This window comes from Brevundimonas halotolerans (assembly GCF_003730275.1).
GTDB classification, from domain to species: Bacteria; Pseudomonadota; Alphaproteobacteria; order Caulobacterales; family Caulobacteraceae; genus Brevundimonas; species Brevundimonas halotolerans.
On sequence record NZ_QTTA01000003.1, the window covers coordinates 1 to 56313 of the forward strand.

General features: G+C 68.5%; 53 protein-coding genes and 1 riboswitch (1 of these 54 only partly in view). Of the genes, 22 read left to right on the forward strand and 31 right to left on the reverse strand.

The genetic code is table 11. The features are described from left to right. Positions 1-132, forward strand: a 132-nt coding sequence (locus EG854_RS00960) for an integrase core domain-containing protein (protein WP_164461754.1), incomplete at its 5' end; no start/stop codon positions are given. A gap of 1 nt (position 133) precedes the next feature. Here EG854_RS00960 and EG854_RS00965 read toward each other — a convergent pair. The 3 genes from EG854_RS00965 to EG854_RS00975 are packed head-to-tail and all read right to left on the reverse strand — an operon-like array spanning position 134 to position 4224. Further along, positions 134-1414 carry a cystathionine gamma-synthase family protein gene (locus EG854_RS00965; RefSeq protein WP_123285871.1) on the reverse strand — a complete coding sequence of 427 codons (1281 nt, stop codon included), beginning with the start codon at positions 1412-1414 and terminating at the stop codon, positions 134-136. Continuing rightward, entirely contained in the window at positions 1411-2730 is a 1320-nt protein-coding gene (locus EG854_RS00970; protein ID WP_123285872.1) for an FAD/NAD(P)-binding protein, read from the reverse strand. Before EG854_RS00970 ends, EG854_RS00965 begins: the two co-directional genes overlap by 4 nt. A 45-nt stretch (positions 2731-2775) precedes the next feature. Beyond that, positions 2776-4224: a phosphomannomutase/phosphoglucomutase gene (locus tag EG854_RS00975; RefSeq protein WP_241153068.1), complete on the reverse strand. Its 1449-nt coding sequence runs from the start codon at positions 4222-4224 to the stop codon at positions 2776-2778. A gap of 141 nt (positions 4225-4365) precedes the next feature. Here EG854_RS00975 and gpmA point away from each other — a divergent pair, with 141 nt between their 5' ends. Genes gpmA through EG854_RS01005 form a run of 6 tightly spaced genes read left to right on the forward strand, consistent with a single transcriptional unit; the run spans position 4366 to position 10813 of the window. Further along, positions 4366-5091, forward strand: coding sequence for a 2,3-diphosphoglycerate-dependent phosphoglycerate mutase (gene gpmA / locus EG854_RS00980; RefSeq protein ID WP_123285873.1), 726 nt, complete (start codon positions 4366-4368; stop codon positions 5089-5091). After that, entirely contained in the window at positions 5088-5714 is a 627-nt protein-coding gene (ribD, locus tag EG854_RS00985; RefSeq protein WP_123285874.1) for a bifunctional diaminohydroxyphosphoribosylaminopyrimidine deaminase/5-amino-6-(5-phosphoribosylamino)uracil reductase RibD, read from the forward strand. The genes gpmA and ribD overlap by 4 nt, the downstream gene beginning before the upstream one ends. A 48-nt stretch (positions 5715-5762) precedes the next feature. Further along, a complete protein-coding gene (locus EG854_RS00990) occupies positions 5763-7034 on the forward strand; it encodes a pentapeptide repeat-containing protein (protein WP_123285875.1) in 1272 nt (423 codons plus the stop codon). Next, positions 7031-8260 (forward strand): pentapeptide repeat-containing protein, encoded by a 1230-nt coding sequence (locus EG854_RS00995; RefSeq protein ID WP_123285876.1) that lies wholly within the window; start codon positions 7031-7033, stop codon positions 8258-8260. The genes EG854_RS00990 and EG854_RS00995 overlap by 4 nt, the downstream gene beginning before the upstream one ends. A 49-nt stretch (positions 8261-8309) precedes the next feature. Next, the gene (gene rpe, locus EG854_RS01000; protein ID WP_123285877.1) at positions 8310-8969 is read left to right on the forward strand and encodes a ribulose-phosphate 3-epimerase; all 660 of its coding nucleotides are present in this window, start codon (positions 8310-8312) and stop codon (positions 8967-8969) included. Further along, positions 8969-10813: a heparinase II/III family protein gene (locus tag EG854_RS01005; protein WP_123285878.1), complete on the forward strand. Its 1845-nt coding sequence runs from the start codon at positions 8969-8971 to the stop codon at positions 10811-10813. Before rpe ends, EG854_RS01005 begins: the two co-directional genes overlap by 1 nt. A 13-nt stretch (positions 10814-10826) precedes the next feature. Here EG854_RS01005 and EG854_RS01010 read toward each other — a convergent pair whose 3' ends face one another. Together EG854_RS01010 and EG854_RS01015 are read right to left on the reverse strand one after the other, a co-directional pair. Further along, a complete protein-coding gene (locus EG854_RS01010; protein ID WP_123285879.1) occupies positions 10827-11216 on the reverse strand; it encodes a hypothetical protein in 390 nt (129 codons plus the stop codon). Next, the gene (locus EG854_RS01015; protein WP_123285880.1) at positions 11216-11560 is read right to left on the reverse strand and encodes an ElaB/YgaM/YqjD family protein; all 345 of its coding nucleotides are present in this window, start codon (positions 11558-11560) and stop codon (positions 11216-11218) included. Before EG854_RS01015 ends, EG854_RS01010 begins: the two co-directional genes overlap by 1 nt. A 158-nt stretch (positions 11561-11718) precedes the next feature. Between EG854_RS01015 and EG854_RS01020 the strand changes: the two genes are divergently transcribed. From EG854_RS01020 to EG854_RS01030, 3 genes are all read left to right on the forward strand, one after another. Then, positions 11719-12384 (forward strand): fumarylacetoacetate hydrolase family protein, encoded by a 666-nt coding sequence (locus EG854_RS01020; RefSeq protein ID WP_123285881.1) that lies wholly within the window; start codon positions 11719-11721, stop codon positions 12382-12384. A 7-nt stretch (positions 12385-12391) separates the two neighbouring features. After that, positions 12392-13024: a maleylacetoacetate isomerase gene (gene maiA, locus EG854_RS01025; RefSeq protein ID WP_123285882.1), complete on the forward strand. Its 633-nt coding sequence runs from the start codon at positions 12392-12394 to the stop codon at positions 13022-13024. A 77-nt stretch (positions 13025-13101) separates the two neighbouring features. Continuing rightward, the gene (locus tag EG854_RS01030; protein ID WP_241153069.1) at positions 13102-14019 is read left to right on the forward strand and encodes an aldo/keto reductase; all 918 of its coding nucleotides are present in this window, start codon (positions 13102-13104) and stop codon (positions 14017-14019) included. Here the strand turns inward: EG854_RS01030 and EG854_RS01035 are convergent. After that, the gene (locus tag EG854_RS01035) at positions 14003-15844 is read right to left on the reverse strand and encodes a TonB-dependent receptor plug domain-containing protein (protein ID WP_241153070.1); all 1842 of its coding nucleotides are present in this window, start codon (positions 15842-15844) and stop codon (positions 14003-14005) included. The two genes, EG854_RS01030 and EG854_RS01035, sit on opposite strands and share 17 nt — an antisense overlap. Positions 15845-16022: 178 nt before the next feature. Next, a riboswitch (cobalamin riboswitch) is annotated at positions 16023-16173 on the reverse strand. A gap of 90 nt (positions 16174-16263) precedes the next feature. On the opposite strand from EG854_RS01035, the gene mutS reads away from it, so the two are divergent. Together mutS and glnD are read left to right on the forward strand one after the other, a co-directional pair. Continuing rightward, entirely contained in the window at positions 16264-18993 is a 2730-nt protein-coding gene (gene mutS, locus EG854_RS01040; protein ID WP_123285884.1) for a DNA mismatch repair protein MutS, read from the forward strand. A gap of 5 nt (positions 18994-18998) precedes the next feature. Continuing rightward, the gene (glnD, locus tag EG854_RS01045) at positions 18999-21812 is read left to right on the forward strand and encodes a [protein-PII] uridylyltransferase (RefSeq protein ID WP_123285885.1); all 2814 of its coding nucleotides are present in this window, start codon (positions 18999-19001) and stop codon (positions 21810-21812) included. On the opposite strand, the gene rph is transcribed toward glnD, so the two are convergent. Beyond that, positions 21721-22437: a ribonuclease PH gene (gene rph / locus EG854_RS01050; protein ID WP_123285886.1), complete on the reverse strand. Its 717-nt coding sequence runs from the start codon at positions 22435-22437 to the stop codon at positions 21721-21723. The genes glnD and rph overlap by 92 nt on opposite strands. Positions 22438-22563: 126 nt before the next feature. Between rph and hrcA the strand changes: the two genes are divergently transcribed. Together hrcA and grpE are read left to right on the forward strand one after the other, a co-directional pair. After that, positions 22564-23643, forward strand: coding sequence for a heat-inducible transcriptional repressor HrcA (gene hrcA / locus EG854_RS01055; protein WP_414631002.1), 1080 nt, complete (start codon positions 22564-22566; stop codon positions 23641-23643). Next, positions 23640-24311 carry a nucleotide exchange factor GrpE gene (gene grpE / locus EG854_RS01060; protein WP_164461756.1) on the forward strand — a complete coding sequence of 224 codons (672 nt, stop codon included), beginning with the start codon at positions 23640-23642 and terminating at the stop codon, positions 24309-24311. The genes hrcA and grpE overlap by 4 nt, the downstream gene beginning before the upstream one ends. A 19-nt stretch (positions 24312-24330) precedes the next feature. Here the strand turns inward: grpE and EG854_RS01065 are convergent, their stop codons facing one another. Continuing rightward, positions 24331-25233: a dienelactone hydrolase family protein gene (locus EG854_RS01065; RefSeq protein ID WP_123285888.1), complete on the reverse strand. Its 903-nt coding sequence runs from the start codon at positions 25231-25233 to the stop codon at positions 24331-24333. An 82-nt stretch (positions 25234-25315) separates the two neighbouring features. Further along, complete coding sequence (locus EG854_RS01070) at positions 25316-25735, reverse strand: hypothetical protein (protein ID WP_123285889.1); 420 nt, start codon at positions 25733-25735, stop codon at positions 25316-25318. A 353-nt stretch (positions 25736-26088) separates the two neighbouring features. On the opposite strand from EG854_RS01070, the gene dnaK reads away from it, so the two are divergent. From dnaK to EG854_RS01090, 4 genes are all read left to right on the forward strand, one after another. Next, the gene (gene dnaK / locus EG854_RS01075) at positions 26089-28002 is read left to right on the forward strand and encodes a molecular chaperone DnaK (RefSeq protein WP_123285890.1); all 1914 of its coding nucleotides are present in this window, start codon (positions 26089-26091) and stop codon (positions 28000-28002) included. Positions 28003-28195: 193 nt separating this feature from the next. After that, positions 28196-29401, forward strand: coding sequence for a molecular chaperone DnaJ (gene dnaJ / locus EG854_RS01080; protein WP_123285891.1), 1206 nt, complete (start codon positions 28196-28198; stop codon positions 29399-29401). Further along, positions 29398-30147, forward strand: a complete 750-nt coding sequence (gene dapB / locus EG854_RS01085) for a 4-hydroxy-tetrahydrodipicolinate reductase (RefSeq protein WP_123285892.1) — start codon at positions 29398-29400, stop codon at positions 30145-30147. The genes dnaJ and dapB overlap by 4 nt, the downstream gene beginning before the upstream one ends. A gap of 11 nt (positions 30148-30158) precedes the next feature. Beyond that, a complete protein-coding gene (locus EG854_RS01090) occupies positions 30159-31058 on the forward strand; it encodes a DMT family transporter (protein ID WP_241153071.1) in 900 nt (299 codons plus the stop codon). A 5-nt stretch (positions 31059-31063) separates the two neighbouring features. Here EG854_RS01090 and dut read toward each other — a convergent pair whose 3' ends face one another. Together dut and coaBC are read right to left on the reverse strand one after the other, a co-directional pair. After that, positions 31064-31513, reverse strand: coding sequence for a dUTP diphosphatase (gene dut / locus EG854_RS01095; protein ID WP_123285893.1), 450 nt, complete (start codon positions 31511-31513; stop codon positions 31064-31066). Beyond that, positions 31510-32760, reverse strand: coding sequence for a bifunctional phosphopantothenoylcysteine decarboxylase/phosphopantothenate--cysteine ligase CoaBC (gene coaBC / locus EG854_RS01100; protein ID WP_123285894.1), 1251 nt, complete (start codon positions 32758-32760; stop codon positions 31510-31512). The genes dut and coaBC overlap by 4 nt, the downstream gene beginning before the upstream one ends. 137 nt (positions 32761-32897) lie before the next feature. Here coaBC and EG854_RS01105 point away from each other — a divergent pair, with 137 nt between their 5' ends. Continuing rightward, positions 32898-33419, forward strand: a complete 522-nt coding sequence (locus EG854_RS01105; protein WP_241153072.1) for an S-type pyocin family protein — start codon at positions 32898-32900, stop codon at positions 33417-33419. On the opposite strand, the gene EG854_RS01110 is transcribed toward EG854_RS01105, so the two are convergent. The 15 genes from EG854_RS01110 to EG854_RS01180 all read right to left on the reverse strand — a co-directional run bounded on the left by EG854_RS01110 (position 33416) and on the right by EG854_RS01180 (position 49824). Continuing rightward, positions 33416-33832: a helix-turn-helix domain-containing protein gene (locus EG854_RS01110; protein WP_123285895.1), complete on the reverse strand. Its 417-nt coding sequence runs from the start codon at positions 33830-33832 to the stop codon at positions 33416-33418. The genes EG854_RS01105 and EG854_RS01110 overlap by 4 nt on opposite strands. A gap of 160 nt (positions 33833-33992) precedes the next feature. Further along, entirely contained in the window at positions 33993-35600 is a 1608-nt protein-coding gene (gene lnt, locus EG854_RS01115; RefSeq protein ID WP_123285896.1) for an apolipoprotein N-acyltransferase, read from the reverse strand. Further along, on the reverse strand, positions 35597-36082 hold the full coding sequence (ybeY, locus tag EG854_RS01120; protein WP_123285897.1) for an rRNA maturation RNase YbeY: 486 nt from the start codon (positions 36080-36082) through the stop codon (positions 35597-35599). Before ybeY ends, lnt begins: the two co-directional genes overlap by 4 nt. Further along, the gene (locus tag EG854_RS01125) at positions 36079-37026 is read right to left on the reverse strand and encodes a PhoH family protein (RefSeq protein ID WP_123285898.1); all 948 of its coding nucleotides are present in this window, start codon (positions 37024-37026) and stop codon (positions 36079-36081) included. Before EG854_RS01125 ends, ybeY begins: the two co-directional genes overlap by 4 nt. Next, positions 37027-38409, reverse strand: a complete 1383-nt coding sequence (gene miaB / locus EG854_RS01130) for a tRNA (N6-isopentenyl adenosine(37)-C2)-methylthiotransferase MiaB (RefSeq protein WP_123285899.1) — start codon at positions 38407-38409, stop codon at positions 37027-37029. A 56-nt stretch (positions 38410-38465) separates the two neighbouring features. Next, positions 38466-38939: a Fur family transcriptional regulator gene (locus EG854_RS01135; RefSeq protein WP_123285900.1), complete on the reverse strand. Its 474-nt coding sequence runs from the start codon at positions 38937-38939 to the stop codon at positions 38466-38468. Positions 38940-38966: 27 nt separating this feature from the next. Beyond that, positions 38967-39392, reverse strand: a complete 426-nt coding sequence (locus EG854_RS01140; RefSeq protein ID WP_123285901.1) for a GNAT family N-acetyltransferase — start codon at positions 39390-39392, stop codon at positions 38967-38969. After that, positions 39389-40120, reverse strand: coding sequence for a tRNA (adenosine(37)-N6)-threonylcarbamoyltransferase complex dimerization subunit type 1 TsaB (gene tsaB, locus EG854_RS01145; RefSeq protein ID WP_123285902.1), 732 nt, complete (start codon positions 40118-40120; stop codon positions 39389-39391). The genes EG854_RS01140 and tsaB overlap by 4 nt, the downstream gene beginning before the upstream one ends. 16 nt (positions 40121-40136) lie before the next feature. Further along, a complete protein-coding gene (locus EG854_RS01150; protein ID WP_123285903.1) occupies positions 40137-40559 on the reverse strand; it encodes a helix-turn-helix domain-containing protein in 423 nt (140 codons plus the stop codon). Positions 40560-40634: 75 nt separating this feature from the next. Next, entirely contained in the window at positions 40635-41267 is a 633-nt protein-coding gene (locus EG854_RS01155) for a helix-turn-helix domain-containing protein (protein WP_241153073.1), read from the reverse strand. Between the two features lie 53 nt (positions 41268-41320). Continuing rightward, entirely contained in the window at positions 41321-41884 is a 564-nt protein-coding gene (locus EG854_RS01160) for a NifU family protein (RefSeq protein ID WP_123285904.1), read from the reverse strand. An 88-nt stretch (positions 41885-41972) separates the two neighbouring features. Further along, positions 41973-42437 carry a universal stress protein gene (locus EG854_RS01165; RefSeq protein ID WP_123285905.1) on the reverse strand — a complete coding sequence of 155 codons (465 nt, stop codon included), beginning with the start codon at positions 42435-42437 and terminating at the stop codon, positions 41973-41975. Positions 42438-42458: 21 nt separating this feature from the next. Further along, on the reverse strand, positions 42459-47378 hold the full coding sequence (locus EG854_RS01170) for an NAD-glutamate dehydrogenase (RefSeq protein ID WP_123285906.1): 4920 nt from the start codon (positions 47376-47378) through the stop codon (positions 42459-42461). Between the two features lie 173 nt (positions 47379-47551). Beyond that, entirely contained in the window at positions 47552-48400 is an 849-nt protein-coding gene (locus tag EG854_RS01175; protein ID WP_123285907.1) for an outer membrane protein, read from the reverse strand. A 293-nt stretch (positions 48401-48693) separates the two neighbouring features. Further along, positions 48694-49824 carry an AI-2E family transporter gene (locus EG854_RS01180; RefSeq protein ID WP_241153074.1) on the reverse strand — a complete coding sequence of 377 codons (1131 nt, stop codon included), beginning with the start codon at positions 49822-49824 and terminating at the stop codon, positions 48694-48696. 93 nt (positions 49825-49917) lie between these two features. On the opposite strand from EG854_RS01180, the gene EG854_RS01185 reads away from it, so the two are divergent. Next, positions 49918-51492 carry a helicase HerA-like domain-containing protein gene (locus tag EG854_RS01185; RefSeq protein ID WP_123285909.1) on the forward strand — a complete coding sequence of 525 codons (1575 nt, stop codon included), beginning with the start codon at positions 49918-49920 and terminating at the stop codon, positions 51490-51492. Beyond that, complete coding sequence (locus tag EG854_RS01190) at positions 51492-51950, forward strand: hypothetical protein (RefSeq protein ID WP_123285910.1); 459 nt, start codon at positions 51492-51494, stop codon at positions 51948-51950. Before EG854_RS01185 ends, EG854_RS01190 begins: the two co-directional genes overlap by 1 nt. Here EG854_RS01190 and EG854_RS01195 read toward each other — a convergent pair. Together EG854_RS01195 and timA are read right to left on the reverse strand one after the other, a co-directional pair. Further along, positions 51947-53062, reverse strand: a complete 1116-nt coding sequence (locus tag EG854_RS01195; protein WP_206423359.1) for an MltA domain-containing protein — start codon at positions 53060-53062, stop codon at positions 51947-51949. The two genes, EG854_RS01190 and EG854_RS01195, sit on opposite strands and share 4 nt — an antisense overlap. After that, the gene (gene timA / locus EG854_RS01200; protein WP_241153075.1) at positions 53059-53694 is read right to left on the reverse strand and encodes a TIM44-related membrane protein TimA; all 636 of its coding nucleotides are present in this window, start codon (positions 53692-53694) and stop codon (positions 53059-53061) included. The genes EG854_RS01195 and timA overlap by 4 nt, the downstream gene beginning before the upstream one ends. Before the next feature lie 218 nt (positions 53695-53912). Here timA and secB point away from each other — a divergent pair, with 218 nt between their 5' ends. Beyond that, the gene (gene secB / locus EG854_RS01205; protein ID WP_123285912.1) at positions 53913-54446 is read left to right on the forward strand and encodes a protein-export chaperone SecB; all 534 of its coding nucleotides are present in this window, start codon (positions 53913-53915) and stop codon (positions 54444-54446) included. A 19-nt stretch (positions 54447-54465) separates the two neighbouring features. Here the strand turns inward: secB and dnaQ are convergent, their stop codons facing one another. The 3 genes in view from dnaQ to EG854_RS01220 are tightly spaced (at most 30 nt apart) and all read right to left on the reverse strand, a layout consistent with a single transcriptional unit that may run on beyond the window. Next, positions 54466-55155 (reverse strand): DNA polymerase III subunit epsilon, encoded by a 690-nt coding sequence (gene dnaQ / locus EG854_RS01210; protein WP_123285913.1) that lies wholly within the window; start codon positions 55153-55155, stop codon positions 54466-54468. A gap of 30 nt (positions 55156-55185) precedes the next feature. Further along, a complete protein-coding gene (gene coaE / locus EG854_RS01215) occupies positions 55186-55788 on the reverse strand; it encodes a dephospho-CoA kinase (RefSeq protein ID WP_123285914.1) in 603 nt (200 codons plus the stop codon). After that, positions 55785-56313 carry the 3' portion of a shikimate dehydrogenase family protein gene (locus EG854_RS01220; RefSeq protein ID WP_123285915.1) on the reverse strand. The gene runs 281 nt beyond the window's last position, so the window shows 529 of its 810 coding nt (coding positions 282-810); the start codon falls outside the window, past its right edge; it ends in the stop codon at positions 55785-55787. Before EG854_RS01220 ends, coaE begins: the two co-directional genes overlap by 4 nt.

Here is a 56313-nt window from a genome sequence, read left to right on the forward strand (position 1 = left end):
GGCTCATCGGACGAGCGCGCCGCAGCCATCAAACCCTGGACCGAAAACTACAACCTGCGCCGACCACACTCCGGAATCAAAGGCCTCACCCCTTGGTCAAGGGTGAACAACCTTCTTGGAAACGACAACTAGGTCAGACCGCAGCGAGGGCCTGTTCGAGGTCGACCCAAAGGTCCTCGACGTTTTCGACGCCGACCGACAGGCGGATCAGGTCGTCGCCGATGCCGCAGCGGCCCTTGGCCTCGGTCGAATAGTCGGAATGGGTCATGCTGGACGGATGGGATGCCAGGCTTTCGGAGCCGCCGAGGCTGACGGCCAGCTTGAACAGTCTGAGGGCATTCAGCATGCGGAAGGCCTCGGCCTCGCCGCCCTTCAGCCGGATCGAGAAGGTCGAGCCAGGGCCCTGACACTGGGCCTCGAAGATGGCGCGCTGTTCGCCCGCACCGCCCCCGGCGACCAGCACATCGGTGACCTTTTCATGGGCGCGGAGGCGCTCGGCCAGAATCCGGGCGTTGTCCTGGGACCGCTCCATCCGCAGGTGCAGGGTCTCGAGGCTGCGGCTGAGCAGCCAGGCCGTATGAGGGTCGGTGGCGGTGCCACAGATGGTCCGCATCTCGGCGATCCGGGCCATGACCTCGGCCGAGCCCAGACAGCCGCCGGCGATCAGGTCGGAATGGCCGCCCACATATTTGGTCAGGGAGTAGAGCGACAGATCGGCGCCCAGTTCCAGCGGGCGCTGCCACAGCGGGCCGAGGAAGGTGTTGTCGACGGCGACGATGGGCCGGTCGGCCTGACCGAGACCGTGCACCTCGGCCACGGCGGCGGCGATATCCACCACCTGATTGGTCGGGTTGGACGGGGTTTCCAGATAGACGACGGCGAGACGCCCGCCGCCTTCCGCCGCCTTTGCGGCCGTGTCGCGAATGGCCTGTTTCAGGGCCTCGGTGCCGCCCGTGGCCAGCACCTGGGCGACCTTGACGCCATAGCGGGGCAGGATGCGGTCGAACAGATATTCGGTGCCGCCATAGGCCGGGGCGGCATAGAGGACGGTATCGCCCGGCCGCGTCAGGGCCAGCATGGCCGTGGAGATGGCCGCCATACCGCTGGAGAAGACCAGCGCCCGGTCGGCTCTGTCCCAGACCGCCAGCCGATCCTCAAGGATTTCGAGGTTGGGATTGTTGATGCGCGAATAGATCAGGCCCAGCGCCTCGTCCGGCTCCTTTTCGCGCAGGCCATAGGCGACCTCGAAGAAGCGCTTGCCGTCCTCGGCCGATCTGAAGACGAAGGTCGAGGTCTGGAACAGCGGCGCCTTGATCGCCCCTTCGGACAGGGTGGGATCATAGCCGAAGCCCATCATCAGGGTTTCGGGGGCGAGATCGCGACCGGCGAGGGTGCGGGATTTGTGGTGGCTCATGCAGATACTCCTTGGTCAGTCAACGCCCCGGTCAGGACCTCGATCCGTTGGCGGATATCGGGGACCGCGACGGTTTCCCAGAAGGTGGCGCGGGCGGGGGGGCCCAGAACCATCAGGGTCGGGTCGGGGGTGCCATCAGCCGTCAGCACGCGCCCGCTGTCATCCAGCTCCAGCCCCAGCCGCAGGGGGTCGAGGCGGGCGCGGTCCGTAGAGATCAGCGAACCCGTCAGCGGATCACGGGCCGGATCGTGGCCCGGGCCGGTGCAGTCGATCAGCCAGTCGGCCCCGGTCGTTTGAGTGTCCATCGTCCCCTTGGGGCGATAGCGGAGGGTGACGGTATCGCCACTCGCCGCCACAGTGGTCACGCGACCAGCCACGACGGTCAGACGCCCCGCATCGATCAGGGCCTGCATTTCGGCGGCAATCGCGGGGGCGATGCGGTGGCGGTGCACATCCCAGAAGGGGCGCAGGTGTCGGACGAGGCGGGCGCGGGTGGCGGCGTCCGCCGCGCGCCACAGATCGCTGGTAACCGGGCGCAGCCCCTCCATCAGTGCCCGCCACTGACCCTGCTTCGCCAGCCGCCGGGCCGCAGACAGGCGCGCCGAGGCCGGGCCGTCAGCCAGTTGGGGCGAGACCGGCAGGGGGGCCTCAGGGTGATCATGATGGGCGCGCGGGCCCAGCCCCCGTCGGGACAGGGCGAACAGCGGTCCGCGCCAGCCCCGTGCCTGCAGCCAGACCGCCATATCGACCATGGTCAGGCCGGTGCCGATGATGGCGACGCGGTCGTCGCCGCGGATCCCGTCGAGCGCGCCGGGCGCCCACGGGTCAGCGATGATCCTACGGCTGTCCGCCGACGCTGTGCGGGGCGCGGGATTGCCGGTCGCCAGCATGATGGCCCGACCCGAAACGCGCCGGCCGTCGTCGAGCACGACCGTCGTGCCCTCGATCGCCCCGGCCCGGCCTTGCACCCGGGTGATCCAGCCGGGATGGGACGCTTCGACCGCCCTCAGTCGGTCCTGGACGTAGAGGCCATACAGGCGGCGGGGCGCGAAGCCTTCCGGGTCGGCGTGGTCAGGGTGGTTACGGCCCAGCCAGTCGACGAAATCGTCCGGGCGCCCCTCAATCGCGCTCATCCGGTTCGAGCGTACATTCAGCAGATGGCCGTCGAAGGGCGTGGAATAGGCAACGCCAAGGCCGAAGTCCCCGCCCGCATCAATCAGGGCCGAGGTCACACCCCGCTCCGCCAGACGCGCGGCCGCCATGGCGCCGGAAAATCCGCCGCCGACGATGACGATCTGGTCGCTTGAGCTGGTCACCCGTCCTCCCGGTCGAGGGCCTAATGGACCGCTGCGCGGGTGCGGTCAAACTTCCTGATTCCAGGCGCCGACTTCGGGATGAGCGGCCAGACGCGGCTTGACCTCCTCATGGAAAAGCGCCCGCATGTCGGCCTCTGACGTCAGGCTTTCGACCACCATCACCAGTTCCGGCTTGTTGGACGAGGCGCGGACCAGCAGCCAGCCGCCGTCCTCCAGCTCGACGCGGATGCCATTGACGGTCACCAGATCGCGAATGCGGCAGCCCAGCACAGTTCCGCCCGCCTCGGCGAGCGCGCGATAGGCCTCGCTGACCCGCTCAACGACCGCATATTTCTCCGTGTCCGGACAGTGGGCGCTCATGGTCAGGGAGGTGAAGGCGGGCGGCAGGTCGGATTCGAGCTCGGACAAACGACGCCCGCCCGCCCGGTCGAGCAGGCGCAGAATTTCGCGTGCGAACACAAGGGCGTCGTCATAGCCCCGGCCCAGCGGCGGGGCGAAGAAGACATGGCCGGACTTTTCAAAGCCGACCAGCGCGCCTTCAGCCGCGACCGCCCGCTTCATATGGCTGTGGCCGGTCATGCCATAGACGACGCGCGCGCCTGCGGCCGCCAGCACGGGGTCGGTTCGGTAGAGGCCGGTCGACTTCACATCGACGACAAAGGTCGCGCCGGGATGATCGGCGACCAGATCGCGCGCCAGCATCAGCCCCATGCGGTCGGCGAAGATTTCGTGCCCCCGGTCATCGACCACGCCGCACCGGTCGCCGTCGCCGTCGAACCCCAGCGCCAGGTCGGCGCCCGTCTCGCGCACCCGTTCGGCCATGGCGTCGAGCATGACGCGGTCTTCCGGATTCGGATTATAGCGCGGGAAGGTCCAGTCGAGGTCGGTATCCATTTCGATCACCTCGGCCCCCATCCGGCGGAGGGCCTCGGGCACAAAGGCCCCCGCCGTGCCATTACCGCAGGCAGCGACCACCCGGATGGGCCGCGACAGTGTCGGCCCGGACGCGACCTCGGCCTGATAGCGGTCGGCAAAGTCCTGTACGGTGACGACGTGCCCGCCCGGGCGCTCGATCCGTCCACCCTCGAGCGCCAGCGTCTTGAGCCGCGCCATTTCCTCCGGGCCGAAGGTGAAGGGCGGGTGGGCGCCCATCTTGACCCCGGTCCAGCCGTTTTCGTTGTGACTGGCGGTGACCATGGCGACGGCGGGCACGCCCAGCGCCTCGCGGGCGAAATAGGCGATGGGGGTCAGGGTGAGGCCGATGTCGTGGACCTCGGCCCCGCCCGTGACCAGACCCCGGATCAGGGCGGCCTTCACGTCTTCGGAATAGCTGCGGTAGTCGTGGCCGGTGACGAGGCGCGGACTGTCCAGCTCGTGCAAAAGCGTGGCCAGCGCCAGCCCCAGCGTTTCGACGCCCTGAAGGTCGAGATCGGAGCCCAGAACCCAGCGGGCATCATATTCGCGAAAGCCGGTCGGGGCGATCAGGCCGGGCATCAGACACCTCATGGGGGCAAGCAACAGCGGAGGCCTATAGGGGGAAAGCGACGCCCCGATCAAATGGTGCGCGCGCCCGGCCCGGCTTGACCCCTGCCCGGGGGCAGCCTAGGCGAAAACCCTCGTCATCCGGAGATCTGCATGCCCCGCCTCGTCCTTCTGCGTCACGGCCAGAGCCAGTGGAACCTCGAGAACCGCTTCACCGGCTGGGTCAATGTCGACCTGACCGACCAGGGCGAGGCCGAGGCCAGAAAGGGCGGAACGCTGATTGCTGAGGCCGGTTTCACCCCCGCCGTCATGTTCACCTCGGTGCTGAAGCGGGCCCTGAGGACCGGCGATCTGGCGCTGTCGGCGGCGGGGCTGAAGGATGTGCCGATCGTGCGGGACTGGCACCTGAACGAGCGTCATTATGGCGGGCTGACCGGCCTTAACAAGGCCGAGACGGCGGAGCGGCACGGCGAGGATCAGGTCCGCATCTGGCGCCGCAGCTATGACGTCCCGCCCCCGCCGATGCAGGACGACCACCCGCACAGCTTTGCCGGGGATCCGCTGTACGAAGGCCAGACCATCCCGGATACCGAGAGCCTGAAGACCACCCTGGATCGGGTGCTGCCCTATTGGGATGCCGAGATCGCGCCGCGCCTGAAAGCGGGCGAGGATGTGCTGATCGTCGCCCACGGCAATTCGCTGCGGGCCATTGTCAAACATCTGTTCGCCGTGCCGGATGACCGGATCGTCGGGGTCGAGATTCCGACCGGCAATCCGCTGGAGATCGACCTGGACGGCGATCTGGTGCCGACCGACGCCCGCTATCTGGATACGGGACGCGCCGCAGACCTTCCGCCGCTGCCGGAGAAACAGGCGTGAGCGCGCCTGACGACGCCCGCCATATGGCCCGCGCCATAGAACTGGCGCAGGCGCGGATGGGCGAGACCTGGCCCAATCCGGCGGTCGGCTGTGTGCTGGTGAACGAGGGCGAGGTGGTCGCCGAGGCCGCCACGGCCCAGGGCGGCAGGCCCCACGCCGAGGAACAGGCGGTTCCCGCCGCCGGCGACAAGGCGAAAGGCGCGACCGCCTATGTGACGCTGGAGCCCTGCGGCGCGCGGTCTTCGGGCCGCAAGTCGTGCGCCCACTTCCTGGCCGAGGCCGGGGTGGCGCGGGTGGTGATCGCCGCGCTGGACCCCTCACCCTTTGCCTCGGGCCGGGGCACGGAGCGGCTGCGTCAGGCGGGCCTTGAGGTCGAGACCGGCCTGATGGCCGATGAGGCGCTGGCGCTGTGCGAAGGGTTTCTGCACCGGCTGGAGACCGGCCGTCCGCTGGTGCGGATCAGCGAGACGGGGGACGGCTTTGATGCCCGCTTCACCGCCTCGCCGCGCGCCGATCTGGTCGGCGAGCTGAGCCGGCTGGGCGAGGCCGGCTATACCCGGGTGTGGGTGTCGGCCGGGGAGCTGGCCGACAGTCTGAAGGAGCAGGGCCTGCTGAAGGTCTGAGACCCGAAAGCAAACCTTCCTTAAGCGTAATCGTGTCAGCATGCGGCCATGGCCCAGGCTGCTGAACCTGTCGCACGGCGACGCATGACCCAGAGCGAGGTGGACGCGATCTGCGCCCGCCACGATCGCCTGTGGCAGGCCCGGCCCGGCGGGGCACGGGCGGTGTTCGCCTGGATGGACCTGAGCGGGCTGGATCTGAAGGGTCGCAATCTGGCCGATGCCGATTTTTCCGCCGCCGACCTTACCGGCTGTGACCTGTCGGGGGCGCGGCTGGACAACGCCACCTTCTTTGGCGCGGACATGCAGGATGTCATACTTGCCGAGGCGTCGATGCGGCGCTCGGATCTGCGCGGGGCCTGCCTGCGCGGGGCCGATCTGACGGGGGCCGATCTGTTCGAGGCGGACTTGCGCGAAGGCACCATCGCCGCCGCCGATGCCCGGATGGGCTTTCGCGTGATCGAGGCCCGGGCCCGCCATGAGACCCAGGCCAATGGCGCCTGTCTGGCCGGGGCCAATCTGGAGCGCTCGCGGTTGACGGGGGTGGTGGCCGTGGCCGCAGACTTTACCGATGCGGTGATGAAGGACTGTAAACTGGTGCGGGCCAATCTGAAGCAGGCCAGCTTCAGGGGCGCCGATCTGGCCGGAGCGGATCTGTCGGGCGCGGACCTGTCCGGGGCTGATCTGCGCGACGCCGTGCTGGTCGGCGTAAACCGTCAGTCGTGGCGAACGGACGGCGCCCGCATGGAAGGCAGCCTGACGGACGACCGGTCCTCGGGCGATCCGGTGTCGCGCCTGCCGGCCGCCGACATGCTGCGCGACCATGCCCTGTGGTGCGAGACCGACGGCCGGGAGGGTAAGCCTTCCGTCTTCGACAGCGTCGACCTGCGCTCGCTGAAGTCGATCCGGGGCCTGAATCTGACGGCCCTGTCGGCCCGGGGGGCGATCTTCTACGGTCTCGATATGGAGGGGGTGCAGATGCAGGGCGCCCATCTGGAGCGGGCTGACCTGCGGGCCTGTAACCTCCGGGGAGCCGACCTGCGCGGGGCGCGATTGGCTGGAGCGCGGCTGAACGGCGCCGACCTGCGGCAGGCCCAGCTGGGGCCGCTGCTGTTGTCCGCCGACCGTATCCTGCCCGCCGATCTGACCGGCGCCATCCTGCGCGGGGCGGACCTTTCTGGCGCGGACCTGCGAAACGGGCGACTGGCCGGAGCCGACCTCAGCCGGGCGCGTCTGCATGGATGCCAGATGCGACTGACCGATCTGTCCGAGGCCGTCCTGACCGGGGCGCTGGGCCTGAATTCTGAAGGAATGCCTGCATGAGTTTCACGCGCCGCGCCCTCGGACAAGGTGATGTGGACATGCTGGTCATGGCGCATGAGCGCTTCGTCGAAGGCCGCGCAGGCGGGCGGCGCCTGTCGCTGAAATTCATGGCGCTGGACGGGCTGAATCTTGCGGGACGCAATCTGGAGGAAGCCGATTTCACCGGCTGTTCGCTGCGGGGCACGCGGCTGTCGGGCGCGCGGCTGAACCGTGCTGTCCTGTTCTGCTGCGACATGCGCGAAGCCGATCTGAGCAGCGCCCAGCTGGTGAAGGCCGATCTGCGCGGAGCGTGCCTGCGGGGGGCGGATCTGGCGCGCGCCGACCTGACCCAGGCGGATTTCCGCGAAGGCGTGATCGCCGTACCCCACGCGACCAAGGGCCTGTCTTCGGTCAAGCACGAGACCCATCAGGGCAATGCCGATGGCGCCTCCTTCACCGGCGCCACGCTGAACGGGGCGACGCTGGAGGGATTCAGCGCCTTCAAGGTCGATTTCACCGACTGCGCCATGAAGGACACCCGCCTGACGCGCGCCAACCTCAAGGACGCCGATCTGTCGGGAGCCCTGATGGAAGGAGCCGACGTCGGGGGAGCCAATCTGTCGGGCGCCCGCATGATCGGCGCGATCCTGACCCATGTGGCCTTCGATACGGCGCGCACGGAACGGACCGACATGACCGGCTGTCTGCGCGAACCGACGCTGGAGGCGATCACCGAGGCCGACGCCTTGCTCGAACAGGCGCTGGACGCCAATGCCTGGGCCGAGAGCGGCGGAGTCCTGGGCGCTCCGGCCAATTTCGAGGGCAAGGATCTTCGTCCGCTGGGCGCCCGGCTGAAGGGGTTGAAACTGCCCGCCCTCAATGCCAAGGGGGCCTGTATGGTCGGAATGGACCTGTCCGGCGTGCCGCTTCAGGGGGCCAATCTGGAAGGGGCGGACCTGCGGGGCTGTAATCTCAGGGGTGTCGACCTGCGCGGGGCCCGGATGATGCGCGCGATCCTCAGCCATGCAGATCTGGACGGCGCCATCCTGGCCGCCCTGCCGCTGGGCGGGGGACGGTCGATGCCGACCAATCTGTCGGATGCCGGCCTGCGGTACGCGCGCCTGGTCGCCACCGACTTTACCGGGGCCGTGATGGACCGGGCCGACCTGACCGGGGCCCGGATGGACGAAGCCGTGCTGAGCGACGCCCAGCGCGCCAGCCTGACGATCCGCCGCGCCGCCGCCTGAGGCCTTCGGGGGTCTTGCTCCCACGCAGGGGTCGGCCTATCCCGGGGCCATGAGCGCACCCCTGATCTGTCCGTCCATTCTGGCCTCTGACTTTGCCCGGCTGGGCGAGGAGGTCGCCGCCCTTGAGTCCGCCGGTGCCGACTGGGTCCATGTCGATGTCATGGACGGCCATTTCGTCCCCAATCTGACCATCGGCCCGGATGTGGTGAAGGCGCTGCGCCCGCACACGCGCTTGCCGTTCGATGTGCACCTGATGGTAGCCCCTGTTGATCCGTGGCTGGAGGCCTATCGCAACGCCGGGGCCGATGTGTTGAGCGTGCATCCGGAATCCGGGCCGCACCTGCACCGGACGCTGGGCCGGATCCGGGAACTGGGCGCCCGGGCGGGGGTGGTGCTGAACCCGGGCACCTCTGTCGGGATCCTCGACGAGGTCATCGATCTGGTCGATCTGGTGCTGATCATGTCGGTGAACCCAGGCTTTGGCGGTCAGAAATTCATCCCGGCCTCGCTCGACAAGATCGCGCGGGTCCGCCAGCGGCTGGATGCCGCGGGCTCGAAGGCCACCCTGCAGGTCGATGGCGGGGTGACGGCGGACAATGCCGCAGACTGTGTTGCGGCAGGGGCGGATGCGCTGGTGGCGGGCACGGCCGTATTCCGCGGAGGGCCGTCCACCTATGCCGATAATATCGCGGCGCTGAAGGGTCACTGATGGCGGGGATCGGCCCGTTCGCCAAGCCCGAGGCCTCGGTTCCCGAGGGCCAGATTCCAGGGCTGCGCGGGGCACCGCCCCGCACGCCGGTCAGGCCGTCAGGCGCGCGTCCCGGGGTCGGCATCTGGCCGCTGGTGATCGGTCGCCTGATGACGCGCCAGATCTGGATCGAGCTGTATGGCCTTCCCGGTTATGGCCAGACCCTGAAAGGTCGGCCCTGGGGGCTGAAGCCCTCGGCCTTTGCCGCCACGCCCCGAGATTTTCGCCCGCTTGAGACCCCCGGCGCCGGCAAACCCATCCTGCAGGGGCGCTTTACCCTGGCCGGGATCAGTCTGGATGTACCCGCCCCGCAGGACCCGTGGGACCGGGCCAGCCCGTCGCGCGGCTTTGCCGAGGCGCTGCACAGTTTCGACTGGCTGCCTGCCCTGATGCACGAGGGCGAGGCCGGGGCGCGGGAAGCTCTGCGGCTGACGCTGGCCTGGGGACGGGTGTTTCACCGCTGGGCCCCCTTTGCCTGGGACCCCGACCGGATGGCCCGGCGACTGCTGCATCTGGCCCCGGCGCTTCGCCGCATGGGGGCCGTGGCCGATGATGTGGGGCGGGGTCAGCTGGCTGCTCTGGTCGCGCGGCAAGCCCGTCAGCTGTTGCGCCCACCGGGACCGGCCAGCGGGGCGGCGACCCGGACCGTGGCCGTGGCGGTCACCGGATGTGCGCTCGCAGGTATGTCCGGCGCGCGCCTGCGTCGGCGCGCCCTGAAACGGCTGCCGCGCGCCCTGTCGCGGACGCTGAGGCCCGACGGCGCCCATATGTCGCGCAGCCCTGAAGCGGGGCTGGAGCTGCTGTTCGATCTGCTGATGCTGAAGGACGGGCTGACGCAGTTGTCCGAACCGGTGTCGGAGGCTGTCGAGACCGCCCTTCAGAAACTGGCGCTCGCGACCCAGGCGCTGGTGATGCCCGACGGTCGCCTGCCGGGGGTTCATGGCGGCGGGGTCTCGACCCCGGCACGTGTGGCGGCGGCCCTCTCGGCGGCCGGAATTGCGCCGACCACCGACACGGCTTCGACGCCGTCCCAGCCCCCGGTCGGGGGTCTGGCCCGGATGCGCAGCCCGCTGCTGAATCTGGTGATCGACGTCGAGGCACCGCCGCGCGGGCCATGGACCGAGGCGGCCTGCGCCCAGCCGCTGGCACTGGAAATCGTCTGCGGGCGCGACCGGCTGATCACCGGCTGTGGCTGGACCCCCCGGGCGTTCGAGCGTCAGGGGCTGAGGCTGACACCGGGCCATTCGACCCTGACGCTCAGCGAGACCTCGCTGGGTGAGCCGCTGGGCGGATGGCAGGCCGAGCTTCTTGGGCCGCGGCTGCTGACCCGCCCCTATGCGGTGCGGCACGACGAGCGACAGGGCGACGGCGCCCTGTGGCTGGAGGCCCAGCATGACGGCTGGGCGCCGCTGACGGGTCTGGCCCACCAGCGGCGTCTGTACCTCGATCAACGGCTGGATGAGTTGCGTGCCGAGGAACGGCTGTTCCCGGCTGACCAGGCCCCCAGTCCGCCGCCGGTCCTGGCCGCCCCCTATGCCGTGCGGTTCCAGCTGGAGCCGGGCGTCCAGGCGTCGCTGGCCCGCGACCGTCGCTCGATCCTGCTGAGAGGGCATTCCGGACGGGGATGGTGGTTCCGCACCGATGGGCCCGATGTCGCCATCGAGCCCTCGGTTCACAGCGTCGAGGGTCAGACCCGGCGCGCCCTGCAGATCGTTGTCCGGGGATCGGCCCGCACGGACGCAGAAACGCGCATCCGCTGGAAATTGAATCCCGCGGGCGCGTCAGGCGATCCGGTAGTGGAATAGGGCCGCCGTCGCGTCAGCGATGACGGCTCTTTTCGGTGAAGGCTGCTGCCACCATGGTGGCCAGCGCCGGGTTCCGGAGGAAGATGAACCCGCCCGCCAGGGCCGCGACCGAGGCCAGGATCGGCCGGTTTCGAAACAGCAGGAAGGCCCGGCCGGCAAGACCGTCGCTCAGGCTGGACTCGTCTTCTTCCTCGTCGCCCTCGGCCTTTTTGAGGAAGACCATGACCACAGCCACCGCCGCCAGGGCGAACAGCAGGAACGTCACGGCCGCTGCCGCCATGGGCACGATCACGACGGACAGGGCAAAGAAGACCACCGCCCCGAGACAGAGCACGGCAACGAATGCGGCCCCGGCCGCCACCGCAATGGCGACGGCCTTTTTGACGAGTCCGCGTCCCAGCATCAGTGGCGACGACCGGCGATCAGCATGCCGATCACGACGCCAATGCCGAGGGCGATGCCGGTCGACTGCATCGGGCGCTCCTGCACCCGTTCGACCAGATAGCGCTGGGCTTCGTCGAAGCGCTCGGCGGCATCGTCATAATATTCACGACCGCGTACGCGGGCCTGCTCATAATAGGCTTCGGCCTGACCGCGGACTTCATCGGCCTTGTTGCGCAGACGGGCCTCGGCGGCCTCGGCGCGGGCGCGCAGGCGTTCGCCCTCTTCGCGAGCCCCCACCTTGATGTCTTCCTTGAGGGTTTTCAGGTCGTTCTTGATGTCTTCGCGGGCCTTTGTGGTGGCCATGGTGACGCTCCCGGTCTGTAAGCTTGACGATAGTATGAGATATAGGGAGGCAACGCCACCGACGCCAGCGGGTTCCCGCATTGCAGCATGAATCGGGCTCGAGCGCCCGGCGTTTGTTGCCGTTGCGGCCGCCTCGGTCAGGGCCTAATCGTCGCTGCATGACCCAGTGGCTGATCCCCCCGCCCGAGACCCCGTCCCTGCCCGTCACGGGGGGCGACCAGCGCTATGCCGTCCGACGCATTCTGTGTGTGGGCCAGAACTATGCCGATCATGCTCGCGAGATGGGGGCCGATCCGGACCGGCCGGCGCCGTTCTTTTTCTCCAAGCCGGCCATGGCGCTGGTGACCGACGGGGGCCATCCGGCCTTTCCCTCGATGACCGAAAATCTGCATCATGAGGTCGAACTGGTGCTGGCGCTGGGCAAGGATGCGGACATCATTGGCTGGGCGGTCGGGTGTGACCTGACCCGCCGCGACCTGCAGGCCGAGGCCAAGGCGAAGGGCCGCCCCTGGGATGCCGCCAAGGGGTTCGACCAGTCGGCGCCGTGTGGCGCCCTGACGCTTGGGTCCGGGCCGGACGCGTCGTCGGCCATCCGCCTGTCGGTGAATGGCGAGGTCCGTCAGGCGGCGCGTCTATCGGACATGATCTGGGCCCCGCATGAGATTGTCGCGCAGGCCGCGCGGCTGTGGGACCTCGGCCCGGGCGACCTGATCTTTACCGGCACGCCGGCGGGAGTGGGCCCGGTTCAGACCGGCGACCGCATCGAGGCTGTGATAGAAGGCCTTGCGCCCCTGTCCTTCACCATGGGACCGCCCCGGACCTGAGGTTTTCATGATCCTGCACGGCTATTTCCGTTCCGGCACAAGTTACCGGACCCGTATTGCCCTCAATCTCAAGGGGCTGAGCTATGAGACGCATGGCATCGACCTGCGGACCGGGGCGCAGACGTCCGACGCCTATCGGGCGTTGAACCTGCAGGGGATGGTCCCCGCGCTGGAGACGGCCGAGGGGGTGCTGGTGCAGAGCCCGGCGATTCTGGAGTGGCTGGAAGAGCGCTATCCCCGGCCGCCCCTGCTGCCCGAGACAGCCATGGACCGGGCGACCGTGAGGGCCATGGCGGCCGTGATCGGCTGCGACATCCACCCGCTCAACAATCTCAGGGTGTTGAAGGCTCTGCGCAGTCAGTTCGAAGCCGATCAGGCCGCCGTCGACAGCTGGGCCGAACGCTGGATCACGCCCGGCTTCGAGGCGCTGGAGGCCCTGGTCGCCCGCCACGGGCGGGGCTGGAGCTTTGGCGAGGCGCCGGGTCTGGTCGACTGCTATCTGATCCCGCAGATCTATTCCGCGCGGCGGTTCAGTGTGCCGCTGGAGGCCTTTCCCCGGCTTCTGGCGATCGAGGCTGCGGCGGCCGATCACCCCGCTTTCATCGCCGCCCACCCGGACCGGCAGCCCGACGCGGACTGACCACAAAACGGCGTGCGGTAAGGTTCTGGCAAACTCTCGGTGAGGCGCCCTTAAACATTCGGCGTCAGGATCGTCGGGTGAGTTCAGAGATTTCCGCCCCTCCCGCCGCCCAGCTGGCGCTCGCCGTGGTCCCCGCCGCCCCGCGCGAGGCTGCAGGTGGCGCGTTGTCGCGCGAGTCCGGTCTGGCCCAGCTGCTGCAGACCGCCGCCGACGGGGGCATTCGCCGCATCCTGACCCGGCCCGAGGGCGATGACGAGCGCACCCTGTGCCAGGCCTGGCCCTTCCCCTCCCCGTTTCAGGTGTCGGTGACAACGCTGGACGCGGGCGAAGGCCCCGACCGGATCGAGGCCCGGGCCCGTCGCTCGCTGGAACGTCTGGGTCTGCCGCGCGGCGATGTGCTGCTGGTCCGCGATGTGCGTGATCTGGCCGGAGCCGAAGGTCGCGCCCTGTGGGAGCGACTGGTCGCCCTGAAGGACCGCGGCCTGTTCCGGCGCATCGGTATTCGCACCCGGCTGGAGGACAGTCCGGTGCTGGTGGCACGGCGCTTTCAGCCCGACCTGATCCAGCTGCCGCTCAATATTCTGGACCAGCGCGCGCGTCGCGACGGGGTGCTGGCGGCCTTGGCCGAACAGGGGGTGGCGGTGCAGCTGGCCTCGGTGCTGGCCAATGGCCTGCTGTTCGCCGGATCCGACGAAATGATTGGGGCCTCAGCCGCCGACGTTGTGCTGCTGTCGCGCCTGCGGCGGCGTCTGGCCGAAGCGCGCCTCGACCCCATGCAGGCGGCGCTGGCCTATGCGGCCGACAGCCTGACCGGCATGGCCGAGGGCTCAAGCCTGCTGGCCTGTGTGACATCAGCCGCCGAGACCCGCGCCCTGCTGGCCGCCGTCAATGCGGCCCGGCCCGCGCTGGACTGGACCGTGTTTGACCAGGGCGGACGGCTGGCGGCGACCGGTGATACGGCCGCCGCCTTTTCCGGCGTCAGTAGCGCAGCCTGACCCCGAGGGCGAAAGTCCGCCCCGGCTCGCCATAGCCCCGCAACGACTCCCAGCGCGCGTCCGACAGATTGTCGACCCGGGCGGTCAGTTCGACCTGATCGGTCAGGGCGTAGCCGAGGTGGAGATCGGCGGTGACAAAGCCCTCGCGCGTGCCGCCTGAGTCCGGCATGTCGCCCTCGGCCCGGACGGTCAGACGGCCGCTCAACCGCGCGCCGCTGTAGCCCAGACCCACCGTGCCCGCGTGTTCCGGCACCCGCAGCAGCGGCTCCCCATCGCTCTCGTCGCGGGCATCGGTCCAGCCATAGGTCAGGCTGAGATCGAACCCTGCCCCCAGCACGACCCGGCCCTCCAGCTCGATGCCGTCGGTGCGGGTGCGGTCCAGATTGATATAGACGCTGTCGAAGGTGACGGGATCGAAGCGGTAGATGATCTGGTCCTCGATGGTCAGGCGATAAACTGTCAGTCGCCCGGCGATGCCGCCGCCCGGGCTCTGCCAGCCCAGCGCCAGCTCGGCCCCCTCGGCGTGTTCAGGCCTGAGCGTGGGGAACGGGTCGGCCGAAAAGCAGAAGTCACAGACCGACTGGCTGACCGTCGGGGCCTTGAACCCCGTGCCGAAGGCGCCGGACAGGCCGAAGCCTGCGCCCAGATCGGCATGGGCGGTCAGCCGGCCCGTGGTCGCGGCGCCGAAATCATCGGTGTCGTCATGACGCAGCGCCGCACCGATCGTGACGCGCGACGTCAGCGGAAACAGCACGGTGCCATAGATCGAGCTGGTGCCCAGATCGTCGGACAGGCCGCTGTCGAGCTCGGCGGACTCGGTGCGACGTTCGAGGCCCGCAGCCCAGGTCACGCGGCCCTCGCCTCCCGTGCCGTCCATGTCCCAGCGCCAGACCTGACGGTCGGCGTCGAACCGGTTGGCATAGGCCGAGCGGGTCTCGCGCTCGGTATCCGATGCGGCCAGCATCAGCCGGTGGCGCACCCGGCCGGTCCGGACCGACAGCCGTCCGTGGCCCGACCAGCCCTCGCTTTTCGACACATCGTCGGTGTCACCCAGCACAAAGGCGGGGGCGGGATAGCCGTCGATCTCGACCCGGCTTTGCGTCCAGCGCAGGCCGCCGTCCAGCTCGACCCCGGCGCGCGGCGTGATCCGGCCCTTGAGGCCCGCCGTCAGGGTCTGAAAGCCATCGTCCTCGGTGCCGCTGGCGGCGGCCGAGACCCCGTCGGTGCGAAAGCCGGAGACGCTGAGCCCCAGCGCGCCCCGCGCTCCGGCCCGGCCGATGGACAGCGCGCCGCGTTGGGTATTCAGGGAGCCCGCCTCGAGATCGGCGCGGACGCCGCTGAACTCACGCGTGGTCAGGGCGACCACCCCGCCGATGGCGTCCGAGCCCCACAGCGAGGACTGCGGGCCTGACAGGACCTCCATCTGCGCAATGTCGGACAGGCTGAGGCTGGAAAAGTCATAGGCGCCATTGATCTCGGCCGGATCATTGACCGGCACGCCATCGATCAGCACCAGGGTCTTGCCCGGGCTGGCCCCGCGCAGACGCAGCTGGGTCAGGCCGCCGAACGGTCCGGTGCGGGCCAGCGCCGCGCCCGGCACTTCCGCCAGCAGGTCGGCGGCGAAGATCGCGCCGCGAGCCTCGATATCGGCCTCGGTGAAGACCCGGGCGCCGGGGGTCTCGCCCTCCGGCTGGGGCAGGCGGGTGGCGGTGACGATCACCTCCTCCAGCCGGACCGGATCGCCGGGATCGCCGGGATCGGGATCATGGGCAAGGGCGGGCGTGCTCGCGCACAAGCACAGCACCGCAAGCGATGCCGTGGTCATCAAATGTCTCATCAGACAGTCTCCGTCAGCCCGGCGGCAGCGCGCGACGGGCGGTTCAGGATGCGACCGATCCCGACCCTCCGAGAGGAGGGGCCGGCGCTGGGATCGGGTCGCTTCGACGGATAGGTCCCCGCGCCCCTGTCTGGTCCCGGACAGAAGACGAGCGACATCGGCGGCCAGGTCTCCTGGCTTGCGGATCAACAGCCGCCGCCCTCGCCTTCCCGAACCGTCCGAAAACCGCTCAGTGACGCCGGGATTGCTCCCGGACCGGACGACGGCCTGGCCGCCTACAGTTGCGGGCACAGCCGCGGTATTGGACCGCGTTCCCTTAACCGCCTGTCCCGCTTGTCGCAGCGACCGCACCGACGCGCAAGAGACGCTTGAGGCGGAGCGCACGATCCGTCACCCTGTGGCGAGGCATGAACCGTCCGCTCACCCCACCCCCCGTCGCCGAACGCCCGGTGCGCTCCACAGAGGGCGCAACCCCGGTCATGGCCCAATTCCTGGACGCCAAGGCGGCCCAGCCGGATGCGCTGCTGTTCTTCCGCATGGGCGATTTCTACGAGCTGTTCTTTGAGGATGCCGAGGTGGCGGCGGGCGCCCTGGGGCTGGCCCTGACCAAGCGGGGCAAGCATCTGGGTGAGGACATCGCCATGGCCGGCGTGCCCGCCCATGCCATGGAGGGCTATCTGGCCCGGCTGATCCGGCAGGGGCACCGGGTGGCCATCTGTGACCAGACCGAGGACCCGGCCGAGGCGAAGAAGCGGGGCTCCAAGGCGGTGGTCCGGCGCGAGATCGTGCGGGTCGTCACCCCCGGCACCCTGACCGAAGACAGCCTGCTGGATGCGCGCGGGGCCAACCGGCTGGTGGCGGTGACGCTGCGTAGCGGCCGGGCCGCCGTGGCCGCGGTCGAGCTGTCGTCCGGCCGGGTGGAGACCGCCGTCTGTGACGTGGGCGATCTGGCCTCGACCCTCGTAAGCTTTGCCCCGTCCGAGATTCTGGTGCCCGACCGGCTGTTCGGCGATGCCGATCTGGATCAGGCGCTGGCCACCGCCGATGCGCCGGTCCAGCCGTTGGCCCAGGCGCTGGCCGAGCCCCGGGCCGCCGCTGAGCGTGTGGCGCGCCTCTATGGCGTGGCGACGCTGGACGCCTTTGGCGCCTTTGAGCCGGTCGAGATTTCGGCGCTGGGCCTGATCGCCGCCTATCTGGAGACGACCCAGGTCGGGGCGGTGCCGGTGCTGTCGCCGCCGCGCCGCTCGGCCGAGGGCCAGCATCTGGCCATCGACCCGGCTACCCGGCTGAGTCTGGAGATCGACCGCACCCAGAGAGGCGAGCGGGCGGGGTCGCTGCTGGACACGCTGGACCGGACCGTGACCGCCGGCGGTGCGCGGGCGCTGGCCGAGAGACTGGCCCGCCCCGGGCGCGACCCGGACCGGATCAACCGGGCGCTGGACGCCGTCGCCTGGCTGGTCGAGCACCGTGCTCTGAGTGGCGAGGTCCGGGACCTGCTGAAGGGGTCGTCGGATACGGCCCGCGCCCTGACCCGGCTGGTGCTGGGCCGCGGGGGGCCGCGCGATCTGGCGGCGATCCAGGCCGGGACCCGCATCGCCCAGGAACTGACCGCCCTGTTTGCGCGCCGGTCGGACCGTCTGGACCCTGACCTGCCCCATGATCTGGAGCGGGCGCTGGCGGCGCTGACGCCGGATGCGGCGCTTCAGGCCCTGCTGGCCGAGCTGGACGAGGGACTGGTCGAGGACCCGCCGCATCTGGCCCGCGACGGGGGTCTGGTCCGGGCCGGTCATCGCCCAGAACTGGATCAAGCACGGACCCTGCGCGACGACAGCCGCCGGGTGATCGCCGAGCTGGAGGCGCGGGCCGTGGCCGACAGCGGCATCCCCTTCAAGGTGCGCCACAATGCCGTGCTGGGCTATTTCCTCGAGGTCACGGCCAAACAGGCCGAGCCGCTGATGCAGCGCGGTGCCGAAAGCCCCTTCATCCACCGCCAGACCCTGGCCAATCAGGTCCGGTTCACCACCGTTGAACTGTCCGATCTGGATGCGCGCATCACCCAGGCCGGGCATCGGGTCACGGCCATGGAGGTCGAGACCTTCGAGGACTGGCGCGGCCGGGTGCGCGAGCTGGCGGCCCCGGTTCAGGCGCTCGCCGATGCGCTGGGCTGGCTGGATGCCACCGCAGCGCTGGCCGAATGGGCCGAAGAGGTCGGCGCGGTCCGGCCGGAGGTCGATGACGGGCTGGAGCTGTGTATCGAGGGCGGACGCCACCCGGTCGTCGAGGCGGCGGTACGGGCCGAAGGCAAGCCCTATACGCCCAATGACTGTCGGCTGGACGGCGCGGGCGCCGGGGGCTGTCCGCGACTGGCGCTGGTCACCGGGCCGAACATGGCGGGCAAGTCAACCTTCCTGCGTCAGGCGGCGCTGCTGGTGGTGCTGGCCCAGTCCGGGGCGTTCGTTCCGGCGCGCGCCATGCGGCTGGGCGTGGTCGATCGGCTGTTCAGCCGGGTTGGCGCGGGGGACGATCTGGCCCGGGGCCGGTCGACCTTCATGACCGAGATGGTCGAGACCGCCGCCATCCTCAACCAGGCCACCGACCGCAGCTTTGTTGTGCTGGACGAGATCGGGCGGGGCACGGCCACCTATGACGGGCTGGCCATTGCCTGGGCCGTGACCGAGGCCCTGCACGAGGCCAATCGCTGTCGTGCCCTGTTCGCCACCCACTATCACGAGCTGGCGCAGCTGGAGGGGCGGCTGGACCATCTGGCCAATCTGTCGCTGAGGGCGCGCGAGTGGAACGGCGATCTGGTCTTCCTGCACGAGGCGGTCGCCGGCCCTGCCGACCGCAGCTATGGCGTGCAGGTGGCCAAGCTGGCCGGGGTGCCGACCGGTGTGGTCGCGCGGGCCCGGGCCGTGCTGGACCAGCTGGAAACCACGGGCGAAGCCGACAGCCGTCTGGACGACCTGCCGCTGTTTGCCATGGCCGAGCCCCCTGCCCCTGCCCCGCCGGTGGCCCCGCCCGCCATGGTCGAGGCCCTGGCCGAGCTGGAGCCCGATGACCTGACCCCACGCGAGGCGCTGGAGGCGCTATATCGTCTGAAAGCCTTGTCCCGGAGCCCCGGGCCGGGCAGGCGCTGATCGGGATGGCGCCCGACCTGGATCCCGAGGTGATCACTGCCCTCGAGGCTGCTGCCGCCACCGACCGGCCCCGGGCGGCGCTGGCCCCGATTCTGGCCGAAATCCTGTCGAACGGACGGTCGAAAGCCGCCCAACGTCTGGTGCAGGGCGCGGGCGGGGTCGAGGTGGCTCGCCTGTATGCCCGGGCCGCCGATCGCATGGTTCAGAGCCTGTGGTGGGTGACCACCGAACACCTGTTTCCCGCCCCCAACCCCACCGATGCCGAGCGCCTCGCCCTGCTGGCCGTCGGGGGCTATGGCCGGGGCGTTCTGGCGCCGCACTCGGACCTCGACCTGATGTTTCTGCGGCCGTGGAAATCGACCTCGCGCACCGAGCAGGTGACCGAGTTCGTGCTCTACGTCCTGTGGGATCTGGGGCTGAAGATCGGCAGCACCTCGCGGTCGATGGACGAGGCCCTGTCGGTCGGCAAGTCGGACATGACGGTGCGCACCGCCCTGCTGGAAGCGCGCCCTCTGGCGGGTGATGCGGATCTGACCGAAACCTTTCTGATCCGGTTTCGCCAGCAGGTGGAGAAGGCCGATGCCCGCCCCTTCATCGCCGCCAAACTGGCCGAGCGGGAGGCGCGGCACCAGAAGGTCGGGGCGGTGCGCTATCGCGTCGAGCCCAACGTCAAGGACGGCAAGGGGGGACTGCGCGACCTCAACTGCCTGTTCTGGATCGCCCGGGGGCTGGCGCCCGACAGTCCGCTGGGCGAGGCCGCGCTGGAGGACCTGCTGACCCGGCGAGAGCGGCGGCTGTTTGCCGAGGCCTTTGATTTCCTGTGGCAGGTGCGCATTCACATGCACCGGATCGCCGACCGGCCGGTCGAGGCCCTGACGTTCGACCTGCAGCCCGAGGTGGCCCGACGCATGGGCTGGCGCGGGCGCGGCGATGAGCCGGCGGTCGAGCGCTTCATGCGGCGATACTTCCTCGTCGCCCGCGATGTCGGAGCCCTGACCCGGGCCATGAGCGCCCAGCTGGAGGCCCGCCAGCAGAAGAAGGCCGGCGGTCTGGTGCGCGGCCTGTCGGCCCTGTGGCCCGGCCGCAGCAAGCCGCTGGAGACGCCCGGCTTTCTGGTCGACAAGGGCCGGCTGAGCGTCACCGGGCCCGAGGTGTTCGACGAGGACCCGACCCGGCTGCTGACCCTGTTCGTCGAGGCCGACCGGCTGGATCTGGACCTGCATCCCGACGCCTTTGCCGCCGTGACCCGGTCGCTGCCCCGCGTCACGCCGCGCCTGCGCCGCGATCCCGAGGCCAGCCGCGCCTTTCTGACGGTTCTGGCGCACGGGCAGCGGCCTTACCGGGTGCTCAGCATCATGAACGAGACGGGGCTGCTGGGGCGGTTTCTGCCGGAATGGGGCCGGATCGTCGGCCAGACCCAGTTCAACATGTATCACGCCTATACGGTCGATGAGCACACCCTGCAGGCCGTCGGCATCATCAACGACATCAAGCGCGGCAAGCTGAAGGACGACCACCCGCTGGCGTCCGAGATCATCCACCGGATTGCCGATCCGGAGGTGCTGATGCTGGCCATGCTGCTGCACGATGTGGGCAAGGGCGGCGACCGGGGCCAGCTGGAGGACGGGGCGATCGCGGCGCGGCGGGCGTGCGAGCGGCTGGGCGTCGACAGTCGGCGCATCGAGCTGGTCACCTGGCTGGTGCGGCACCACCTGGCCCTGTCCGACTATGCCCAGAAGCGCGATGTGACCGATCCCGACACGGTTCAGGCCTGCGCCGATCTGGTCGGCGACCCCGAGCGACTGCGTATGCTGCTGGTGCTGACGGCCGCCGATATCCGCGCGGTCGGGCCGGGCGTGTGGAACAATTGGAAGGGTCAGCTGCTGCGGGACCTGCATCGCCGGGTGCTGGCGGTGTTCAAGGGCGAGACGGTCGACGAGCCGGATCCGCTGGCGGCCTATCCAGAGCTGGTCGCCCGGGCGCGCGAGACCGGCGCCGCCGCCGATGTGCTGGTCGACTGGGCCGCCGATCCGGCAGCGGAACGCCATCCCCGGGCGGTGGGGCGGGCGACAACCCGGGTGGCGGTGGCCGCCGCCGACCGTCCCGGCCTGTTTGCCGCGCTTGCCCAGGCCCTGTCGCGGACAGGCGCCGACATCGTCGGGGCGCGGGTGGTGACGGCGCCCGAGGGTCTGGCGCTGGATGTGTTCGAGGTGCAGGACGGCGCGGGCCTGCCCTATGGCCAGGCGGAACCGCGCCGGCTGGAGCGGTTGATCCGCTCGCTTGAAGCCGCCGCCCGGGCCGTGCCCGAAGGCACCCCCGATATACCGGAGGAGGAGACGGTGATGACCGCCGTCAGCGCCCGCCGCGCGGCCTTTGACGTCCGGCCCGTGGTCATGATCGACACCACCGCCGCCAGCCAGGCGGTCGTCATCGAGGTCTCGGGCGCCGACCGGCCGGGCCTGCTGGCCGAACTGGCGACCGCCATCGCCGCCGAGGGGCTGTCCTTGCGATCCGCCCACATCGCCAATTTCGGCGAGCGGGCGGTCGATGCCTTTTACGTCACCGATGCGGCCGGTCGAAAGCCGACCCGGCGGGCGAAGCTGGACCGGCTGGCGGCCACGCTGGAGGCGGTGCTGGACCGGGCGCGCCTGCCCGATCCGTCACCCGGTCAGCGGCCCATCACGCCGGTGCGGGCCAGCGTGCGCGACGTCTCGGATCTGGGGCGGCTCAGCGGCCGATCGCCTGACGCTGCAGGGCAAAGAGCGTCTCGCAGCCCCCGTGCGCCAGGGCGAACAGACGATCAAACTCCGCGCGGCTGAAGCCCCGCTTTTCGCCGGTGGCCTGAATTTCGACGATGCTGCCCGATCCGGTCAGGACGAAGTTGGAATCGGCCTCGGCGCTGGAATCTTCTTCGTAATCAAGGTCCAGAACCGGGGTGTCCTTGAACACGCCGCACGAGATGGCCGCCACCTGATCGGTCAGGGGGTCAGTCTTGAGCACCCCTTCCTCGCGCAGATAGTCGAGCGCCGAGGCCAGAGCGACCCAGGCGCCGGTGATGGCCGCCGTGCGGGTGCCGCCGTCGGCCTGGATGACGTCGCAGTCGAGGGTGACCTGACGCTCGCCCAGCGCCTTGAGGTCAACGACGGCGCGCAGGCTGCGGCCGATCAGGCGCTGGATTTCCTGTGTCCGGCCCGACTGTTTGCCCGAGGCGGCCTCGCGCCGGCCCCGGGTATGGGTGGCGCGGGGCAGCATGCCGTATTCGGCCGTCACCCAGCCCTGACCCTTGCCGCGCAGCCAGGGCGGCAGGTGCTCCTCGACCGAGGCGGTGACCAGCACCTTGGTCTGGCCGAACGACACCAGACACGACCCCTCGGCATAGCGGTTGACGCCGGTTTCGAGCGTCACGGGGCGAAGCTGGTCGGGCGAACGGTCGGAAGGGCGCATGATGTCTCTTTTGCGTATTGGAAGGGGTCGCGGGCGTGCTTATCCTGAAAGCGTGACCCTGTCCCGCTCCCAGATGCCAGAAGACCCGGCCCCCGCAGATGCCGGACGAGGCTGCGCATGAGCTCCATGCCGTTTCATCCCTCGCCCTCGCTGACCACGCTGGACGCCCGGGCGCGCGACATCTTCCGCAGCATCGTCGAGACCTATCTGGAGACGGGAGAGCCGGTCGGGTCGCGGACCCTGTCGCGCGGGACCATCGCCCTGTCGCCGGCCTCGATCCGCAACACCATGCAGGACCTGACGCTGGCGGGTTTGCTGGCGTCGCCGCACACCTCGTCCGGGCGGGTGCCGACCCATGCCGGGCTGCGGCTGTTCGTCGACGGTTTGCTGGAGATCGGCGACGTCGGCACCGAGGAACGGCGCGAGATCGATGCGCGGCTGGCGGGGCTGGCGCGGCCGGGGGGGCGCGTGGATTTCGATCAGGCGCTGAACGAGGCGTCGTCCCTGCTGTCGGGACTGGCGGGCGGGGCCGGCATTGTCGCCAGCCCGGTCCGGGATACCGGAATCAAGCACGTCGAGTTCGTGGCGCTGGGCCATGATCAGGCCCTGGCCATTCTGGTGGCCGAGGACGGGCAGGTGGAGAACCGGCTGATGCCCATGGGGCCCGGCATGACCCCCTCGACCCTGCAGGAGGCCTCGAACTTTCTGAATGCCCGGCTGAAGGGTCGCTCGCTGACCGAGGCCCGGGGCGAGATGAGCCAGGAGCTGAATTCGGCGCGTCAGGCGCTGGATGCGGCGGCCGCCCGGCTGGTCGAGGACGGCATGGCGGCCTGGTCCGGGGCGGCGGGGCCGCGGTCGCTGATCGTGCGGGGGCGGGCCAATCTGTTGCAGGACCGCGAGGCGCTGGAGGATCTGGACCGGGTGCGGGTGCTGTTCGATGATCTGGAGCAGAAGGAACAGCTGATCGGCCTGCTGGACGGGGTGTCCGAGGCCCAGGGGGTGCGCATTTTTATCGGCGCCGAGACACGACTGTTTTCACTTTCGGGTTCCTCTGTGATCGCCGCGCCCTATATGACGGGGCGACAACGGGTGCTGGGCGCGGTCGGCGTGATCGGCCCCACGCGTTTGAACTATGCCAGGATCATTCCGTTGGTGGACTACACCGCCCGCGTACTGAGCCGACTGTTTGACGGACAAGAGCCTTGAACGACACACCGCACGACCCTGATTTCGATGACCTGAACGGCATGGATCCGGCCGATGAAGCCGACGCCGAAGCGGGCCTGAATTCCGATCCTGCCCATACAGGTGTGGGCATGGACAACCTCGACGCCATCCTCGACGAGCGGGACCAATGGAAGGACCGGGCGCTGCGCGCCGTGGCCGAGGTCGAGAACATCAAGCGCCGGGCCGAGACCCAGAACAATGACGCCCGCGCCTATGCCATCCAGCGCTTTGCCCGCGACCTGCTGGGCGTGGCCGACAATCTGGAGCGGGCCCTGCAGGCGGCACCCAAGAATGCCGAGGGGGCCGAGGCCGGGTTGGTGACCGGGCTGGAGCTGACGCAGAAGTCGCTGCTGTCGGCCTTTGCCAGCAACAATCTGGTGCGCGTGGCGCCCGAGGCGGGTGAAGCATTCGATCCGCACCTGCATCAGGCGATGATGGAGCAGCCGTCAGAGACAGTGCCCGGCGGGTCTGTGATCCAGACGCTGCAGGCGGGCTATGCCCTGTTCGGGCGCACGGTGCGCCCGGCCATGGTAGTCGTCGCCGCCAAGGGGTCCGGCCCCGCACCCGGAACCTCGGCGTCAGAGGCGGCCCATGCCTATGAGGCGGCAGCCTCGGCCACGGGCGGGGCCCACGACTCGAAAGCCTGATGATTTGGGGGCCTGACCCTCAGGTCTTGAGGCGCGCGTCGAACAGGGCCAGCAGCTTGTCCCAGCCGTCGGCGGCGGCATCGGCCTTGTAGCTGGCGCGGTAGTCGGCGTGGAAGCCGTGCTGGGCACCGTCATAGACGTCGATGCCGCTGTCGGTGCGCCCGGCGCGCTGCAGGGCCTGACGCATGAGCTCGACACTGGACAGCGGGATGCCCCGATCCATCTCGCCATAGAGGCCCAGCACCGGGGCCTTGAGGTCGGCCGCCAGATCGACCGGCCAGGGCTGACCGGCGGCGATCTGTTCGGGCGTGGCATCGGCGGCGGGCGCCAGCCGTCCGTACCAGGCGACCCCGGCGTCGATCACGGCAAAGCGGGCGCAGGCCTGCCAGACGACCTTGCCGCCCCAGCAGAAGCCGGTGATGCCGACCTTGTCCGCCCGGGCCCACAGCTGGCGCGACAGCCATTCCATGCCGGAGGAGATGTCGCCCATCACCTGCTCATAGCCGGCCTGACCGACAATTTCCTGGATGCGACCGAAGTCGGTCAGCGGTGCCGGATCATCGACCCGGACGAAGAAGGCCGGGGCCATGGCCGCATAGCCGGCCTTGGCCAGACGGCGGCAGATGTCGCGGATATAGTCGTGGACGCCGAAGATCTCGGAGGCGACGATCACCACGGGAAAGGGCCCCTCGCCCTCGGGACGCGCGACATATGCGGGCAGATCAAAGCCGTCCGGGGCGGGATAGGTGACGGTCTCGGTGACCAGGCCTTCGCTGTCGGTGACGATGGGGGCGGCGTCCTGGGCCAGCGCCGCCGGGGCGTATCCCGCAAACATCAGGCCGGTCAGGCCCCCTGTGGCCAACGCCCTGCGGCTGAAACGGAAATCCTCGTCGATCGGGCCTTCGGGACGGGTCAGTCGCATGGGGCGGTCTCCTCAAGGTCAGGGGGTGAGCCTGCGCCCTGCGCCCCGGGACGTCCAGTCACGATCGCCTCAGCTCCGCGGGTCAGCGGGTGAAATAATAGTCGGCGATGCGGCAGACATTGACGCCGACCCGTTCCAGGCGCTCGCCGTTCGAAAACTCGGCGCGCACCACATAGACGCAGGCGCCGGAGCCGTTGTCGACGTCGATGACCGCACTGTCACCCGTCGCCAGCACCTCGGGCGTCAGAAGATCGCCGCGCCAGTCGGTCCGGGCGGGATCAGCGGCATAGAGGCTGACGATGGTCCAGCCGGTCTGGTTATGGACCCGCACGCGACGGTTCTGGCCGTCATTGGAAGACTGGGCGCCGCGCGTTGTCCCGCGCGACTGGTCCGCCGACTGGGCCCAGCCGGGTTCAGGCGCCGCCAGCAGGCAGGCCGAAAGGGCCAGAACGCCGGTGGCGCTGGCAATGCCGCAGAGCCGCAGGCCGGAAAACTTGGACATAAGGGCGTCGTCTCTGCAGCGAATGAAATCCGGAAAGCGCGGTTTCCGGGCGGTGCAACTGGTTTAGGTGACCCCCATACTGGCGTCCAGCCGAGGCTGTGACACCTGACGGAGCCTGATTATCGTCTTTCGTGAGGCAGTCAGGCGGTCTGCGCCCCGATCACAGCAGGCCCGTATGCACGAAAGGGCTTGCGGGTGCCCCTGCGCTTCCCATATCGGCATCAGCCGTGCAAAGCCCCTTGTCTCTCTGGGGATTTGCCCGAACCAAACACCAACCCCCACGGGGGTGGCTGACAGGGGCGCTCGGACGAGGCCCGGAGCCATCCGCCGAACAGGAGCAAGACGTAGAGTCCATGAGCAAGATCATCGGCATTGACCTCGGTACGACCAATTCGTGCGTAGCCGTCATGGACGGCAAGACCCCGAAGGTTATCGAGAACGCTGAGGGCAACCGCACCACCCCGTCGGTGGTGGCGATCCAGGATGGCGGCGAAGTGCTGGTGGGCCAGCCCGCGCGTCGTCAGGCGGTGACCAATCCGGCCAACACCCTGTTCGCCATCAAACGCCTGATCGGCCGGAATTTCGACGACCCCGTCGTGGCCAAAGACAAGAAGATGGTCCCCTATGAGATCGTCAAGGGCCCGACCGGCGACGCCTGGGTGCGCGCCCAGGGCAAGGATTATTCGCCCCAGCAAATCTCGGCCTACACCCTTCAGAAGATGAAGGAGGCCGCCGAGGCCTATCTGGGCGAGAAGGTCGAAAAGGCGGTCATCACCGTTCCGGCCTATTTCAACGACAGTCAGCGTCAGGCGACCAAGGATGCCGGCAAGATCGCCGGGCTTGAAGTCCTGCGCATCATCAATGAGCCGACGGCGGCCGCGCTGGCCTATGGCCTGGAAAAGAACGACGGCCAGAAGATCGCCGTCTATGACCTGGGCGGCGGCACCTTTGACGTTTCGATCCTTGAGATCGGCGACGGCGTCTTTGAGGTGAAGTCGACCAATGGGGACACCTTCCTCGGCGGTGAGGACTTTGACCTGCGTCTGGTCGATTATCTGGCCGATGAGTTCAAGAAGGATCAGGGCGTTGACCTGCGCCAGGACAAGCTGGCCCTGCAGCGCCTGAAGGAAGAGGCCGAGAAGGCCAAGAAGGAGCTGTCCTCGACCACCCAGTATGAGGTCAATCTGCCGTTCATCACCATGAACGCCTCGGGCCCGCTGCACCTGAACATCAAGCTGTCGCGCTCCAAGCTGGAGGCGCTGGTCGAGGATCTGGTCCAGCGCACCATCGCGCCCTGTGAAAAGGCGCTGAAGGATGCCGGGCTGAAGGCCTCGGATATCGACGAAGTGGTGCTGGTCGGCGGCATGACCCGCATGCCGATGGTTCAGGAAGCCGTGAAGAAATTCTTCGGCAAGGAGCCGCACAAGGGGGTCAACCCCGATGAGGTCGTGGCGCTGGGCGCCGCCGTTCAGGCGGGCGTGCTGCAAGGCGACGTCAAGGACGTGCTGCTGCTGGACGTGACCCCGCTGACGCTGGGCATCGAGACGCTGGGCGGTGTGTTCACTCCGCTGATCGAGCGCAACACCACCATCCCGACCAAGAAGAGCCAGACCTTCTCGACCGCCGAGGACAACCAGTCGGCCGTGACCATCCGGGTCTTCCAGGGCGAGCGGCCGATGGCGTCGGACAACAAGATCCTGGGTCAGTTCGACCTGATGGGGATTCCGCCGGCACCGCGCGGCATGCCGCAGGTCGAGGTGACGTTCGACATCGACGCCAACGGCATCGTCCACGTCTCGGCCAAGGACAAGGCGACCAACAAGGAACAGTCGATCCGCATTCAGGCCAACGGCGGCCTGTCGGACGACGATATCGACAAGATGGTCAAGGAAGCCGAGGCCAATGCCGCGGCCGACAAGCAGCGCAAGGAAACGGTCGAGGCCCAGAATTCGGCCGACAGCCTGATCCACTCGACCGAGAAGGCCATGGCCGAGCATGGCGACAAGGTCGGCGAGCCTGACAAGGCGGCCATCCAGACCGCCCTCGACGAACTGAAGGCGGCGCGCGAAGGCTCGGACCTCGAAGACCTGCGGGCCAAGACCACGGCCCTGGCCCAGGCCTCAATGAAGCTGGGCGAGGCCATGTATGCGGCCCAGCAGGGTGCGCCGGGCGAAGGTGACGACGCGGCGGCCCCCGCCGACGACGGTGTGGTCGATGCGGAGTTCGAGGAAGTCTCGGGCGACGAAGCGGACAAGAAGGCCGACTGACGACCGCGCCTTCCCCCGTCTTTCGGGAAGGCAAAATGCATCCGGCCCCGCTTGTCAGGCGACAGGCGGGGCCGTTTCATGAAACTTGCATCATGCGACCCGACACCCATGTCTGTCGGGGTATCGGTTTCCGGCCAGCCTCCGCCGAAGAGGGGCGGCCGGATCGAAACGGGATAATGAGGATCACGGCCTGATGGCGCAGCGCGATTATTACGAGATTCTGGGGGTTGAACGCACGGTCGATGCCGCCGGGCTGAAGGCTGCCTATCGCAAGCTGGCCATGCAGCACCACCCGGACCGCAACGACGGCTGCGAGGAGGCCTCGACCCGCTTCAAGGAAGTGTCCGAGGCCTATGCCGTCCTGTCGGATGCGCAGAAACGCGCCGCCTATGACCGGTTTGGCCATGAGGGCGTGGGCGGGGGCGGTCAGGGTCCGTTCGGACGCGGCGGGGCCGGCTATGCCGACGTCAATGACATCTTCGAGCAGGTGTTCGGCGACGCCTTTGGCGATGTGTTCGGCGGGCGCGGTGCCCGCAGCGGCGGACCCCGTCGGGGTTCGGACCTGCGCTATGACCTCGAGATCACGCTGGAAGACGCCTATCGCGGCACCGATGTCGAGATTTCCTTTCCCACGACAACGGCCTGTGAGCCCTGCGAGGGCACGGGAGCCAAGCCGGGCACCCAGCCGGTCACCTGTTCGACCTGTCAGGGTGCGGGCCGCGTGCGGCAGGCCAACGGCTTCTTTCAGGTCGAGCGCACCTGTCCGCATTGTGGCGGGGCCGGCAAGCGCGTGGCCGAGGCCTGTGCCACCTGTCGCGGTCAGGGCCAGGTGCGGCGCTCACGCACCCTGTCGCTGAAGGTGCCGGCCGGGGTGGATGACGGATCGCGCATCCGCCTGACCGGCGAAGGCGATGCCGGGCTGCGGGGCGGGCCGCGCGGCGACCTCTATGTCTTTCTGTCGGTCAAAACCCATGAACTGTTCGAGCGGGACAATCTGGACCTGCTGGTGACCGTGCCGGTGCCGATGACGGTGGCGGCACTGGGCGGGGCGATCGACGCCCCCTGTCTGGTGTCCGAGGCCTGTGACGGCCGCTGCAAGGCCCCGGTTCAGGTGCCCGCAGGCGCCCAGACCGGCCGGACTATCCGCATCAAGGGCAAGGGTATGCCGCACCTGAACGGCAAGCAACGCGGCGATCTGGTGGTCGAGCTGTTCGTCGAGACACCGTCGGACCTGACGCCCCGTCAGAAAGAACTGATGCAGGAGCTGGCCCTGTCGTTCGGCGAGGACCAGAACCCGCGCAACTCCAGCTTTGCCGGCAAGGCCAAACGCTTCTGGGCCGATATTCTGGGCGGCGACGGCGACGGGCCCGGCTCGTCCTCGCGGGAGTCCGCCGCGTGAACGCCCTGTTCCACGCCGGGATATCCGGCGCGCGCGGACGGATGGGACGGGCGGTTTCTCAGGTTCTGGACGCCCGCAAGGATGTGGTGGTCGCCGCCCGCTTTGATCGCGGGGAACTGCCCGATCTGTCGCTGTGCGACGTGGTGATCGATTTTTCGACCCCCAAGGCCTCGGTCGAACTGGCCGAGCGCTGCGCCCAGGCGGGTGGCCCGGCGCTGGTGATCGGATCGACCGGCCTGTCACCCGAGGAAGAGGCCCGGATCGAGGCGGCGGCCGAGAAGGTCGCCATTGTCCGGAGCGGCAATTTCTCGCTGGGCGTCAACATATTGATCGGTCTGGTCGAGCATGCGGCCCAGCGGCTGGATGCGCGCGACTGGGACATTGAGGTGCTGGAATCGCACCACCGCAAGAAGGTCGACGCGCCGTCGGGTACGGCCCTGATGCTGGGGGAGGCCGCCGCCAGTGGACGGAATGTCGAGCTGGAGGATGTCCGGGCCGCGCCGCGCAATGGGGTGGGTGAGCCGCGCGCCGAGGGCGAGATCGGCTTCGCCGCCCTGCGCGCCGGGGGCATCGTTGGCGAGCACACCGTGCTGTTCGCCTCGGACGATGAGGTCCTGACCCTCAGCCATTCGGCCATCGACCGGTCGCTGTTCGCCAAGGGCGCGGTGGCCGCTGCCGCCTGGGTGCGCAATCGCCGCCCCGGCCTTTATGACATGCAGGACGTGCTGGGCTTCCGCCAGGCCTGAGAGGAGACGCCGTGATCCGGCTGGAGGGCATCACGGGCGGGATCATCCTGAGGATCCTGGCGGCGGGCAGTTTCTCGCTGATGTCCGGCCTGATGAAGCTGGCGGCCGAAAGCGGCGTCACCGCCCCCGAGATGATGTTCTACCGGGCCATCTTCGGCCTGCCGGTGGTGCTGGCCTGGGTGATGATGGGGCCGGGCCTCAAGGCCATCGCCACGCGGCGGCCGCTGATGCATCTGTGGCGGTGTGGGCTGGGGGTGACCGGCATCCTGTGCCTGTTCCAGGCCCTGACGCTGTTGCCGCTGGCCGATGCGACGACGCTGGGCTTTACCGCCCCGATGTTCGCGACCCTGCTGTCCTTCCTGTTCCTGAAGGAGGCGGTCGGTCGGCATCGCTGGCTGGCGGTGGTGGTCGGCTTTGTCGGGGTGATGATTGTCATGCGACCGGGCGGGGACCCCCTGCCCGCCGTCGGAGTGGCGTTTGCGCTGGTGGGCGCGGGCTTTTCGGCCGGGGTGACGGTGACCCTGCGCCACCTGAGCCAGACCGAGCATGTGGCGGCCATTGTCTTCTGGTTCTTCATCGCCTGCGCGGTTGTGGGGGCGTTGCTGCTGCCGCTGTTCGGCAGTCTGCATCTGCCGCTGGCCTTTGCCTTTCTGGTGGGAGCCGGCATGGCGGGCGGTGTCGCCCAGCTGGCCATGACCGAGTCGCTGCGGCTGGCCCCCGTGTCGGCGGTGACGCCCTTTGACTATCTGCAGATCGCAGGCGCCGTGCTGTTCGGGTGGCTGGCCCTGTCGGTGGCGCCGTCGATCTCGACGCTGGCGGGCGCCGCCCTGATCGTCGCGAGCGGCCTCTATACCGCCTGGCGCGAGCAGGTCCGGCGGCGGGCGGTCACCGCCCCCACGCCGCCGATCTGAGGGGCTCAGCGGCCGGTGGAGCCGAAGCCGCCGGTGCCACGGGCGGTCTCATCCAGGCTGTCGACGACCGACCACTCCGCCCGCTCATGGGCGGCGATGACCATCTGGGCGATGCGCTCGCCGCGCCGGATGACAAAGGCCTCGCCGCCCAGATTGGCGAGGATCACCCCGACCTCACCGCGATAGTCGCTGTCGATGGTGCCGGGGCTGTTCAGGCAGGTGATGCCGGCCTTGAGCGCCAGACCGGAGCGGGGACGCACCTGGGCCTCAAAGCCCACGGGCACCGCAATCTTCAGACCCGTCGGCACCAGGGCCCGGGCGCCGGGCTCAAGCACCATGGGCTGGTCCTCGGGCACGGCCGCGCGCAGATCCATGCCGGCCGCGCCGTCGGTCTCATATGCGGGCAGGGGCAGGCCCTCGGCGTGGGGCAGTTGCACGAGAGCGATGCGGGTCATGGAGCCTCTTTCGTAAAATGGGCCGCCACGGCGCGGACCAGACGGTCGGCCACAGCGGTCTTGGTGGTCTCGGGCCAGGGGTCGGGGGCCTCGCCCTTGCGGAACAGCATCACCCGGGTCTCGTCCCGCCCGAAGACGCCCTCGGACACATCATTGCCGACGATCCAGTCGCAGCCCTTGGTCTCCAGCTTGGCGGCGGCCCGGGCCTCCAGCTGGCCGGTCTCGGCGGCAAAACCGATGACCAGCGCCGGGCGCCCCTTTGTGCGGCCCGCCAAAGCCTTGAGGATGTCGGGAGTCTCGACCAGCGTGAGCGCAGGCGGCCCCTCCCCCGCCTGCTTCTTGATCTTTGTGTCGGCAGCCCCGGCCACGCGCCAGTCCGAGACCGCCGCCGTCAAAATGGCGAGGTCCGCAGGCAGGGCCTGCTCTACCGCGTCCAGCATCTGCTCCGCCGTCTCGACCGAGACCCGGTCGACGCCGGCGGGCGTATCCAGCGCCACCGGCCCGGAGACCAGCGTCACCCGCGCTCCCGCCCGGGCGAGCGCCCAGGCGATGGCATAGCCCTGTTTGCCACTGGAGCGATTGGTCAGGCCGCGCACGGGGTCGATCGGTTCGAAGGTTGGGCCCGCAGTGACCAGGGCATGCCGCCCGGCCAGAAGACGAGTCGACAGCCCGCCCTTGCCGTCATGGGAGAGGATGGAATCAAGTATGGCTGCAGGCTCGGCCATGCGGCCCGGGCCATATTCGCCGCAGGCCATTTCCCCGTCATCCGGGCCGACCACCGCATAGCGGGGCTCGGTAAAGCCCAGCAAGGTCGACAGATTGGCCTGCACCGCCGGGTGTAGCCACATGCGGACATTCATGGCCGGGGCCAGCAGCACCGGAGCGTCGGTCGCCAGAAGTGTGGTCGAGGCAAGATCGTCTGCGGCGCCCGTTGCGGCCTTGGCCATCAGGCCCGCCGTGGCCGGAGCTACCACGATCAGATCGGCCCAGCGCGACAGCTCGATATGTCCCATGGTGGTCTCATCTTCCGACGAGAACAGGTCCTGCCGCACAGCACTGCCGGTCAGGGCCGCCAACGACAGGGGGGTGACAAACTCGGCCCCGGACCGGGTCAGGATCGAGCGAACCTCCAGCCCGGCCTTTTGCATCAGACGCACCAGCTCCAGCGCCTTATAGGCCGCGATACCGCCCCCGACGATCAGAAGGACACGACGCACAGCGGGACGAGCGGGAGGATTTTGGGCCATGCGCCTTCCTTAGCCGCCCCTCCCCGCCCCGTCGAGCAGCGGCCGATCCGCGCATTCAGGCTCACCGAACAAGAACATTGCAAGAACAGTTAACCTGTGCTTCTTTCCTTTCGGCGGGTTCCTTGAGGGAGGGTTTGATGCGCCTGACACGTTCATTTCTGATGATGGCCGGTGTGGCCGCTCTGGGTCTTTCGGCCTGTGATAACGGGGCGTCGGCGGTCGAGACGCGCGACCGTGCGGCGGTGTCCGAAGATGCCAAGCCGGCGGACGGCGGGTCTGACGGGGAGGCCGCCAAGAGCGCGGACGGCTCCGCCGAGGCCAAGCCGCTGCTGACGGCCAATCGGCGTGAAACCGTCGATGCCAAGATTCAGCGGCTGTTCGAGCGGAATGGGGCCGATTTCGGCACGCCAACGGCCGACGCCTATCTGGCGGCGATCACGGCCTTCACGACCACGCCGCCTGCGGATGCCGAGACGGTGCGCCGGGGCAATGGAGACATGTTGATCTATCAGGCCTCGACCAACACCTTTGCCGTGGTGGATTCCGACGGGGTGCCGCGCACCATGTTCAAACCCGACGACGGCCCGGCGTATTGGGCCAAGGAAAAGGCGGCGGCGCCGACCTTTGGCCAGCGGCGTCAGGCTAGCGAGAGCCGCTAATCCGCATCGTCGGTGTCGGGCGTGTCCAGCATTTCGCGGATCAAATCCAGAGCCAGGCGCTGACGTTTGGCCGACAAACGGGGTGCGAGCCGGGTGATCTCGATCGTCTGGCGGGTGGCGGGAAAGTCATGCTCGAACCCGGCACCTTCCTCGGCCACACCGGCAGCGCCTTCGGCCAGCCCGTCGAAGAAATAGCCGACGTCGACCTTGAAGAAGCGCGAGATGTCGAACAGCTTGGACGCCGAGATGCGGTTGACGCCCTTCTCGTATTTCTGGATCTGCTGGAAGGTCAGACCCAGGGCGCGCCCCAGATCGCTCTGGTTATAGCCCAGGCTGATACGTTTTTCGCATACGCGACGCCCGACATACCGGTCTACCGGATGGGGGCCATCGACGCCCTTGCCTCTCGCCATCGTCTCTTGTCCTGTTCCGCGCCCGGCTGCAGCGGGTTAAAGCCGTCATGCGCCCGTCAAAAGGCTGTGTCACCTAAAAATCAAGACAGATACGGGCCGAAATGCGGCTTCGACTCGCCACAGGCCATTTCCCCGCTTATGTCCGATACCGGACAGTCTGTCAGCGTCGGAAGCGTCGGACAAGGGACCCGAACCGGTCACCGATAGCGATCAGCAAGGCCCCCAGGGTCAGCAGCCAGAAGCCGAGGTCGCCGATCCGCCCAAAGAGGGTCGGAGACAGGGCGGCGGGCAGGCGGGTATCGATCACGCCGCTTTCGCCCGGGTCCAGCCGGGCGCGCGGATCGACCCGGCCCCACGGATCGATCAGGGCCGAGATCCCGGTCGGCGTGGCACGCACCACGGGCAGCCCCGTCTCGATGGCACGATAGGCAGCCAGGTTCAGGTGCTGGACCGGCCCCGAAGTCCGCCCGAACCAGGCGTCGTTCGACACATTGGCGATCCACAGCGGGCGATCCGCGCCGACCCCCCGGGTAAAGCCGGGATAGAGGCTTTCATAGCAGATCAGCGGTTGCAGATCGGGCAGGCCCTCCAGCTTCAGCGGGGCCGGACGCGGCCCGGGGCTGAAATCGGCGGCCACGTGGACGAGGCTGCGCACGCCGATACGGCTCATCAGGGCGCCCGCGGGCAGATATTCGCCGAACGGCACCAGCCGGTGCTTGTCATAGATGCCGGTGACCTCCAGCCCGCCCTCTCCGCTCTGACGGACTGCCAGCAGGCTGTTGTAGAAGCGGGCCCCGACCTCGGTGGAAGCGTCGGGCTCGGCGCGGCTCATCCCCATCAGCAGGATTTGGCCAGGCTGCAGGACATTGCGGAGCGCGGCGGCCTCCCACGCATCGGGGGCCAGAACGGCATTAGCGGTATTGGGTAGGGCGCCCTCGGGCCAGACGATCACATCGGGCACGCGCGCGCCGGGGCGTCCGGTCAGATTGACATAGCGGTTGACGATCGAGCGATAGGCGTCGGGCGTCCATTTCGACTGTTGATCGACGTCGGCCTGAACGATGCGGATAACCGTCGGGGTCATCTCGACCTGGGCCCCGGTCAGCCGGAACCCGCCCCAGATATGGAGGGCGAGGATCAGGACGATACCCAGTGCCGCCTTGCCGGCCCGGGCCTTGCGATCCCCGGGCATCATCAAGGGGCCGAGCGCGGCAAAGCCCGCCACCGTCAGGAAGCCGAGGCCATAGACGCCGACAAGGGCGGCCACCTGCGACGGGGCCGAGCCGGCCTGCCAGCTGGCGCCCGCCGGATTCCACGGAAAGCCGGTCAGCACATGGCCGCGCAGCCACTCGACGAGGGCGAACAGGGCGGCAAAGGCCAACACCCGACGCACCCCCTGGACCTCCAGGTTGCGATAGGTCGCCAGCGCCAGCCCCCAGAACAGGCCCATACCCATGGGCAACAGGGCTGCGGCGAACGGCGCCATCCAGGCCTGGGCCGGATTGACCAGAAAGGCCTCGGCCACCCACCAGCAGCCGACGAGGAAATAGGCAAAGCCCGCCAGCCAGCCCATCCAGAAGGCGGCTCGACGATTTGGCGATCCGTCTGCGAGGACCAGCATCAGGGCATAGCCGAGAAGCCCCGGCAGAATGCCGAACGGTGGGTGGGCAAAGGCCGCACCGGCGCCTGCCAGAAGGGCAAGTCCGGCGCGCAGCAGGCGCATCCGGCCGGTCGTGCGAAGGGTTGGGTTAACGGTCGCGTCGGTCATGGCTCGCGATCCAGAATGGCACGATAGGGATCATCGATCCCCAGACCTGCAAGAAGCGTGCGCTCGCGCGCCTCCATGACCTCGGCCTCGCCATCGTCCTGATGGTCATGGCCCTGAAGGTGCAGCAGGCCGTGGATGACCAGATGCGACAGGTGATGGGCGAGCGGCTTTCCCTGATCGGCGGCCTCGCGGCTGCAGACGCCGAAGGCCAGAATTATATCGCCCAGATAGGGGTCGTCGTCCGGCGCGCCGGGTGCCGGAGCGGCGGGAAAGCTCAGCACATTGGTGGGAGCGTCGCGGTCACGAAACCGGGCATTCAGGGCTTGCACCGCGTCATCGCCTTCCAGCAGCACGGTGGCCAGCGGGTCTCCACCCGGAGTGGCCGCCTCGCCCAGCGCGGCCGCCGCGGCGCGCATCACCACCGCCTCAACATCCGGCAAGGCCTCCCGCCAGGCCGGATCCTCGACCTGGATCTCAATCATGTGCCGCCGCGCGTGCCGTCGGCGTCATAGGCGCGCACGATCCGCTCGACCAGCGGGTGGCGGATGACATCCTCGGCGGCGAATTCGACGACGCCGACACCCTCGACCCCCTTGAGGATGCGCAGGGCGTGCGACAGGCCGGAGTCGCGCGGATTGAGCAGGTCGATCTGGGTCGGATCGCCGGTCACCACCATGCGGGAATTCTCGCCCAGACGGGTCAGCACCATCTTCATCTGCATGCGCGAGGTGTTCTGGGCCTCATCGACGATGACAAAGGCATTCTTGAGCGTCCGGCCGCGCATGAAGGCGATGGGCGCGGTCTCGATCTCGCGGCGGTCCCGGTGGGCCTGCACCTGTTCGGGGCCCAGAACCTCGTTCAGCGCCTCCCAGATCGGGGCCAGATAGGGGTCGACCTTTTCGTTCAGGTCGCCCGGCAGAAAGCCCAGCTTTTCCCCGGCATCTACGGCCGGTCGGGTGACCACCAGCCGGCTGACGCTTTTGGCCCTGAGCAAGGATGCCCCGTAGGCCGCCGCCAGAAAGGTCTTGCCGGTGCCCGCCGGGCCCACGCCGAAGCTGAGCGGGCAGTGGGTCATCATGTCGACATAGCGGCTCTGGGCCAGACCCGTGGGGGTGATGGCGCCCTTGCGGCCAAAGGCCAGGACGCCGCCGGTGGCCGCCGCACCCCGCCGGTCCTGACGCAGGATGGCGATCACCAGATCGTCGGTAATCTCGACTCCCTGCTCGACCTTGGCCGACAGGCTTTCGATCATGCGCCGCGCATCGGCCCGGTCGCGCGGCGAGCCATTGATGCGGATGCCACCGCCGGGCGCGTCCAGGTCGACATCATAGGCGGACTCCATCCGGGCCAGATGGCGGCTGTTGGGCCCGACCACCTGACGCAGGACACCGTCCTCAAGGGTGATGAATTCGCTGCCGCGCGCCATTCAGGCCGCCTGTTCCGAGCGGGGGATCAGGCGCCCCTTGAGACTGTTCTGCTGACCGGCCGTGATCTCGACCTCGACGATCTGACCGATCAGGTCGCGCGCGTCCTCCACATGGACCGACTGCAGATAGGGCGAGCGGCCGATGGCCTGGGCGTCATGCCGCCCGGCCTTTTCAAACAGGACCGGCAGAACCCGGCCAGCCTGCGACGCATTGAAGACGACCTGTTGTTCCAGCAGCAGGGCCTGCAGCCGGTGCAGACGCTCGCGCGAAACCTCGGCGGGCACCTGGGCGCCCATGGTGGCGGCGGGCGTTCCCGGGCGCGGCGAATACATGAAAGAGAAGGCCGAGGCATATCGGACCTCGCGCACCAGCTCCATCGTCGCCTCGAAGTCCGCCTCGGTCTCGCCGGGGAAGCCGACGATGAAGTCGCCGGACAGGGCCAGGTCGGGGCGGACCGTCCGCAGGCGCTCGACCAGATCCAGATATTTGGCCCGGCCGTGCTTGCGGTTCATCAGCCGCAGGATGCGATCCGAGCCCGATTGCACCGGCAGATGCAGATAGGGCATCAGCGCGTCCAGCTCGCCGTGGGCGGCGATCAAATCCTCGCCCATGTCATTGGGGTGGCTGGTCGTATAGCGGATGCGGTCCAGCCCCGGGATGTCGGCCAGCGCCCAGGCCAGTCGGGCGAGCGACGACGGCGTGCCATCCGGCCCCGCGCCGTCATAGGCGTTGACGTTCTGGCCCAGCAGGGTGATTTCGCGCACCCCCTGATCGGCCAGCGACCGGGCTTCGTCCAGAATGGCGGCGACCGGGCGCGACCATTCGGCGCCGCGGGTATAGGGCACCACGCAGAAGGTACAGAATTTGTCGCAGCCCTCCTGCACGGTCAGGAAGGCAGTGACGCCCTGAATGCCGCGCGCCTTCGGCAGGGCATCGAACTTGTCGACCGGGGCGAAGTCGGCGCCGATCCGCTCGCCGCGCGCCCGGGCAGTGCGGGTCAGCAGTTCGGGCAGCTGGTGATAGGCCTGGGGCCCGACCACGAGATCGACGGCGGGCTGGCGGCGCATGATTTCCTCGCCCTCGGCCTGGGCGACGCAGCCGGCGACGGCGATGGTCATCGCCCCTGACTTTTCTTCCTTGAGGATCCGCAGCTTGCCCAGCTCGGAATAGACCTTTTCGGCGGCCTTCTCGCGGATGTGGCAGGTGTTGAGAATGACGAAGTCCGCGTCCTCGACCGTTTCGGTCGGCGCATAGCCCAGCGGGCGCAGGACATCGGCCATGCGCTCGGAGTCATAGACATTCATCTGGCAGCCGTAGGTCTTGATGAACAGGCGCTTGGGCGCACCCGCTCCGGTCCTGGGCAGGGTCTCGGTGTCGGTCATGGCACGCTTATGAGGGCAGGGCGTGGCGCCCGCAAGGCGGGGAGCAGGGGGCCGGCTCAGGCTTGCTCGGTGTCGCGCTGGCTGTGGCGCTTGTAGATCAGGCCTTCGCGGTCCGAAGGTTCGGCGCCGGGGGTGGGCTTGCCGTACAGTTCCAGCTTGTGCCCGATCAGGTCAAAGCCGAGGCGTTTGGCGATCTCGGTCTTGAGACGTTCGATCTCCGCGTCGTAGAATTCGATCACCTCGCCCGTTTTCGTGTCGATCAGGTGGTCGTGGTGGTCGTCGCCCGCCTCTTCATAGCGGCTGCGACCGTCGCCGAAGTCGTGCTTTTCGACCACGCCGGCCTCTTCGAACAGGCGGACGGTGCGATAGACGGTGGCGATCGAGATGTGCGGGTCGACGGCCGAGGCCCGGCGGTAAAGTTCCTCGACGTCGGGATGGTCTTCGGCTGCGGACAGCACCCGCGCGATCACGCGCCGTTGCTCGGTCATCCGCATGCCGCGGTCGGCGCAAAGTTTCTCGATCCGGTCCATGGGTAAAGAATAGGGCCTTGGCGGGCTCTAGGGAAGCGCCTCGCCCAAGTTGAGAGTGAGAATCAGGGCGTCCACCGGGGAACCGTCGCTGCGGGCATAGTAGCCGCGCCGACGGCCGCTCTCAATCATGCCGACGGCGCGGTAGAGCGCTTGGGCCGCGGCATTGTCGGCGGCGACCTCAAGGAAGACATCGCTCACCCCCCGGGTGCGGCAGGCGGCCAGCGCCCCCTGCATAAGGGCGAGGCCCTGTCCGCGCCGCCGGGCCTCGGGCAGGACGGCAAGGGTCAGGACCTCGGCCTCATCGCCAGCCTGACGCATGAGGATGAAGCCATCCGACTCCACCTCGGCCCAGACGCCAGGCTGATCCAGCAGGTCGCGCAGCGCCGCCTCGGTCCAGGCGGGCGTGATCGCCCGGGCGTGGATGGCCGCCAGATGGGCCGGGTCGGGAATCACGCGCGGTCCGGTCGGGGCTGGCCCGGCAGACGCGTCGGCGGGGTGGCATCGGGCGCGCGAAGATAGAGGGGTTCGAGGCCAGTGGCGCCGGCTTGACCCGCTCGGATCGTTGCCAGATGCACCAGGGCCGCAGGATCGGGGCCTTCGACCTGCCCTGCGTCCGACGACGCCGGTTTGATCAGGTGTGCACCGCTGCCGATCACCTGCGTGCTGGGGCTGGATGCTTTCAGAAGGGAGGCCGCGTTCTCTATCGTCATGGCCCCGGCTGCCTGCATCGAGGCGCGGGCGAGCGAGGAGTCAATCGCGACGGAACCGTCGCCAGAAATGCCCTGGGCCCCCCAGAGCGCCAGATAGACCTGGCCCCTGCGGGCATCCATCACAGCCACAATAGGAGATGGGCCGTCGGGGGCAGCCAGATGGGCCTGAACCGCCAGCGCATCGAGCGACGACAGGCCGATCGGGCGGGCGCCGGTCGCTGCGGCCAGCCCCTGGGCGAAGGCCAGCCCGACACGGAGGCCGGTGAAGGAGCCCGGCCCGCGCGTGGCGGCGACGACCTCGAGCGCCGACGCAGCAACACCGGCCTCGGCCAGCACAGCCTCGACCAGGACCGGCAACCGTTCCTGATGGCCGCGCGTCATGGGCTCCGACCGCGACGCGATCACCCGGCCGTCGCGCCCGAGAGCGACGGTGCACAGGCCCTGCGCCGTATCCAGAACGAGCAGGGTCACGCGCCCCGCCCCTTGATCAGGCGCGCGCGTCTGTCGAACCCGTCGACGGTACTGCCAGAGCCTCGGCCAGAACGACCAGCGCCCGTCGCGCCCTGGGATCGGGAATGTGGGAAAAGGCCTCGGCCAGTCGTCCGCCGGGAGAGGGCGGGCGGCGGGGCGGCGCTGAAGACCCGACCGGTGGTCGGGAGGGGTCCGGCGTCGGAAAGAAACTGCCCGGCTCGGCCCCCAGCGCGACGGCGACCTGATGCAGGCGCGAGGCGGATATGCGGTTGATGCCGGTTTCGTATTTCTGGATCTGCTGAAAGCTGACGCCCACGCGTTCGGCCAGTGCGGTTTGGGAGAGGCCCAAAGCCTGACGTCGGCCTGCGATCCGCCCCCCGACCCAGCTGTCTACCGGCGTCCCCTCGCGACTTGTTTGACGTCTGGGCTGACGAGGCACCCGATTTCTCCAATAAAGACGTTTCGGCGAACTTGAAAAGTTTCATATCGGCTTCGAGGATGAAATGCAAATGTTTCATGTTTCGTCGCGAGAGACGACGGTTGACAGGCGGACGACCTCCTGCCGGGCAAGCCGCTCTGTCTGGTCCAGGCCGCCCGACCCACCCTTCAGAATGAGAAAATCCCGGTCGGCGCCATCGAACACGCGGACGCGGCTTTCGCCATCGGCCGTCTCGACCACGCAGCCCTGGCCCCGGCGAGGCCAACGACCCGGGTCGCAGACCAGCACCACGCCGCTGGACGCCCAGGGCCAGACATCTTCGGTCTGGACTGGAAACGTGAAGGTTTCAGTTTGCGAGGAAACCGGAGCTTCGGCAGGCTTGAAGGCCGCCGACCTCACCTCGACTCCGCTGACCAGCTCTTCGCTCGCGCTGGCCGGAGACGGCGGCGCCCCACGCTCCAGCGACAGGGCTTCGGGTGTAGCCTCCACGGCGGCGGTCAGTCGTGTCTGGATGTCCGGCCGGAACAGGCCGGCGCGCTTGCCGGCCTCATAGAGACCCCACCCCTGCCCTGTCATGCCGACCCGTTCGCCCGCTTCGGCCTGGCTGAGGCCACAGGCGTGCCGCAGACGGGCCAAGGCTTCGCCCAGAGCAGCCAGTTCGGCCTGCATACGGGCCTTTACCTCATCGGATGACGCAGACAGTCGCATGGCGCCGGTTTACCACGCGCGGCAGACAGGGCGACGAAAAAGTTGGACCGTGCTCAGAGCGTTTGTTCGACCTGGGTCACTTCGGGGATGTAGTGACGCATCATCTGTTCCACCCCGGCCTTGAGCGTGGCCGTCGAGGACGGACAGCCCGCGCAGGCGCCGCGCATCCGCAGGGTTAGAAGCCCGGACGCCTCATCGAAGGAATCGAACAGGATATCGCCGCCGTCCTGCGCCACCGCGGGACGGATGCGGCTGTCCAGCAGGGCCTTGATCTCCTGCACGATCTCGGTGTCCTCGGCGCCGTCGCTGGCCTCGCCCGCCGACACGCCGTCGTTCACGACAGGACGGCCTGAAACGAAATGATCCATGATGGCGGCCAGGATCGGCGCCTTCATATCGGACCAGTCCGGGCCGTCCGGACCCCGCGTGACCGCGATATGGTCGGCGCCCAGCATCACGCCCACCACATTTTCCAGTTCGAACAGGGCTTCGGCCAGAGGCGAGGCCGTCGCCTCGTCGATCGTGCGGAATTCCAGCGTGCGGTCTGGGGAGACCTCGCGGCCCGGGAGGAATTTCAGGGCCCGGGGATTGGGCGTGGTTTCGGTCTGGATGAACATGGCCCTGACATGCGCCCGCTGATCGCCGCATTCAAGGGCTGCGCTCAAGCCGCGAGACGCCGCGTGTCGAGCGATGGCGCGCCCATTCTTACGCCAGGTCCTCGATTTCGCTGTCGCTCAGTTCACCCGGGACAATGGTCACCGGCAGCTTGCGCCCGCCCAGCGAGCCCTGTTTCAGAATGGCGCTGATCAGGGGCCCCGGCCCCCGGCCCCCGCCGCCCGAGGCCAGGATCAGGATCTTGATGTCCGGATCTTCGTCGACGACCTTGCGCAGGGCGGCCAACGGGTCCCCCTCCTCGATCAGGAACAGCGGAGGGGCGCCCGAGCGATCGGCCGCCTCCTCCCCCAGCCGCATCAGGAGCGCCTCGGCCTCCTCGCGCAGCTGGCGGTCGATCTCGTCGCGGACACCGGACCAGTGGGCATCCGACCCGTGGCCGATGACCCGCAGCAGAGCCACCCGTCCGCCCGTCGAGCGGGCCCGGCGGGCGGCATAGCGCAGCGCCGTCTCGAACTCGGGGCTGTCGTCGACGACCACCAGGAATTTACGCGGCATGATGTCCCTCCCCTTGCGGACCTACGGCTGGCCCTGGCCCGCCGAGGCGGCCACCTCCCGGATCGTGGCATTGGCGATGGTCAGCTTGGCGAAAGTCCAGCCCTGACCCGACTGTTCGATCTCGTCGACCGAGGCCCGCATGGCCTCGACGACCTCCAGCCGGTGACCGATCCAGGCATCGACGGCGGCCTCGGCGGTGGCTTCGCTCCGGCCGACCTTGGGGTCCGACGCGCGGGCGACGGCCCGGGTCAGCACCATCTGCTCGACCATGAAGTCCTGAATCAGGCGACGCACGGCCAGACGGTCGAAATGGTCGGCCGAGGGCACCTGGCCGGCGGCAAACCGCAGCCGGTCGAGATCGAAGGCGGCCCCGACCTGGTGATACAGGCGCGCCATGCACGGCGCCGGCCAGTCGGCCTCTCGCGCCAGATCCCCGACATCGGCCACCGCCACCTGGGACCGCAGCAAGGCGACCTCGCGGGCCATGGCCTCCGGGATTCCCTGGGCGATGAAGCCCCGGACGCGGTCGTCCAGACGACCCTGCTCGAACCGCGACAGGACGTCACCGCCCTCGGACAGCAGGGCGTCGGCGATCGGACGGTAGGTCTCGATCAGACTGTCGACGGTGACCCCCGACAGCGGCGCACGGCGCGACAGCCAGAAGGTCTGGCGTCGGAGAACGGTGGAAATCTCGCGATAAAGGGAGATCTGGGCCGACGAGGACACCTTGAGGTCTAGGGCCGACACCGCATCCCAAGCCTCGTCCAGACGAAAGATGCGGCGGGCTGCGGCGAAGGCCACGACCAGCGGTCCGGCCCCGACCTCGGCGCTGCGCTTGAGGCGCTCGGGGAAGGTGGCCCCCGCCATATTGACGATCTGGTTGCTGAGGACCGTGGCAATGATCTCGCGGCGCAGCCGGTGCGACTGCATTTCGCCTCCAAACCGCCCGAGCGGCTCGGGGAAATACTGGGCCAGGGTGTCCCGGAAGAAGGGATCGTCAGGCGCCGTCGAGGCGACGATTTCGTCGAACAACTCGATCTTCGAATAGGCCGTCAGCACCGCAATCTCGGGACGGGTCAGGGCCTGACCGATGGCCTTCATCTCGGCGATGCGCACATCGTCCGGCAGACCTTCGACCTGCCGGTCCAGACGCCCGCGGGCACCCAGCACCTGCATGAAGCCCTGCTGGGAATCGAGCGCACCCACACCCTCGTCGGCCTGCAGCGTCAGGGCCAGGGTCTGGTCGTAATTGTGGGCCAGCACCTTGAGGCCGACCTCTTCGGTCATCTCGGCCAGAAGGGGGTTGCGGTCAGCGGGCTTCAGCGCGCTCGACATGATCGCCGATCCCAGCAGAATCTTGATGTTGACCTCATGGTCGGAGGTATCGACGCCGGCGGAGTTGTCGATGGCGTCCGTATTGATGCGGCCACCACCCTCGTCCCGGCCCTTGAGGGCAAAAGCGATGCGGGCGGCCTGGGTCAGGCCCAGATTGGCGCCCTCGCCGACCACCTTGACCCGCAGGTCCTCGGCATTAACGCGCAGGGGGTCATTGGTCTTGTCGCCGACCTGGGCATCGGTTTCGTGCACCGATTTCACATAGGTGCCGATGCCGCCCAGATAGAGCAGCTCGGCCGGGGCCTTGAGGATCGCGCGGATCAGGCTTTGCGGGTCCAGCGCCTCATCCTCAATGTCCAGCATGGCACGGACTTCGGGCGTCAGCGGAATGGACTTCTCACTGCGGGAGAAGACCCCGCCGCCCTTTGAAATCTTCTTCGCGTCATAGTCCTGCCAGGACGAGCGGGGCAGGTCGAACAGGCGGCTGCGCTCGGCCCAGCTGGTGGCCGGATCGGGATCGGGGTCGAGGAAGATGTCGCGGTGATCGAAGGCGGCCAGCAGGCGCGTCTGTTTCGACAGCAGCATGCCGTTGCCGAACACATCGCCCGACATGTCGCCCACCCCGACGGCCGTGAAGGGCTCGGTCTGGATATCGCGGCCCATTTCGCGGAAGTGGCGCTTGACGGCCTCCCAGGCTCCGCGCGCGGTAATGCCCATGGCCTTGTGATCATAGCCGACCGACCCACCCGAGGCGAAGGCGTCGTCCAGCCAGAAGCCGTAGTCCGCCGAGACGCCATTGGCGATGTCCGAGAAGGTCGCCGTGCCCTTGTCGGCGGCCACGACCAGATAGGGATCGTCCCCTTCCCAGCGCACGACCCGTTCCGGGGTCACCACCGTGCCGTCGGCGGCGATGGTGTCGGTGATGTCCAGCATGCCCGAGAGGAAGGTCTTGTAGGCGCGGATGGCCTCGGCCTGCTGGGCGTCGCGGTCACCGCCGGCTCGCACGATCTGCGGCAGGTTCTTCGGATAGAAACAGCCCTTGGAGCCGACCGGGACGATGACGGCGTTCTTGACCTGCTGCGCCTTGACCAGACCCAGCACCTCGGTGCGGAAGTCCTCGCGCCGGTCGGACCAGCGCAGGCCGCCCCGGGCGACGGGGCCGAAGCGCAGGTGCACGCCCTCAATGTGCGGCGCCCAGACGAAGATCTCACGGTAGGGCTTGGGCAGCGGCAGGTCTTCCAGCTCACGCGAGGCGATCTTGATCGAGATGTGCGGCTGCGGCTGCCCGTGCTCGTCGCGGATGTAGTAGTTGGTCCGCATGGTGGCCCGAACCAGATTGGTCAGGCGACGCAGGGCGCGGTCATGGTCCAGACTCTTGACCGCCTGTAGCAGCCCATCCAGCCGCGCATTGAGGCCCGAGACCTTGTCGAACCGGCCATCGCCCTCGTCCGCGTCGGGATCGAATTTGAGCCGGAACAGCTCCAGAAGGCCGCGCGCGACCTCGGGATACAGATACAGAGCCTCTTCCTGGACCGCCTGGCTGGGATCCATGCCGGTCTGTTGGCGATAGCGGGCGAGGGTGCGGATCAGGGCGGCCTCGCGCCAGTCGATCCCCAGCTCGATCACCAGCCGGTTCAGTCCGTCGCTTTCCGTCAGGCCCGACCAGACGGCGGCAACCGCAGATTCGAACGGCGCCTTGATGGAGTCGAAGCTCAGCTTCTCGCCGCGCGGGTCCTCCAGCAGAAACTCATGGATATGGATGGGCATGTCGCCCTGGGGTCGGACGGCATGGCCCCACTCCTCAAGCGTCTTGAGCCCCATATCGGCCAGCACCGGAAGGACGTCCGACAGCGGAACAGGATTGCCACGGTGATAGAGCTTGAAGCGGAACTGAAGCGGGCTGTCCTCGGTCGTGCGGAAGGCGCGGACGGCGATCGGCTCACCGCCGTCACGCTCGCCGGTGCCGTTCAGCTGGTCGAACCGTTCAAGATCGATGACCGCTTCGGCTGCTGTATAGCGGTCGCGATAGGCGGTCCCGAAGGCTTCGGTCCAGCGGGTGCTGAGCGGGCCGACGGCGACGTCGTCCACCCCGGCGGCGCGCAGGGCGGCCTCGAACCGCTCGGGCCAGCCCCGCCCGGCCTCGGCCACCTCGGCTTCAAGGGCCACGGGGTCGGGCGTCGGGTGCTCTCCGGGCGTCACGCCGATGATGTAGTGGATGCGCACCAGCGGGGCGTCGGACAGCTGCGGATACCAGGCCGACAGGCGTCCGCCCCAGGCCCGGGCGAGGATCCGGCCGATCCGTTCGCGCAGGGAAGCGTGGAAGCGCTCGCGCGGGATGAAGGCCAGAATCGAGATGAAGCGGTCGAACGGATCAGTCCGGGTGAACAGCCGAATGCGCGGACGGTCATAGAGGTGCAGAATGCCGAGCGCGATCGGCAGCAACTCGTCCTCGGTGATCTGGAACAGCTCGTCGCGGGGGTAATTCTCGAGGATGTTCTTCAGGCGTTTGTGGCTGTGGCCGCTGCCAGCCTTGCCGGCCCGCTTGAGCGCATTCTCGACCTTGCGCCGGACCAGCGGTACCTGGGAGGCCACCCGGTCATAGGCCTCGGCCGTGAACAGGCCGACAAAGCGGGTCTCACCCGACGGACGGCCATCCGTCCCGAACCGTTTGACACCGATATAGTCCATATAGGCCCGGCGGTGGACGCGGGACCGGGCATTGGCCTTGGCCACGGTGACCGGGTCCGACAGATCCAGCTGGCGTTTCATCTGGCGGGTCAGGACGGCAGGCTCATTGGCGCGGCGCAGAACGGTGCGCTCGGGATCGCGCAGAACGCCCAGACCCTCGCCTGACTGGGAAAGCGGTGCCTCGGCCTCATAGCCGCCGTCCGCCGAGCGCGGATAGTCATAGTCGCGCGCGCCGAGGAAGACGAAATGGTCGTCGTTCAGCCAATTCAGGAAGGCCAGGGTCTCGGCCACGACTTCGGGATCGATGCCGGGAGGGTGGGCCTCCAGATGGGCGACGGACTGGGCCATCAGCTCGCGCATGGCGCCATGGTCGGCGGTGGCCGACGCGACGTCCGACAGGGTGGCGGCGAGGCCTTCGCCAAGGCAGTCGCGCCGCTCCTGCGGCAGCGGGTCCATCACAACGATGATGACCGACTCGCGCGACTGTCCGGCGCCGGCCTTGCGCTGTCCGTCAGCGTCGCGCGTGACATCGGCAATCGGGTGGAACATGGCGCGCACGGAGACGCCGGTCTCGGCCAGTTCTCCCATGACGCTGTCGACGAGGAAGGGCCGGTCGTCCTGAACGATCAGGATGCGGTCAAAGGCGGTGGTGCGGCCATCCGCCCCGTGCAGGGGGCCGACCTGGATGCGGGCCGGCTCGCCGGCCTGCCGGACGGCTGCGGTGGTCCAGGCCTCGGCGAGAAGGGCGGCGAGGTCCTCCAGCGCAATCTCGGGTGTCTCGTCGGAGTCGTAGTCTTCCAGCGCCTCGGCCAGAAAGCCCTTGACCAGGGCATCGGCCTTTTCGCCCGCTGCCTTTTCAAACCCCTTGCACAGGATCTCTAGGGAGGGGGCGGTGGAGGACGGGGCGTCGCGGGACATGCGAATAGGGTCTCGATGGCGCGGCTCATCACCGCCTGGATGACCCTGATGACTAGATCGGTGCGCGCCAAAGGGAAAGCCCGGAAACGGCGCGAACGGGACCTCCCTGACACAGCAAAGCCGGGCTCGCCTGCGCGAGCCCGGCCCTTCCGGGATTTAACCGGTGTCCAGCTTTAGAAGCGGACGTTCATACCCAGACGGAAGCCGTGGTAATCAAAGTCGCCGTTGCTGCGGGCGATGTCGGTACCGGCCGTGTTGGGCGGCAGGATGAAGGGGTTGGTCGGCCCGGCCGTACCCGGCCCGGCGCGCACAACGTAATCGCCCGCTTCGAGGCTGGTGTAGAGATACTCTCCGACCAGCGACAGATTGGGGGCCAGCTTCCATTCCATGCCGGCGCCGAACTGATAGCCGTCGGCATCGTCCTCGCTGGTCTGTTCGGTGAAGCTGTTGGCACCATTGGTGGTGAAGAAGCTGTTCTGGATCTTGCCGTAGGCAACGCCGCCAGTGCCGTAGACCAGAACCGGGCCCATGGCGTAGCCGATACGGGCGCGTAGGGCGGCCGTGTGTTCCAGGTCGCGGGTCATGATGTAGGAGGCGGGGGTGGTGCTGAACGAGGTCACGCTGTCGCGGGCGTCCGCTGCAGACACTTCACCCACGGCACCGACGACCCAGTTTCCGAACTGCATGTCATAGCCAATGCGGGCGCCACCCTCGACACCGCCATCGTCCTTCGAACAGCGCGCACCCGGCGTCGAACCGTTGGCCGCGTCGGGGCACGAACCCGGGCTGAAGGCGCTGTTGGTGGTGCCGTTCAGGACGACGGTGTCGTCGAACTCGCCGTCGAAGTCCCGATCGAAGACCAGGCTCTCATTGGCGTCATCCTGGGTTTCCATATAGCCGCCGTAAATGCCGATATAGGGGCCGCTCCAGTCGCTCGGGGCGGATTGCGCCAGGGCGGGGGTGGCCAGACCGGCAGCCAGAATCGCAGCCAGGGCCGCGCCGGTGTGCAGGGAGATTTTCATCCCGTTGTATCCTCTCGTTTAACCGGATGTCCCCACCCGGATGTGATCATGCTTCCCTCCCGGCAGACACAACGGCAGCGAGGCTGGGCTGTTCCCGGCTGTTTGGTGGTCGGGGCGATGTGTGGGACATTGGCAACACAGACGACTAAGGCCGCCGGGTTTTCACCCGACGGCCTCTGTCTGGACGAACCCGGGAGGGGGAGGGGTCGTCCTCGGCGCCGCAGCCGGGGGAGGGGGAGGGAGGCCGCGGCGGTGATGGACAGGTGGTTTCCCCCCGCCCCCCTTTCAAGCCGTCAGTCGTCCGAAACGGAGGCGTCCGCCTGTGGCGCGTTGACGCGGGGTGAAGGGCGTTTGCGCGACAGGGTTTCCTCGCCGTCCGGATAGGGCTCGCCATCGCCCGACATCAGGATGGCGATCCAGCGGCTGCCCTTGAACTCGGCCAGGATGGCCATCATCAGCACCGCCAGCGGCGTCGACAGGAACATGCCGATCACGCCCCACAGCTTGCCCCACAGGGCCAGCGACAGCAGGACCACCACCGGGTCGATGTTCTGATTGTCGCCCTGCATGCGCGGCTGGATCCAGTTGCCGACAATGAACAGCACGGCCTGCAGGCCGATCAACAGGATCAGCGCCGGCCAGTAGCTCTCGAACTGGACAAGGGCGAACATCGGCGGGGCCAGACCCGCGACGGCGCCGCCCAGGATCGGGATGAAGCCCACGACGAAGATGACAAAGGTCCAGAACTCGGCGTTCTGCAGGCCCACAGCCCGCATCAGCACCCAGGCCACGGCGCAGATCATGATGCCGGTGACCGCCTGGACCCAGAGATAGCCCTCGACCCCCGACCGGATACGCTGAAACACGGCGCGGGCCTCGTGCCGGGTTTCGCGCACCGGGAACATGCCGACGATCTTGCGCTGGAAGCCCGCCTGGGCCGCGATCAGAAAGCCGAGATAGACGAGGACGAAAAAAGCGCCGCTGGCGACGTTCTGAACCTGCAGGGCGAAGTCGGCCACATAGCTGCGCAGATCGATGTCGCCGATCAGGTCCATGGCCGTCGGCGGGCTGGCCACTCCGAACAGGCCCGCCACATCATGAATGACCTGGTCGATCCGGGGGCCGAGCCGGGTGGAAACACCGGAAGCCTCGCCGAAGAAGCCCGCCGCCCCGTCCACGATGATGGCGATGGAGGCAAAGAAGCCGAGGATCACCAGCACCAGCGCCGCCACACCGGCCATATGGTCGCTCAACACCGTATTGTCGGCCACGAAGCGCTTGATGCCGTCGATCATGATCAACAGGAAGATGGCCATGGCCAGCGGGGTCAGGATGTCCCGCAGCCAGAACAGGGCCGCACCCCCGGCCACGGCGGCCAGCAGCACCAGCGCATTGCGCGCGACAGCGGAGGTTGGAACGGCCATGGCGGACTTCATGGGCCGGTTGTCCGGCTTCCGGGCGTTCCCGTCAATCGCGGTCTGGTCTATGTCATGTGACAGACATTGCGAGGGCAGGGCATGAGCGCGACGGACGGGCTGTTTCTGGGGTGGACCGAGGACGATGGCGAGGCCCATGCCCGTCACCTGCGGTTTGATCGCGCCAATCGCCACGGGGTCATCGCGGGCGCCACCGGCACCGGCAAGACGGTGACCCTGCAGATTCTGGCGCAAGGGTTTTCCGATGCCGGCGTCCCGGTGTTCTGCGCCGATGTGAAGGGCGACCTGTCGGGCATAGCGGTCGCCGGCACCCCCAGTGAGAAGCTGGTCGCCCGGGCCGAGGGCATGCAGCTGACGCTGACGCCCCGTGCCGCGCCGACCGTCTTCTGGGACCTGTATGGCGAGGCGGGTCATCCGGTCCGCACCACCGTCAGCGAGATCGGCCCCGTGTTGATGGCGCGCATGCTGGGCCTGAACGAGGTGCAGGAGGGCGTGCTGAGCGTGGTCTTCCATGTGGCGGACACCGAGGGCCTGCTGCTGCTGGACCTCGACGACCTGCGCGCCCTGCTGGTCCATGTGGGCGAGAATGCCGAGCGGATCGGGCGCGAGGTCGGCCATGTGGCCCCCGCCTCGATCGCCGCCATCCAGCGGTCGCTGCTGCAGCTGGAACAGGAGGGCGGCAAGGCCTTCTTCGGCGAACCGGCGCTCAGGCTCGAGGATCTGATCCGCACCAGTCTGGACGGGCGGGGACAGGTCAATGTGCTGCACGCGGCCCGGCTGATGAACAGTCCGAGGCTCTATTCCGCCTTCCTGCTGTGGCTGCTGTCAGAGCTGTTCGAGCAGCTGCCCGAGATCGGCGATCCGGAAAAGCCGCGTCTGGTGTTCTTCTTTGACGAGGCCCACCTGCTGTTCGACGACACACCCAAGGCCCTGGTCGACAAGGTGGAACAGGTCGTGCGCCTGATCCGGTCCAAGGGGGTCGGCGTCTATTTCGTCACCCAGAACCCGGCCGACATCCCCGACAGTGTGCTCAGCCAGCTGGGCAACCGCATCCAGCATGCGCTCAGGGCCTATACGCCCTCGGAACAGAAGGGCCTGAGGGCCGCGGCGGGCAGCTTCCGGCCCAATCCGGCGTTCGATACCAGCGAGGCCATTCCGGCGCTGGGCGTGGGTGAGGCCGTGGTCTCGACCCTCGACGAAAAGGGGGCGCCCTCGATGGTGGCCCGCACCAGGATCCGCCCGCCCGACAGTCGGCTGGGCCCCGCGACTGAGCCCGAGCGCGCCGCCGTCATGGCGGCCAGCCCCGTGCGCGGCGTCTATGACACCCCGGTCGACCGGGAGTCCGCCCACGAGATCCTGACCGCCCGTCGGGGTGAGGCGGATGCCGCCGAAGCCGAGGCCAAAGCCGCTGCGGACAAGGCCAAGGCCGATGCGCTGGCGGTGAAGGAGGCGGAAAAGGCTCGCATCGTCCGCGAGAAGGAAGAGACCCGCATCCGCCGCGAGGCCGAACGCGAGGCCCGCGCCCGCGCCCCGGCCCGCCGCTCCACCCGGGAAACCCCGCTGGAGGCCGCGACCAAGTCCGTCCTGCGCACCGCCGGCTCAACCCTGACCCGCGAAATCCTGCGCGGCGTCCTGGGCGGGATGCGGCGGCGGTGATGGAGGATTTCGTCGAACGGCACGCCGTCCTGATCGCCGCCTTCCCCGTTTTGTGGATTGGGGCCATCGTAACGGCATCCGCTGTTTTTCGCAGGCAGCGCGGCAAGCGCATCTTTGCGACGAGTCCCGACAGCTGCATCTTCGAGGAAAATCGCACGTCGGGGCGTGAGCTGGGAGGCATCCGCGCGCTAGGCGTAGCATCCAACGCACTGAAGGTCTGCGTCACCCGGGATACATTGTACGTTATGCCGTGTTTCCCGTTCTCCCTGATGTTCATGCCCGAAATCTGGGGCCTGGATCATGAGATCAAGCTGCGCCGGGTACGGACGATAGAGGAGCGATCGGGGCTGTTCGGCCGTTCCCTGGTTGTGCACCTCGCCGATGACAAACGGATCGAACTTCGACTCCGAGACCCCGACGGCTTCCGGCACGCCATCCAGTCAGCAGGGCGAACCTAGAATCGGGGCACCAGCCGCCACATCCTGAGGGGGTGGCGGACCGCCCCGGCTTCCTGGCCCGCAGCCCCTCCCCGGCCCATATAGAGGTCGGCGCGGACCGGGCCGCGGATGGCCGAGCCGGTGTCGAGTGCCATGACCAGACCGCGATAGCTGGCGCGGGCGCCGATCAGATTGCCGCCGTCGGCCTCGATCCAGACCGGCTCGCCATAGGTCCAGTGGGAGGGATCAACGGCAATGGCGCGACGTGCCGGCAGGGGGATGCCTGCAGCCCCCGCCGGATGGCCGCCGTCGTCGGCATCCATGCGGAAAAAGATGTAGCGGGGATTGAGCGCCATCACCGCCCGCGCCTCGGGCCCCCGGTGGGCGGCCAGCCAGCCCCGGATGGCGTCGCCCGAGGTGCCGTTCGGTGGCAGCAGGCCCTGATCCGCCATGGGCCGGGCGATGCCGACGAAGGGATGGCCATTGTCGGCGGCATAGGCGGCCCGGGCGCGAGATCCGTCGGCAAAGGTCAGATAGCCCGAGCCCTGGATCTGCAGGAAGAACAGGTCCTCGGCCCGCATCCAGCCGAGAATCTCATAGGATGACGCATTGGCCTCGATCGTCGCCCGGTCGTCCAGCCGGTCGCCGCGCTGCCATCCGGCGGGCCGGGCCAGCACCGGGGCGTCATAATCGGCGTCGGGGGCGCGGCGGGCCTCATATTCCGGTGCAAAATAGCTCGTCAGCAGGGCGCGGGACGGCTCCGGGGCAACAGCCTCGACCGCGACGAACCGGCGTTCCAGAAAGGCGCGGGCCTCGCTGGGCGTGGGACGCCTCGCCACAAGGGTCCGCGCCTCGGCACAAATAGCCTGCCAGATCGGGTCGCGGCGGGCGCTGCAGCCCGTCGAATAGGCGATCAGGGCTGTCAGATGGTCTTCCTGATCCCAACCGGGCAAGGCCGCGACCGGCAGGCTTTCCGGTCTGGGAGGGGGCGGCGGATGCGGGAACTCAAACTCGCTGACCGGGGGCACCGGAAGGGGCGGCGCGGACGGCTCGGGCGCGCTGGCACAGGCCGAGACGAGGGCGGCCAGCAGAAGGGCCGCGACCGCACCCGCCCGACCGGCCGTCGCCATCATGCGGTGGCGGGCTCCACCCGGGCCAGCACCCAATTGGGATCGCTGGCGTTCAGCGGGCGCTCGAAGGTCCAGAGTTCGGCGGTGCGGCGCTCCTCGACGCGCGGCTCTGCCTCGACGGCGCTGATGGTCTGCTTCAGTTCCGACAGGAAGCGTACCTTGGCCACGGCCTTGTCGCCCTGGACCGTCGCCAGTTCCAGATCGGCGCGCGGGACGTGGGGAAACTCGACCCGTTCCTGTTCGCCGCGGGCCTCCCGGTCGGCCATGCCGGCCTCAAACGAGGTCATGACGACCGAGGTCAGCAAAGGCTTCAGGGCCTCGCGGTCGCCTTCGGCATAGCCGCGGACGATGGTCTCATGGGCCTGACGGGCCCCGTCGAGGAAGCGGTGGGGGTCAAAGGCGGGATCGCGGGCCTTCAGACCGGCGATAGCCGCAAGGGTCGCGGAATCGAGGGCGGGTCCCGCCGCCGCCTGCCCGGCCTGCGGCGCATCGGCCGCTTCAGGCGCGCCCTTCGGCCGGGCACGGGCATCCTCTTCCGGCTGGCGGCCGACCTTCTTGCCCAGCACATTGTACAGCTGGAACAGCACCACGGCCGCGATCACGGCAAACAGGATGATCTGGAATTGAGGATTCACGTCGGGTCCGGGTCTGGCGCCACCGAAGGTGCGGCGCTTGGCCCTGAGGATTAGGGATTGCCGGGGCCCCATGCAAGGCGGCCCGGCCTCGCGCCCCTGCACCGCTGCCCCCCGGGGGTGCGTGACATTGCCGGCCCGCGCCCGCCATGCTAGTCGCCCCGCCTTCAAGCCGCCGATGCGGCCCGAGCTCTCATCGATCCAGGAAGACCTGTCCGCGCATGACCGATTCCACGCCTCCCGCCCCCAATGGCGACACCCCGAACGGCTCGACCGAAACGCCGGTGCAGCCGGGCCAGCCCGCCCTGCCGGGCTTTCGCATCATGGCCCAGTATGTGCGCGACTTCTCGTTCGAGAACCCGCGCGCGCCGGAGAGCCTGAAGGTCGAGGGTCGCCCCAATATCGATCTCGGCGTCGAGATGAACGCCCAGGGCCGTCAGGACGGCCTGTTCGAGGTGGAGCTGAAGCTGTCGGTCAAGGCCACCAGCGAAGACAAGCCGGTGTTTCAGGTCGAGCTGGTCTATGGCGGCCTGTTCCAGCTGATGAATGTCGCGGAGAAGGACATCGAGCCGCTGCTGCTGATCGAGTGCCCGCGCTATCTGTTCCCCTTCGCGCGCGAGACCATCGCCAAGGCGACGTCGGACGGCGGCTTCTATCCGCCCTTCCTGATGGAGCCGATCGACTTCACCGCCATCTATACCCAGCGTCAGGCCCAGGTCGCGCGCGGCGCCTCGACCCCTCCCGGTCAGGCCTGAGCCCTTCTGAACGGAGCGATCAGGCCTTCAGCCAGAGCGCCTGATCCCCCAGTTCGGCGGCGACAAAGGCCGCATGCGCCTGAACCTCGGCGTCGGTCAGGCGCGGTGCAAGCGGCGTCGACCGGGACCCGTGGCGACGGGGGCCGTCCGGTCCGCCGGTATCATCCGAGTGCGCGACCAGCTCCAGCGAGCGGGCCTTGCCGCCTTTCAGCTCCAGATAGACATCGGACAGCAGGCGGGCATCGATCAGGGCCCCGTGCAGGCTGCGCTCGGTCAGGGAAATCTTGAACCGGCGACACAGGGCATCCAGCGAATTGGCCATGCCGGGAAAGCGCATCTGGGCCATCTGCAGGGTGTCGATCCAGCGTGCCTCCTCGATCAGCAGCTGGCCGCACAGGCCCAGTTCGTGATTGATGAAGGCCCGGTCAAAGCTGGCGTTGTGGGCAATCACCGGCGCATCACCGATGAATTCCAGCAGATCGGCCGCGACCTCGGCGAATTTCGGCGCGTCGCGCAATTTCTCGAGGGTAATGCCGTGGACGGCAATGGCGCCGGCGGGAATGTCGCGCTCGGGATGGATCAGCCGGTGAAAGGTGCGGCCGGTCGGCAGCAGGTCATCGATCTCGATACAGCCGACCTCGATCATCCGGTCGCCCGTCCGGGGATCAAAGCCGGTGGTTTCGGTATCTAGAACGATTTCGCGGGCCATGGCCCTTGATGCCGCGCTTCGCCCCGGGCTTCAATCCGTCGAGGGTGAGGTCAGGCGGTCCATCAACAGGGCAACCTGGTCCCGGGCATGGGGAATGCCCCGGCCGGTATCGATGACGACGTCGGCGCGGACGCGCTTTTCCGCATCCGGCACCTGGCGGGACAGGATCTGGCGGAACCGGGCCTCGGTCATGCCCGGCCGGGACAGGACGCGCCGCCGCTGCTCGGCCTCGGGGGCGCTGACCACCACCACAGCCGTGACCCCGGTCCGGTCGGCCCCGGTCTCGAACCAGAGGGGAATGTCCAGGACCACGACCGTCCGGCCCTCCTCGCGCGCCCGGGCGACAAAAGCCTCCCGGTCGGCCCGCACCAGCGGATGGACGATGGCCTCCAGCGCCGGAAAGCCTTCGGGAGTCTCCTGAAGCCGGGCCGAGAGCCGGGTCCGGTCGACGGCGCCGTCGACGACCACGCCGGGAAAAGCCGCCTCTACGGCATCCACCGCGGCGCCCCCCTTTTGATAGAGTGTGTGAACGGCGGCGTCGGCATCCCAGACGGCGGCCCCGGCTTCCTCGAACAGGCGCGCGGTCGTGCTTTTTCCCATGCCGATCGAGCCCGTCAGTACCAGAACCTTCATGGCTGTTCTCCCAGCACCCGCAGGGCCTCGGCCCGGACATCGACGTCGGGCGGTCGGACGCCGAACAGGGTCGCAAACGACGGCTGCGCCTGGCCGATCAGCATGGCCAGTCCATCAACGACCGTGTGGCCCCGCTCCGCACCGGCCCGCAGAAAGCCGGTCATCAGGGGGCGATAGGTCATGTCCATCAGCACGGCGTCGGGGGCGAGCGTCGTAAGGTCGAGTTCGGGCGGGACGCTCAGCGCATTGACGATGAGGGCGGCGTCAGCTGCCGCGTCACCGAGGGTCAGCCGCGCCGGGCAGTGGGGCTGGACGGCGGCGATGAGGGCCTCAGCGCGGGCAGCCGTCCGGTTCAGAACACGCACTTCGGAAAAGGTTTGGCCCAAGGCATGGACGGCGGCCCGGGCAGCACCTCCCGCACCCAGCACGACGGCGACCCGGCCCATCCCTTCCAAAGCCGTTGCCTGTTCGGTCAGCGCCGCCCTCAAGCCGTAGCCGTCGGTGCTGTCGGCCCGGAGCACCCCG

Coding starts and splice junctions, on each gene's coding strand:
- EG854_RS00965 (WP_123285871.1), bottom strand. CDS start 1,414: ATGAGCCACCACAAATCCCGCACCCTCGCCGGTCGCGATCTCGCCCCC.
- EG854_RS00975 (WP_241153068.1), bottom strand. CDS start 4,224: ATGCCCGGCCTGATCGCCCCGACCGGCTTTCGCGAATATGATGCCCGC.
- gpmA (WP_123285873.1), top strand. CDS start 4,366: ATGCCCCGCCTCGTCCTTCTGCGTCACGGCCAGAGCCAGTGGAACCTC.
- EG854_RS00990 (WP_123285875.1), top strand. CDS start 5,763: ATGGCCCAGGCTGCTGAACCTGTCGCACGGCGACGCATGACCCAGAGC.
- EG854_RS00995 (WP_123285876.1), top strand. CDS start 7,031: ATGAGTTTCACGCGCCGCGCCCTCGGACAAGGTGATGTGGACATGCTG.
- rpe (WP_123285877.1), top strand. CDS start 8,310: ATGAGCGCACCCCTGATCTGTCCGTCCATTCTGGCCTCTGACTTTGCC.
- EG854_RS01005 (WP_123285878.1), top strand. CDS start 8,969: ATGGCGGGGATCGGCCCGTTCGCCAAGCCCGAGGCCTCGGTTCCCGAG.
- EG854_RS01010 (WP_123285879.1), bottom strand. CDS start 11,216: ATGCTGGGACGCGGACTCGTCAAAAAGGCCGTCGCCATTGCGGTGGCG.
- EG854_RS01015 (WP_123285880.1), bottom strand. CDS start 11,560: ATGGCCACCACAAAGGCCCGCGAAGACATCAAGAACGACCTGAAAACC.
- EG854_RS01020 (WP_123285881.1), top strand. CDS start 11,719: ATGACCCAGTGGCTGATCCCCCCGCCCGAGACCCCGTCCCTGCCCGTC.
- maiA (WP_123285882.1), top strand. CDS start 12,392: ATGATCCTGCACGGCTATTTCCGTTCCGGCACAAGTTACCGGACCCGT.
- EG854_RS01035 (WP_241153070.1), bottom strand. CDS start 15,844: ATGACCACGGCATCGCTTGCGGTGCTGTGCTTGTGCGCGAGCACGCCC.
- mutS (WP_123285884.1), top strand. CDS start 16,264: ATGAACCGTCCGCTCACCCCACCCCCCGTCGCCGAACGCCCGGTGCGC.
- glnD (WP_123285885.1), top strand. CDS start 18,999: ATGGCGCCCGACCTGGATCCCGAGGTGATCACTGCCCTCGAGGCTGCT.
- rph (WP_123285886.1), bottom strand. CDS start 22,437: ATGCGCCCTTCCGACCGTTCGCCCGACCAGCTTCGCCCCGTGACGCTC.
- hrcA (WP_414631002.1), top strand. CDS start 22,564: ATGCCGTTTCATCCCTCGCCCTCGCTGACCACGCTGGACGCCCGGGCG.
- EG854_RS01065 (WP_123285888.1), bottom strand. CDS start 25,233: ATGCGACTGACCCGTCCCGAAGGCCCGATCGACGAGGATTTCCGTTTC.
- EG854_RS01070 (WP_123285889.1), bottom strand. CDS start 25,735: ATGTCCAAGTTTTCCGGCCTGCGGCTCTGCGGCATTGCCAGCGCCACC.
- dnaK (WP_123285890.1), top strand. CDS start 26,089: ATGAGCAAGATCATCGGCATTGACCTCGGTACGACCAATTCGTGCGTA.
- dnaJ (WP_123285891.1), top strand. CDS start 28,196: ATGGCGCAGCGCGATTATTACGAGATTCTGGGGGTTGAACGCACGGTC.
- dut (WP_123285893.1), bottom strand. CDS start 31,513: ATGACCCGCATCGCTCTCGTGCAACTGCCCCACGCCGAGGGCCTGCCC.
- coaBC (WP_123285894.1), bottom strand. CDS start 32,760: ATGGCCCAAAATCCTCCCGCTCGTCCCGCTGTGCGTCGTGTCCTTCTG.
- EG854_RS01105 (WP_241153072.1), top strand. CDS start 32,898: ATGCGCCTGACACGTTCATTTCTGATGATGGCCGGTGTGGCCGCTCTG.
- EG854_RS01110 (WP_123285895.1), bottom strand. CDS start 33,832: ATGGCGAGAGGCAAGGGCGTCGATGGCCCCCATCCGGTAGACCGGTAT.
- lnt (WP_123285896.1), bottom strand. CDS start 35,600: ATGACCGACGCGACCGTTAACCCAACCCTTCGCACGACCGGCCGGATG.
- ybeY (WP_123285897.1), bottom strand. CDS start 36,082: ATGATTGAGATCCAGGTCGAGGATCCGGCCTGGCGGGAGGCCTTGCCG.
- EG854_RS01125 (WP_123285898.1), bottom strand. CDS start 37,026: ATGGCGCGCGGCAGCGAATTCATCACCCTTGAGGACGGTGTCCTGCGT.
- miaB (WP_123285899.1), bottom strand. CDS start 38,409: ATGACCGACACCGAGACCCTGCCCAGGACCGGAGCGGGTGCGCCCAAG.
- EG854_RS01135 (WP_123285900.1), bottom strand. CDS start 38,939: ATGGACCGGATCGAGAAACTTTGCGCCGACCGCGGCATGCGGATGACC.
- EG854_RS01155 (WP_241153073.1), bottom strand. CDS start 41,267: ATGCGACTGTCTGCGTCATCCGATGAGGTAAAGGCCCGTATGCAGGCC.
- EG854_RS01160 (WP_123285904.1), bottom strand. CDS start 41,884: ATGTTCATCCAGACCGAAACCACGCCCAATCCCCGGGCCCTGAAATTC.
- EG854_RS01165 (WP_123285905.1), bottom strand. CDS start 42,437: ATGCCGCGTAAATTCCTGGTGGTCGTCGACGACAGCCCCGAGTTCGAG.
- EG854_RS01170 (WP_123285906.1), bottom strand. CDS start 47,378: ATGTCCCGCGACGCCCCGTCCTCCACCGCCCCCTCCCTAGAGATCCTG.
- EG854_RS01175 (WP_123285907.1), bottom strand. CDS start 48,400: ATGAAAATCTCCCTGCACACCGGCGCGGCCCTGGCTGCGATTCTGGCT.
- EG854_RS01180 (WP_241153074.1), bottom strand. CDS start 49,824: ATGGCCGTTCCAACCTCCGCTGTCGCGCGCAATGCGCTGGTGCTGCTG.
- EG854_RS01185 (WP_123285909.1), top strand. CDS start 49,918: ATGAGCGCGACGGACGGGCTGTTTCTGGGGTGGACCGAGGACGATGGC.
- EG854_RS01190 (WP_123285910.1), top strand. CDS start 51,492: ATGGAGGATTTCGTCGAACGGCACGCCGTCCTGATCGCCGCCTTCCCC.
- EG854_RS01195 (WP_206423359.1), bottom strand. CDS start 53,062: ATGATGGCGACGGCCGGTCGGGCGGGTGCGGTCGCGGCCCTTCTGCTG.
- secB (WP_123285912.1), top strand. CDS start 53,913: ATGACCGATTCCACGCCTCCCGCCCCCAATGGCGACACCCCGAACGGC.
- dnaQ (WP_123285913.1), bottom strand. CDS start 55,155: ATGGCCCGCGAAATCGTTCTAGATACCGAAACCACCGGCTTTGATCCC.
- coaE (WP_123285914.1), bottom strand. CDS start 55,788: ATGAAGGTTCTGGTACTGACGGGCTCGATCGGCATGGGAAAAAGCACG.